The organism is Cupriavidus sp. FW305-3-2-15-C-LB2 (assembly GCF_058787575.1).
The window spans coordinates 56,011-112,228 of record NZ_JBYSZW010000013.1 but is presented as its reverse complement, the minus strand read 5'-3'; the positions used below and the strand labels follow the sequence as shown (position 1 = coordinate 112,228).

General features: G+C 64.9%; 52 protein-coding genes and 1 pseudogene (2 of these 53 running past the window's edge). 30 read left to right on the top strand and 23 right to left on the bottom strand.

The genetic code is table 11. From position 1 onward, the window contains the following. The 3 genes in view from AC3WRR_RS12475 to AC3WRR_RS12465 are tightly spaced (at most 59 nt apart) and all read left to right on the top strand, a layout consistent with a single transcriptional unit that may run on beyond the window. On the top strand, window positions 1-101 hold the 3' portion of the coding sequence (locus AC3WRR_RS12475) for a GntR family transcriptional regulator (RefSeq protein ID WP_011616938.1). 727 nt of this gene lie to the left of the window's left edge; the window shows 101 of its 828 coding nt (coding positions 728-828); the start codon falls outside the window, past its left edge; it ends in the stop codon at window positions 99-101. 14 nt (window positions 102-115) lie between these two features. Beyond that, window positions 116-877: a cupin domain-containing protein gene (locus tag AC3WRR_RS12470; RefSeq protein WP_439669903.1), complete on the top strand. Its 762-nt coding sequence runs from the start codon at window positions 116-118 to the stop codon at window positions 875-877. Between the two features lie 59 nt (window positions 878-936). Then, complete coding sequence (locus tag AC3WRR_RS12465) at window positions 937-1,923, top strand: Bug family tripartite tricarboxylate transporter substrate binding protein (RefSeq protein WP_052181609.1); 987 nt, start codon at window positions 937-939, stop codon at window positions 1,921-1,923. A gap of 48 nt (window positions 1,924-1,971) precedes the next feature. Here the strand turns inward: AC3WRR_RS12465 and AC3WRR_RS12460 are convergent, their stop codons facing one another. After that, window positions 1,972-3,219, bottom strand: a complete 1,248-nt coding sequence (locus AC3WRR_RS12460; protein ID WP_037024000.1) for an MFS transporter — start codon at window positions 3,217-3,219, stop codon at window positions 1,972-1,974. Between the two features lie 103 nt (window positions 3,220-3,322). Here AC3WRR_RS12460 and AC3WRR_RS12455 point away from each other — a divergent pair, with 103 nt between their 5' ends. Beyond that, window positions 3,323-3,769 (top strand): winged helix-turn-helix transcriptional regulator, encoded by a 447-nt coding sequence (locus AC3WRR_RS12455; protein ID WP_492297140.1) that lies wholly within the window; start codon window positions 3,323-3,325, stop codon window positions 3,767-3,769. Window positions 3,770-3,835: 66 nt separating this feature from the next. Here the strand turns inward: AC3WRR_RS12455 and uraH (AC3WRR_RS12450) are convergent, their stop codons facing one another. From uraH (AC3WRR_RS12450) to AC3WRR_RS12440, 3 genes are read right to left on the bottom strand one after another with little or no spacing between them, the layout of a single operon-like run. After that, window positions 3,836-4,171: a hydroxyisourate hydrolase gene (gene uraH, locus AC3WRR_RS12450; protein WP_492297138.1), complete on the bottom strand. Its 336-nt coding sequence runs from the start codon at window positions 4,169-4,171 to the stop codon at window positions 3,836-3,838. Between the two features lie 31 nt (window positions 4,172-4,202). Further along, window positions 4,203-4,712, bottom strand: coding sequence for a hydroxyisourate hydrolase (gene uraH, locus AC3WRR_RS12445; RefSeq protein WP_010809716.1), 510 nt, complete (start codon window positions 4,710-4,712; stop codon window positions 4,203-4,205). Window position 4,713: 1 nt separating this feature from the next. Beyond that, window positions 4,714-6,060 carry an MFS transporter gene (locus AC3WRR_RS12440; protein WP_010809717.1) on the bottom strand — a complete coding sequence of 449 codons (1,347 nt, stop codon included), beginning with the start codon at window positions 6,058-6,060 and terminating at the stop codon, window positions 4,714-4,716. 390 nt (window positions 6,061-6,450) lie between these two features. Between AC3WRR_RS12440 and AC3WRR_RS12435 the strand changes: the two genes are divergently transcribed. Then, window positions 6,451-7,395: a LysR family transcriptional regulator gene (locus AC3WRR_RS12435; RefSeq protein WP_011616945.1), complete on the top strand. Its 945-nt coding sequence runs from the start codon at window positions 6,451-6,453 to the stop codon at window positions 7,393-7,395. 124 nt (window positions 7,396-7,519) lie between these two features. Then, window positions 7,520-8,038, top strand: a complete 519-nt coding sequence (gene uraD, locus AC3WRR_RS12430) for a 2-oxo-4-hydroxy-4-carboxy-5-ureidoimidazoline decarboxylase (protein ID WP_010809719.1) — start codon at window positions 7,520-7,522, stop codon at window positions 8,036-8,038. Window positions 8,039-8,047: 9 nt separating this feature from the next. Here uraD and AC3WRR_RS12425 read toward each other — a convergent pair whose 3' ends face one another. Both AC3WRR_RS12425 and AC3WRR_RS12420 read right to left on the bottom strand, forming a co-directional pair. After that, complete coding sequence (locus tag AC3WRR_RS12425) at window positions 8,048-8,713, bottom strand: hypothetical protein (RefSeq protein ID WP_010809720.1); 666 nt, start codon at window positions 8,711-8,713, stop codon at window positions 8,048-8,050. After that, window positions 8,710-10,116, bottom strand: a complete 1,407-nt coding sequence (locus AC3WRR_RS12420) for a selenium-binding protein SBP56-related protein (protein WP_010809721.1) — start codon at window positions 10,114-10,116, stop codon at window positions 8,710-8,712. The genes AC3WRR_RS12425 and AC3WRR_RS12420 overlap by 4 nt, the downstream gene beginning before the upstream one ends. Before the next feature lie 306 nt (window positions 10,117-10,422). Between AC3WRR_RS12420 and AC3WRR_RS12415 the strand changes: the two genes are divergently transcribed. Continuing rightward, window positions 10,423-10,842: a PaaI family thioesterase gene (locus AC3WRR_RS12415; RefSeq protein ID WP_011616948.1), complete on the top strand. Its 420-nt coding sequence runs from the start codon at window positions 10,423-10,425 to the stop codon at window positions 10,840-10,842. A gap of 10 nt (window positions 10,843-10,852) precedes the next feature. On the opposite strand, the gene AC3WRR_RS12410 is transcribed toward AC3WRR_RS12415, so the two are convergent. Continuing rightward, the gene (locus AC3WRR_RS12410; RefSeq protein ID WP_439669904.1) at window positions 10,853-11,851 is read right to left on the bottom strand and encodes an AraC family transcriptional regulator; all 999 of its coding nucleotides are present in this window, start codon (window positions 11,849-11,851) and stop codon (window positions 10,853-10,855) included. 161 nt (window positions 11,852-12,012) lie between these two features. Here AC3WRR_RS12410 and AC3WRR_RS12405 point away from each other — a divergent pair, with 161 nt between their 5' ends. The 6 genes from AC3WRR_RS12405 (at window position 12,013) to AC3WRR_RS12380 (ending at window position 16,987) form a co-directional block, all read left to right on the top strand. Beyond that, window positions 12,013-12,993, top strand: a complete 981-nt coding sequence (locus tag AC3WRR_RS12405) for a quinone oxidoreductase family protein (protein ID WP_010809724.1) — start codon at window positions 12,013-12,015, stop codon at window positions 12,991-12,993. 12 nt (window positions 12,994-13,005) lie between these two features. Then, window positions 13,006-13,848, top strand: a complete 843-nt coding sequence (locus tag AC3WRR_RS12400; RefSeq protein WP_010809725.1) for a TauD/TfdA dioxygenase family protein — start codon at window positions 13,006-13,008, stop codon at window positions 13,846-13,848. 50 nt (window positions 13,849-13,898) lie between these two features. Continuing rightward, entirely contained in the window at window positions 13,899-14,957 is a 1,059-nt protein-coding gene (locus AC3WRR_RS12395; RefSeq protein ID WP_010809726.1) for a beta-keto acid cleavage family enzyme, read from the top strand. 114 nt (window positions 14,958-15,071) lie between these two features. Then, a complete protein-coding gene (locus AC3WRR_RS12390; RefSeq protein WP_010809727.1) occupies window positions 15,072-16,082 on the top strand; it encodes a Bug family tripartite tricarboxylate transporter substrate binding protein in 1,011 nt (336 codons plus the stop codon). 122 nt (window positions 16,083-16,204) lie between these two features. Continuing rightward, on the top strand, window positions 16,205-16,588 hold the full coding sequence (locus AC3WRR_RS12385) for a hypothetical protein (protein WP_492297136.1): 384 nt from the start codon (window positions 16,205-16,207) through the stop codon (window positions 16,586-16,588). A gap of 57 nt (window positions 16,589-16,645) precedes the next feature. Next, window positions 16,646-16,987 carry a zinc ribbon domain-containing protein YjdM gene (locus tag AC3WRR_RS12380; RefSeq protein WP_010809729.1) on the top strand — a complete coding sequence of 114 codons (342 nt, stop codon included), beginning with the start codon at window positions 16,646-16,648 and terminating at the stop codon, window positions 16,985-16,987. A 26-nt stretch (window positions 16,988-17,013) separates the two neighbouring features. Here AC3WRR_RS12380 and AC3WRR_RS12375 read toward each other — a convergent pair whose 3' ends face one another. Beyond that, complete coding sequence (locus AC3WRR_RS12375) at window positions 17,014-17,976, bottom strand: LysR family transcriptional regulator (RefSeq protein ID WP_010809730.1); 963 nt, start codon at window positions 17,974-17,976, stop codon at window positions 17,014-17,016. Window positions 17,977-18,113: 137 nt separating this feature from the next. Between AC3WRR_RS12375 and AC3WRR_RS12370 the strand changes: the two genes are divergently transcribed. Continuing rightward, window positions 18,114-19,433 carry an MFS transporter gene (locus AC3WRR_RS12370; protein ID WP_492297134.1) on the top strand — a complete coding sequence of 440 codons (1,320 nt, stop codon included), beginning with the start codon at window positions 18,114-18,116 and terminating at the stop codon, window positions 19,431-19,433. A gap of 29 nt (window positions 19,434-19,462) precedes the next feature. Continuing rightward, entirely contained in the window at window positions 19,463-20,959 is a 1,497-nt protein-coding gene (locus AC3WRR_RS12365) for a M81 family metallopeptidase (RefSeq protein WP_010809732.1), read from the top strand. A 39-nt stretch (window positions 20,960-20,998) separates the two neighbouring features. On the opposite strand, the gene AC3WRR_RS12360 is transcribed toward AC3WRR_RS12365, so the two are convergent. Continuing rightward, window positions 20,999-24,286, bottom strand: a complete 3,288-nt coding sequence (locus AC3WRR_RS12360; RefSeq protein WP_492297131.1) for a bifunctional cytochrome P450/NADPH--P450 reductase — start codon at window positions 24,284-24,286, stop codon at window positions 20,999-21,001. A 164-nt stretch (window positions 24,287-24,450) separates the two neighbouring features. Between AC3WRR_RS12360 and AC3WRR_RS12355 the strand changes: the two genes are divergently transcribed. Beyond that, a complete protein-coding gene (locus tag AC3WRR_RS12355; RefSeq protein WP_010809734.1) occupies window positions 24,451-25,098 on the top strand; it encodes a TetR family transcriptional regulator in 648 nt (215 codons plus the stop codon). Between the two features lie 80 nt (window positions 25,099-25,178). Here AC3WRR_RS12355 and AC3WRR_RS12350 read toward each other — a convergent pair whose 3' ends face one another. Further along, a complete protein-coding gene (locus AC3WRR_RS12350) occupies window positions 25,179-25,622 on the bottom strand; it encodes a cupin domain-containing protein (protein ID WP_010809735.1) in 444 nt (147 codons plus the stop codon). A gap of 287 nt (window positions 25,623-25,909) precedes the next feature. Here AC3WRR_RS12350 and AC3WRR_RS12345 point away from each other — a divergent pair, with 287 nt between their 5' ends. Both AC3WRR_RS12345 and AC3WRR_RS12340 read left to right on the top strand, forming a co-directional pair. Then, window positions 25,910-26,167 (top strand): hypothetical protein, encoded by a 258-nt coding sequence (locus AC3WRR_RS12345; protein WP_492297129.1) that lies wholly within the window; start codon window positions 25,910-25,912, stop codon window positions 26,165-26,167. Further along, window positions 26,145-27,419 carry an MFS transporter gene (locus tag AC3WRR_RS12340; protein WP_492297127.1) on the top strand — a complete coding sequence of 425 codons (1,275 nt, stop codon included), beginning with the start codon at window positions 26,145-26,147 and terminating at the stop codon, window positions 27,417-27,419. The genes AC3WRR_RS12345 and AC3WRR_RS12340 overlap by 23 nt, the downstream gene beginning before the upstream one ends. A 60-nt stretch (window positions 27,420-27,479) precedes the next feature. On the opposite strand, the gene AC3WRR_RS12335 is transcribed toward AC3WRR_RS12340, so the two are convergent. Continuing rightward, the gene (locus AC3WRR_RS12335) at window positions 27,480-28,700 is read right to left on the bottom strand and encodes a cyanophycinase (RefSeq protein ID WP_492297125.1); all 1,221 of its coding nucleotides are present in this window, start codon (window positions 28,698-28,700) and stop codon (window positions 27,480-27,482) included. A 426-nt stretch (window positions 28,701-29,126) separates the two neighbouring features. Continuing rightward, window positions 29,127-30,350: a polyhydroxyalkanoate depolymerase gene (locus tag AC3WRR_RS12330; protein WP_492297123.1), complete on the bottom strand. Its 1,224-nt coding sequence runs from the start codon at window positions 30,348-30,350 to the stop codon at window positions 29,127-29,129. A gap of 248 nt (window positions 30,351-30,598) precedes the next feature. Between AC3WRR_RS12330 and AC3WRR_RS12325 the strand changes: the two genes are divergently transcribed. Further along, on the top strand, window positions 30,599-30,862 hold the full coding sequence (locus tag AC3WRR_RS12325) for a hypothetical protein (protein WP_492297121.1): 264 nt from the start codon (window positions 30,599-30,601) through the stop codon (window positions 30,860-30,862). A gap of 172 nt (window positions 30,863-31,034) precedes the next feature. Here AC3WRR_RS12325 and AC3WRR_RS12320 read toward each other — a convergent pair whose 3' ends face one another. From AC3WRR_RS12320 to AC3WRR_RS12300, 5 genes are all read right to left on the bottom strand, one after another. Continuing rightward, window positions 31,035-32,357 (bottom strand): CitMHS family transporter, encoded by a 1,323-nt coding sequence (locus AC3WRR_RS12320; RefSeq protein ID WP_492297119.1) that lies wholly within the window; start codon window positions 32,355-32,357, stop codon window positions 31,035-31,037. Window positions 32,358-32,544: 187 nt separating this feature from the next. Beyond that, window positions 32,545-33,585: an isocitrate/isopropylmalate dehydrogenase family protein gene (locus AC3WRR_RS12315; RefSeq protein WP_010809741.1), complete on the bottom strand. Its 1,041-nt coding sequence runs from the start codon at window positions 33,583-33,585 to the stop codon at window positions 32,545-32,547. A gap of 326 nt (window positions 33,586-33,911) precedes the next feature. After that, complete coding sequence (locus AC3WRR_RS12310) at window positions 33,912-35,444, bottom strand: CYTH and CHAD domain-containing protein (RefSeq protein WP_010809742.1); 1,533 nt, start codon at window positions 35,442-35,444, stop codon at window positions 33,912-33,914. After that, window positions 35,445-35,675, bottom strand: a complete 231-nt coding sequence (locus tag AC3WRR_RS12305) for a hypothetical protein (protein ID WP_041688054.1) — start codon at window positions 35,673-35,675, stop codon at window positions 35,445-35,447. An 84-nt stretch (window positions 35,676-35,759) separates the two neighbouring features. Further along, window positions 35,760-36,089 (bottom strand): hypothetical protein, encoded by a 330-nt coding sequence (locus tag AC3WRR_RS12300; RefSeq protein ID WP_011616955.1) that lies wholly within the window; start codon window positions 36,087-36,089, stop codon window positions 35,760-35,762. A gap of 153 nt (window positions 36,090-36,242) precedes the next feature. Here AC3WRR_RS12300 and ppk1 point away from each other — a divergent pair, with 153 nt between their 5' ends. Beyond that, a complete protein-coding gene (gene ppk1, locus AC3WRR_RS12295) occupies window positions 36,243-38,378 on the top strand; it encodes a polyphosphate kinase 1 (RefSeq protein WP_011616956.1) in 2,136 nt (711 codons plus the stop codon). 56 nt (window positions 38,379-38,434) lie between these two features. Here the strand turns inward: ppk1 and AC3WRR_RS12290 are convergent, their stop codons facing one another. Continuing rightward, entirely contained in the window at window positions 38,435-39,469 is a 1,035-nt protein-coding gene (locus AC3WRR_RS12290) for an endonuclease/exonuclease/phosphatase family protein (RefSeq protein ID WP_010809746.1), read from the bottom strand. A gap of 635 nt (window positions 39,470-40,104) precedes the next feature. On the opposite strand from AC3WRR_RS12290, the gene AC3WRR_RS12285 reads away from it, so the two are divergent. Next, window positions 40,105-41,352 (top strand): hypothetical protein, encoded by a 1,248-nt coding sequence (locus tag AC3WRR_RS12285; RefSeq protein WP_037024008.1) that lies wholly within the window; start codon window positions 40,105-40,107, stop codon window positions 41,350-41,352. Between the two features lie 238 nt (window positions 41,353-41,590). On the opposite strand, the pseudogene AC3WRR_RS12280 reads toward AC3WRR_RS12285, so the two are convergent. From AC3WRR_RS12280 to AC3WRR_RS12265, 4 genes and pseudogenes are all read right to left on the bottom strand, one after another. After that, window positions 41,591-41,686 (bottom strand): annotated as a pseudogene (locus AC3WRR_RS12280) (IS5/IS1182 family transposase); the annotation flags it as partial. A 6-nt stretch (window positions 41,687-41,692) separates the two neighbouring features. Further along, entirely contained in the window at window positions 41,693-42,253 is a 561-nt protein-coding gene (locus tag AC3WRR_RS12275) for a cysteine peptidase family C39 domain-containing protein (protein ID WP_010809748.1), read from the bottom strand. A gap of 350 nt (window positions 42,254-42,603) precedes the next feature. Next, window positions 42,604-43,512: a DMT family transporter gene (locus AC3WRR_RS12270; RefSeq protein ID WP_492297117.1), complete on the bottom strand. Its 909-nt coding sequence runs from the start codon at window positions 43,510-43,512 to the stop codon at window positions 42,604-42,606. A gap of 183 nt (window positions 43,513-43,695) precedes the next feature. Then, window positions 43,696-45,015, bottom strand: coding sequence for an MFS transporter (locus AC3WRR_RS12265; protein WP_011616960.1), 1,320 nt, complete (start codon window positions 45,013-45,015; stop codon window positions 43,696-43,698). A gap of 177 nt (window positions 45,016-45,192) precedes the next feature. On the opposite strand from AC3WRR_RS12265, the gene cyoA reads away from it, so the two are divergent. From cyoA to AC3WRR_RS12220, 9 genes are all read left to right on the top strand, one after another. After that, a complete protein-coding gene (gene cyoA / locus AC3WRR_RS12260; protein ID WP_011616961.1) occupies window positions 45,193-46,242 on the top strand; it encodes a ubiquinol oxidase subunit II in 1,050 nt (349 codons plus the stop codon). A gap of 81 nt (window positions 46,243-46,323) precedes the next feature. Next, window positions 46,324-48,327: a cytochrome o ubiquinol oxidase subunit I gene (gene cyoB, locus AC3WRR_RS12255; RefSeq protein WP_011616962.1), complete on the top strand. Its 2,004-nt coding sequence runs from the start codon at window positions 46,324-46,326 to the stop codon at window positions 48,325-48,327. Beyond that, on the top strand, window positions 48,320-48,976 hold the full coding sequence (cyoC, locus tag AC3WRR_RS12250) for a cytochrome o ubiquinol oxidase subunit III (RefSeq protein ID WP_010809753.1): 657 nt from the start codon (window positions 48,320-48,322) through the stop codon (window positions 48,974-48,976). Before cyoB ends, cyoC begins: the two co-directional genes overlap by 8 nt. Beyond that, entirely contained in the window at window positions 48,973-49,398 is a 426-nt protein-coding gene (gene cyoD, locus AC3WRR_RS12245) for a cytochrome o ubiquinol oxidase subunit IV (protein WP_010809754.1), read from the top strand. Before cyoC ends, cyoD begins: the two co-directional genes overlap by 4 nt. 59 nt (window positions 49,399-49,457) lie before the next feature. Continuing rightward, window positions 49,458-50,444 (top strand): hypothetical protein, encoded by a 987-nt coding sequence (locus tag AC3WRR_RS12240; protein ID WP_011616963.1) that lies wholly within the window; start codon window positions 49,458-49,460, stop codon window positions 50,442-50,444. Between the two features lie 174 nt (window positions 50,445-50,618). Next, on the top strand, window positions 50,619-51,611 hold the full coding sequence (locus tag AC3WRR_RS12235; RefSeq protein WP_010809756.1) for a Bug family tripartite tricarboxylate transporter substrate binding protein: 993 nt from the start codon (window positions 50,619-50,621) through the stop codon (window positions 51,609-51,611). A gap of 290 nt (window positions 51,612-51,901) precedes the next feature. Further along, a complete protein-coding gene (locus AC3WRR_RS12230; RefSeq protein ID WP_492297115.1) occupies window positions 51,902-52,882 on the top strand; it encodes a quinone oxidoreductase family protein in 981 nt (326 codons plus the stop codon). 69 nt (window positions 52,883-52,951) lie between these two features. Further along, entirely contained in the window at window positions 52,952-54,013 is a 1,062-nt protein-coding gene (locus AC3WRR_RS12225; protein WP_492297113.1) for a beta-keto acid cleavage family enzyme, read from the top strand. A gap of 259 nt (window positions 54,014-54,272) precedes the next feature. Further along, on the top strand, window positions 54,273-55,268 hold the full coding sequence (locus tag AC3WRR_RS12220) for a Bug family tripartite tricarboxylate transporter substrate binding protein (RefSeq protein WP_492297111.1): 996 nt from the start codon (window positions 54,273-54,275) through the stop codon (window positions 55,266-55,268). A 78-nt stretch (window positions 55,269-55,346) separates the two neighbouring features. Here the strand turns inward: AC3WRR_RS12220 and AC3WRR_RS12215 are convergent, their stop codons facing one another. Then, on the bottom strand, window positions 55,347-56,218 hold the 3' portion of the coding sequence (locus AC3WRR_RS12215; RefSeq protein ID WP_010809760.1) for a TauD/TfdA dioxygenase family protein. It continues 40 nt past the right edge of the window; the window shows 872 of its 912 coding nt (coding positions 41-912); the start codon falls outside the window, past its right edge; its stop codon occupies window positions 55,347-55,349.

Below are 56,218 nucleotides of genomic sequence, written 5' to 3'. Positions count from 1 at the left end.
GCGGCGACCGCTTCATCCTCGACGTGGAGATGCCCGCGCAGCTTACCGAGCGCTACCCCGAACTGGCCGTGCCGAAAGCTGCTGCCCGGCAAGACGACTAACCAGGAGACAACGCATGACATCGCAATTCGTACGACGCGCCGCCGATGTGCCCGCCTATTCCCCGGCCAACCATACCGGAACCGCCAACCAGCGCGTGATCGGCAGGGAGACGGTCGGCGCGCGGCGCATCGAAGTGCTGTTGGGCACGATTTCTCGCGGCCATGGCGCCTTGCCCCATGCGCATCCGAACCTGGAGCAGGCGTCCTACCTGCTGGCGGGCGAGGGCATCGGCGAGGTCGCCGGCAGGGCGCGCACCCTGCGTGCGGGCGACTGGGGTTTCAATCCGATGGGCGTATTCCACCGCTTCGAGGTCGTCAGCGACGAGCCGGTGCAGGTCATGGTGGTGTACGCCCCACCGTACAGCGAAAACCCGAACGCGGCCGTGGTGGCCAGCGCAGCGGATGATCCCCGCTGCAGCGCGCAGGCGGACAGCCTGCGCGAGGTGCCGATGCATGAGGCGGCCCAAAGCCTGCCTCACTACCATCGCGTCCGTGCCAGGCCCGTGATTACGCGCGACACGGTCGGCGCTCGGCATCTGGATATTCGCGCACTGGAGCTCGAAGCCACGGGCGGTGCCGAAGCGCACTCGGTGGCGGCGACTGAGCAGGTGCTGTTCCTGCAGTCGGGTTCGGTCAGCGGCGAGATCAACGACCAGCAGTTCACCGCGACGTCGGGGGACTGGGTCTTTGTGCCGGAGGGCGGCACTTTCAGCTTTGCGGCGCAAGGTGGCCCGTGCGAGGCCATCCTGGTGCGGGCGCACGACGCGGTGCCCTGAATCCGGCCCGCGCAGGGCCCAGACAATGAACAGATGCCAAAGGCACGAGGAGACAGACCATGATTCATCCATGCATGCGTAAAGTGGCCATCGGGCTGCTGTTGCCGCTGGCCGCGGCCACAGCCGCGACGGCGCAGGCCGCGGACGCCAGCCAATATCCGGACAAGCCAGTCCGCGTCATCGTGCCGTTTCCCGCGGGCAGCGGCACCGACAGCAGTGCGCGCTTTGTCGCCGAGCGGATCACCGCGCAGACGGGCAAGCCCGTGGTGGTGGACAACCGTCCGGGCGCCAACGGCTTCATTGCCGCCAAGGCCGTGGCCGGCGCAACCGGCGACGGCTACACCATGCTGGTGACGACCAACACCACGCATGCTGCCAATGCGTCCTTGTTCAAGAAGCTTCCTTATGACCCGATCAAGGATTTCGCCCCGGCATCGCTGATCGCCAAGAGCGGGCTGGTATTGGTGGTGCCGCCCGACAGTCCGGTACGCACGCTGGCAGACCTGACGGCGCTGGCCAAGGCAAGAAATGGGACGCTGACGTTTGCCAGCGGCAGTTCGTCGACCCGCATCGCTAGCGAGCTCTACAAGATGCTGGCCGGCGTGCAGGCGCTGCATGTGCCCTACAAAGGGGTGCCGCTGGCCCTGACCGACCTGATGGGGCACCAGATCGATTTCATGATCTCCGATATTTCTCCGGCCATGACGCTGATCCAGGGCGGCAAGCTGCGCGCGGTCGCGGTGACCACTGCGCAGCGCAATCCGGTACTCAAGGATGTCCCCACGATGGCTGAGAGCGGCCTGCCCGGCTATGAGATGGTGGCATGGTCGGCGGCCTTCTTCCCGGCCGGGACGCCGAAGCCCGTGGTGGACCGCATGAGCGAACTGATGCGGAACGGCCTGACCGGGCCGGCTGCCACCGACTACTTTGCCCGCACCGGAGGTCAGCCTGCGCCATCGACGTCCGAGGAACTGGCCGCCTTTGTCCGCAGCGAGACCCTGAAATGGGCCAAGGTGATCAAGGCAGCGGGAATCGAGCCCGAGTGACGTAGAGGGGGGGCGTTGATGCGCAGAACGCCTCCTGCAGGCCTGCCCCTACACCTCAGGTGCTTGCGCCGGCATGAAGCGCCGGGTAGCGGCCCAGAACACCAGTGCCAGCAAGCTGACCACGGCGCCCAGCGCGCACACGCCCCGCCAGCCGGCAGCATCATAGACCGCCGTGGTGGCAATCGCGCCCAGCCCGCTGCCCGCCGCGTAGAACAGCATGTACGCGCCGACCAGCCGGCTGTGCGCCGCGGCATCGGTGCGGAAGATCATGCTCTGGTTGGTGACGTGGATGGCCTGGCCGCCCAGGTCGAGCAGCACGATGCCGATGGCCAGCGGCCACAGCGAGGTCTCCAGCCATGACAGCGGCAGCCAGGCCGCCACCAGCAGCACCAGTGCCGCGAGCGTGGTGCGCTGCCCGAAGCCCTGGTCCGCCCAGCACCCCGCACGCGCAGCCGCCAGGGCGCCCACCGCGCCAACCAGCCCGAAGGCGCCGATGGCCGTATGCGAGAGCCCATAGGGCGGAGCGCTCAGCGGCAATACCAGCGCGCTCCACAAGATGTTGAACGCCGCGAACATCAGCAGCGCGATCGTTCCCCGGATCTGCAAGACCCGGTCGCGGCGCAGCAGCAGGAACATCGATGCGACCAGGCTGGCGTATCGCATGCGCTGGCCGGCGCTGGCCACCACTGGCAGCGTGCGCCATAGCAGCCATGCAAGCACCAGCATCGCCGCTGCGGCGCAGACATAGACGTTGCGCCACCCGGCCACGTCGCTGACGCCGCCGGCCACGACACGCGCCAGCAGCAGTCCGATAAAGACACCGCTCTGCGCGGTGCCGACCACGTGCCCGCGCTCATGCGGTCCTGCAGCCGCGGCCGCATAGGCGATCAATCCCTGGGTCATGGCGGTGCCGAGCAAGCCGGTCAGGAGCATCCCCGCCAGCAGCACCGTAACGGACGGCGCCAGCGCCACGGCAGCCAGCGCGCCGGCCAGGGCAAGCACCTGTGCCAGCATCAGGCGGCGGCGTTGCACCAGGTCGCCCAGCGGCACCAGCAACAGCAGCGCCAGGGCACAGCCAAGCTGGGTGGCGGTGACCACTCCGCCGATGGCCCCGGCGCTGATGGAGAAATCCGCCATCAGCGCATCCAGCAGCGGCTGGGCGTAATAGACATTGGCGACGCTCAGGCCGCTGGCGCAGGCGAACAGCAGCACCGCGCCGCGCGGCAGGTTCGCACACGGTGTCGCAGGGCAAGTCGGAGGCGGTGCCGTCACCGGCGTAGCGGGGGAGGTTTTCATACCAGTCCATGTGGTTGCAAAACAAAACCAGTTGAAGCGTAAGCGTACTGGTTTTAAAATGCAACTACATTGACGGGCTGCACAGCCCCAAGGCAACCAAGACATGGCCACCCGCAAAGACCCGAGCGATGAAACCTGCCCCGTTGCTCGTACCCTGGAACTGGTCGGCGAGCGCTGGTCGCTGATGATCGTGCGCGATGCCTTCGACGGCATGCGCCGCTTCAGCGACTTCCAGCGCAGCCTGGCGGTCGCGCGCAACATCCTGTCCGACCGCCTGCGCCGGCTGGTGGAAGCCGGCATCCTGACGACGCAGCCGGCTTCCGATGGCAGCGCGTATCACGAGTATGTGCTGACGAAGAAGGGAGAGAGCCTGTTCCCCATCGTATTGGCCTTGCGCCAATGGGGCGAACAACATCTGTTTGCGCGCGGCGAGCGGCGCTCGCTGATGGTGGAGAAGCGGACCGGGAAGCCGGTGCCGCTGATGATACCCTGGACCAGCGACGGTGATGTGCTGTTGCCCGGGGAAACGGAAGTGCGCAAGCCGCGCTAGGAGGGGGCGGCGGCGAGGTCGTCAACAGTCGCCGCGCTTTGCAGCGCGGGCGACCTGCTGCTGCCTTCAGCTGCCCCGATAAGTCCCGAAGCTCCACGGCGAACACAGCAACGGCACATGGTAGTGCTGCACGGCGTCCGCGATGGTAAAGCGCACGGGAACAATATCGGCGAACACGTCGGGGGTGCGGAAGTAGTCCGCTACCCAGAAGCGCAATTCGAACTCGCCGGTGCGCGCCTGCGCCGGCGGCAGCATCGGCGCGTCGGTGCGGCCGTCGTGGTTGGTGCGGGTGCGCGCGATCAGCCGCGGGGGCTGGGTGGCAACGTCGAACAGTTCCACCTGCATGCCGGCCACGGGGCGGCCCAGGGATACGTCGAGCACATGTGTGCTGATGCCTGCCATGATGCGTTGGTCTCCGGGTTGGGCCGCGGCGTCAGCTGCCGCGGTAGTAGTTGTAGCTCCACGGCCCGAACAGCACGGGCAGGTGGATGCGCTGGCTGGCGTCGGTGACGCGCAGGCGCAGCGGGATCTTCGACAGGAACGACGGTTGCGGCAGGCTGGCCTTGCGCGCGGCAAAGTACTCGTCCGCGTGCAGGATCAGCTCATAGGTGCCGGTGCGGTAGCTGTCGCCGATCAGCAGCGGCGGTTCGCTGCGGCCGTTGGCGGCCAGCGTGACGGTCTGCAGCGGCGTGCGCTGGCCATTGTCGATGCGGAACATCTCCACGCGCATGCCGGCCGCGGGCGTGCCGTTATAGGTGTCCAGCGCGTGCAGCGTCAGGCGCGGGCTCAGGCCGCCTTGCTGCACCGGTGCAGCGGTCTGGTTGGGGGCCGCCGCATCGGGCGTTGCGCCCCAGCTGGCGCCAGCCAGCAGCGCGCCGCCGCCCAGCGTCATCGATTGCAGCGCGAAGCGCCGGCGGGTGGGATCGAAGCTATGGTTGTCCATGTCAGGCCCCTTGCTTGCCGTGCTTGCCCAGCTTGCGGATGCCGGCCAGCACCAGCACCGCGGCCAGCACCTCGATCACCGCCACCAGGTACAGGCCGGAGGTGAGCTTGCCGGTGGTGTTCTTGATCAGCCCCATCACATAAGGCGCGCCAAAGCCGGCCAGGTTGGCCACCGAGTTGATCAGGGCCACGCCCACCGCGGCGGCGCTGCCCGCCAGGTAGCGGTTGGGCAGCTGCCAGAACACGGGGATGGCGCTCATGGTGCCGACCAGCGCGGCAGTCATGGCGAGCAGTGCGATCACCGGCGACAGCACCTGCGCGCCCAGCAGCACGGCCAGCACCGCCATGGCACCGCCACCGACCAGCGCCGAGCCGCTGAAGTGCCAGCGCACTTCATTGCGGCGGTCGGAATGCGCGCCATTGAGGATCATGCCGGCGGCGCCGCACAGGTAGGCCACGGCCGCAATCCAGCCCACCGCCATTGGCGTGGTGAAGCCCACGTCCTTGATGACGGTCGGGATCCAGAAGGTCAGCGTCGAGTTGGCGCACAGCAGGCAGAAGTAGATCGCGATCAGCAGCCACACCTTGGGGTTGGTGAAGAGCGTGCGCCAGTCGTGGCCGCGCTCGCCCAGGGCGGCGTTGTCGCGCTTGAGGGCGTCCTGCAGCACGCGCTTCTCGTCGTCGGAGAGCCAGCGCGCCTGCTCCGGCTTGTCGGTCATGTAGAACCAGGCAAAGATGCCGGCCAGCACCGACGGGATGCCTTCCAGGATGAACAGCCACTGCCAGCCGTGCATGCCGCTCACGCCAGCCATGCCGGTCATGATCCAGCCGGCCAGCGGCCCGCCCAGCACGCCGGCGATGGCCGACGCGGACATGAAAGTGCCGAAGGCGCGCGCGCGGCGCTGCGACGGATACCAGTAGGTCAGGTACAGGATCACGCCCGGGTAGAAGCCGGCTTCGAACGCGCCCAGCAGGAAGCGCAGGATGTAGAACTGCGTGGGCGTGGTGACAAAGCTCTGCAGCATGCAGATCACGCCCCAGCAGATGGTGATGCGCATGATCGTCTTCTTGGCGCCGATCTTCTGCAGCAGCATGTTCGACGGCACCTCGAAGAAGAAGTAGCCAAGGAAGAAGATGCCCGCGCCCAGCCCGTACACGGCCTCGCTGAACTGCAGCGCGTCCAGCATCTGCAGCTTGGCGAAGCCGATGTTGACCCGGTCCAGCCAGGCCAGTACCCACAGCACCCCAAGGAAGGGCAGCAGGCGCCAGGTTACCTTGCGGTAGACGCTGTCCTCGGCGTCGTCGGCGGTGCCGGCGAATACCGGGATGCCTTGTTTCGTGATCGACATGATGTCTCCTGTCTTGTCGTGTTCTGCCAGGTCTTGCTTGGCGGCGGTGCATGCCGTCCGCCGGGTTGGGAGCAAGTATATGAATGGCCCGCCAATGCGAAACGAGGGGGCTGGTATAGGCCCCATAGCAGCACCGATATGGGCTGCAATCCCTTGTGTGGCGCGGGTTTGCGGGCGACTGGGCTGACCCTCGGCGTACCTATGGATTACCCTAGTTAGGGCGTTTTCCGGGGTGCGCGCACGCGCGCCGGGCAGGGTCGTCCGGGTTGTACCGGTTGCCGCGCGGTGCGCGACACGCTACAAAGTTGCCATTGCCCGGCATGGCGTTGCCGCCCGGAGCGGCGGCGGCCGCACCCGCCAGGCCTCCACTTTTGCTGCCACGGACCCAACATGATTCGCGCCGACGACCCGTTCGATACCTACCTGCTGCGCGTGCTGTGCATCCTGATCGCCGAGCAGAGCGTGTCGCGCACCGCGATCCGCCTGAACCAGTCGCAGCCGGCCATCAGCGCCGCGCTCAAGCGCCTGCGCGCGATCTTCAACGACCCGCTGCTCACGCGCGAGAAGAACGTGATGGTGCCGACCGAGCGCGCGCTGCAGCTGGCGCGCAATGCCCAGGCCGCGCTCAGCGCGCTGGACAACCTGCTGGTCTCGGACGAGCGCTTCGATCCCGCCACCACCGAGCAGAGCTTCGTGGTGGCCATGCCTGATTACCTGGCGCCGCCGTTCTTCGCGCACGTGGTGCGCGCGGTGCGGCGTGCGGCGCCGCACGCGCGGCTGTCGGCGCTGCCGCTGGGGGCCACCTTCGATTACGAGCAGGCGCTGTCGGCGGGTACGGTCGACATCGTGATCGGCAACTGGCCCAACCCGCCTGAGCACCTGCATCTGTCGGTGCTGCTGGAAGACGAGGTGGTGTGCGTGGTGGCGCAGGACAGCGTGCATGCGCAGCCCGGCAAGTTTACGGCCCAGGCCTACCTGGGCGCCTCGCATATCGTGCCCACGCCATATTCGCGCGACCAGCGCGGCCTGGTCGATGCCGGCCTGAGCACCATGCGCGTGCACCGGGACAACCGCGTCAGCTGTCCCTACTTCAACCTGGCGCCCAGCCTGATCCCGGGCACCGACCTGATCCTGACCACCGCGCGCCATTTCGCCAACTACCATGCGCAGCATGTGCCGCTTGCGGTGCTGGAGCCGCCGATCGAGTTCCCGTTCATGCGCTTCTACCAGCTGTGGCACCCGTCGCGCCACCGCTCGGCCGCGCACGTCTGGCTGCGCGGCATGCTGACCGCCGCCTCGCAGGAGCTGCGCGACCTGCGCGATATGCGCCGCTAGCGGTATCGGTTTCTGTTATGGGATCTATAGGGCGCGGGCTCTCGCCGCTGCGGCGGGCCGTTCCTATACTCGGCCCCGTATCCAATGATTCCCCATGCGCGGGATCCCTACGGGAGAAGCATCCATGTCTCAACCACTCGACCTGGCGTCGGTCAACGCCCTGGACGAAGCGGCCTTTGCCGATGCCTTCGGCAGCGTGTTCGAACACTTTCCGCAGGCTGCCGAGGGCGCCTGGGCGCAGCGGCCGTTCGCATCGGCAACGGCGCTGCATGGCGCCATGATGGACGTGGTGCGCAAGCTTGACGAACCGCGCCAGCGCGATTTCCTGAACCTGCACCCGCAGCTGTCGGCACGCAATATCCGCGCGGGCACGATGACCGCCGATTCCAACGCCGAGCAGAAGAGCGCCGGCCTGGACGCGATGTCGGCGCAGCAAGAGGCCGCGCTGGACCAGCTTAACGCGGACTACCAGGCGCGCCATGGCTTCCCGTTCATCATCTGCGTGCGCCACTACACCCGCGAAGGCATCTTCGCCGCGTTCGAACGCCGGCTTGGCCGCAGCACGCAGCAGGAGCTTGACGAAGCGCTGGCACAGATCGCCGCGATCACGCGAGGGCGGCTGGCGGCGCGGCTGGCCGGTTGAGTCCAGCGCCTATCCAAAGGCCTCAAGCGCCAGCGCCAGCATCCCCACCAGGATGAGGCTGGCGGCCCAGACCGCCTCCAGGTTGAACCAGCTCCGCGATACGAACTTCAGTCCCAGGTAGCGGTAGACCAGCCACGCCATGGCGCCGCCCACGGCGAACATGGCCAGGGTGTGGATGACGGAAACCAGCAGCGCCATGCCCAGGTTGGCGCTGGCGAGCGTGGCGGCGGCCTGGTGCCCCAGGTCCGTCTCGGCACGGCAGAGGCCAAGATAGATCGGCACCAGCATCAGGCCGGCGCCATGCGCGATCGCCACCGCGAACGACCATAGCGCCAGCCGCGATGGCGCGATGCGCACCAGTGCGCGCGGGTGGCCTCGCCTGAGCAGCAGCACGATGCCGCAGCCGATCAGCAGCACGCTGGCGCCGATGCGGATCTGCGCTTGCCAGGCGACCAGGGCCGCCAGCATGCCGAAAGGCAGCGTCACCGCCAATACCGCAAGCGCATGCCCGAAAGCCAGGTACCCGAGCGCGGCAAGGAGGGCGCGGCTGCTATGCGCCAGCAAGCCGTTCGATACCGCCAGCGGCCAGCCCATGGCCGGGTTGATGCCGTGATAGAGGCCGCTGGCCAGCACTGCCGACCAGAGACCGATCTGTTCCCAGGCGTGACCGGTCAAGCCTTGACCGAGGGATAGCAAAACGAGTCGGTCGAGCAGTCGCCGCCTTCCAGCCGGATCTGGTGCGCGCGGTAGCCTTCCGGAAACTCGACCCAGTAGTCATCGGCCAGCGTCAGCCCGCCGTCCGGGCCGGCATGCGCCATGACTTGCGTGCCGGGGATGCCGTCTGGGTAGAACTGGTTGTCCCAGGTGGAGTAGAGCGAGTTGGTCCAGTAGACGCGCTTGCCGTCGCGGCTGATCTCGACCATCTGCGGGCCGCCGGCGAATGGCTTGCCGTTGGGATGCGGCGTGCGCCGGACGATGCCGCCGATATGGACCGACCCAGAAAGCCTGGGCTTGCGCGGATCGGTCACGTCGTACTGCCGCATTTCGCCGGTGCCCCAGCAGGACACGTAGAGGAACTTGTCGTCGAGGGACAGATCGATATCGGTCACCAGCGGCGGCACGGCACCGAAGCCCTGCAGCAGCGGCGGCAGCAGGCTTGCATCGGCGGCTTCGGGGGGGATGGTTGCGGTCTTCTCGGCGTGGAACTTGCCGCCTTCGCGCCACCAGGTCCAGATCGAGCCCTCCAGGTTGGTGGTATCGACCACCACGCCAACAAAGCCGTATTCCCGGATCGGATCATGCGCAGGCCTGACTTCCAGCGCCATCTGGTGGTTGGCGCCCAGGTCGATGGTCTGCACGTTGCGGCGCGCCCGCAGGTCCCAGAAATGCAGCTTGTGCCCGTAGCGGTTGCCCAGCAGGTCCTCGGGCACCAGACCGTTCTCGAACTGCGGCGGCAGGGCCCATTCGCTCGACACCATGTAGTCGCGCGGCAGGTTCCACCAGAAGTCGTAGTGCTTCTCCTGTTCGCCGCGGTCGATTTCCCAGCGGCCGAGCACGTCGAAGGTCTCGCAGTCCATGATGAAGATGCCGGGCGCGCCGTCCGTGCCATCCGGGCCACCGCCCCCGAGCGTGCTGACGTAGATGCCCTCCGGCCCGCAGTGCACGGTATGGGGCCTGGAGTAGCCGGTCTTGCGGAAGATCTCGTCCGGCTCAACGATCTTGTGGATCCGTGCCTGGGTCGGGTGCGGCTTGGTGTCGATGATATACAGGCGCGAAGAGCGCATGCCCGGAATGATCAGGTAGCGCCGTTCGAGAAACGCGTGGCCGGTCAGCGGCGACAACGACGACGAGCACGCATTCCAGCCGAAATGGTGCAACTCGTCGCCCTTGTTGGTCATCGGCACGGTATGCACCACCTGGCTGTAGGTGGGCGAGCCGGGTTTGGCGTCGATCACCGCGAGCGCGTCTGGCTGCGAGGCGTCGGGGCTTAGCAGCACCGTATAAGCAAATGATTCCGCTGGTGCGCTGATCGCGAGTTCCGGCGAGGCGTGAAATGTCGGATCTGGCCGCATGTTCATGGGGAGCCCTCCTGGTTTTGCAGGACGTCGCAACGTCGCCGGTACATCACTTGCCCTTGGCGCGTGGCCAAGGTGCAGGGTAAGCCTACTTAGCCTAGGTCGTTCTCAATACCGAGTCAAAGGCGGCGCAGGCGCGGCAAGTGAATAACCCCCAGGGGGGCTTATTCATGCTGGCAAAAGATTCGCTTCGTGAAATAGAGATTTACGAAATGCCATAAATCAAGCAGAAACGGGGTTCCGGGCCAGCGCGCGCAACGCGCGCCACCCGGTATCAGCGAAACGATCAGCGAAATGGAAACCCAAGCAATGGATGCGGTGAAACCTCAAGGTGAGGGCGATGATGAGTTCTGCCTGGACAATCCGGCACTGGAGAGCATCGGTGTCAGGATCACCCGGTGGCGCGACGACTATGTGGAACTTGAGCTCCCGCTCGCGCCCAATATGCTCAACCGCAGCCGGGTGGTGCATGGCGGCACCATCTGCACCTTGCTCGACGCCGCCACTGGCTATTCGGGCCTTTACTCGGCGCCGGGCGAGGCCGCGCGCCATGCGGTCACGCTGTCGCTGACCTCGAACTTCCTGAGCAACGGCACGGGCAAGCTGCTGACCGCAAAGGGCATGGTCGACCGGCGCGGGCGCTCGATCTTCTTCTCGCGCGCAGAGGTGTGGCTGGATGGGGAGCTGCTGGTGGCAACCGGCGTCGCCACGATGAAGTACCTGAAGTAGGCAGCCCGTCTCAGGCGCCGTCCTGGCGCCAGCGTGTCGGCGACTTGCCGAACTGTGCCGCGAACCAGCGCGAGAATGCGCTGGGTTCCGAGAACCCCAGCAGCGTGGCGACCCGGGCCAGCGGCCGCTGCGGATCCTGCAGGTAGCGTTGCGCAAGCTCGCGGCGCACCTCATTGACCAGTGCGGAGAAGGTGTCTCCATCCTGCTCCAGCTGGCGCTGCAGCGTGCGCGGACTGATGCCAAGGCTTTGCGCGACCTGTTCCACCGCGCCGCGCCCGCGCGGCAACAGCTGTTGCAGGGTGCGCCGGACCTCGGCAGCGATCGAAGGCTTGCCGGCCCCCGGCTGCAGGTCGAGGAAGCCCCTGGCATACCCGGCCAGGCTGGCATCGGCCAGCGGGTTGATGCGATCCAGGTCGCCGCTGGCGAGCACCAGCCCGTCGAACTCCGAACCGAACTCAATGTGTTGCCCGAACAGGCGCCTGTGGATTTGCAGGTCGGCCGGCGCCGCATGGGCGAAGTGCACGCTGTGCGGCTTCCAGGACGCGCCCAGGATGGCGCGGATCAGGCTGTACAGGGCGGCAACGGTCAGCTCCACGGCCTGCCTGCCGGGCTGGTGCCGGCCGGTCTGCAACGTCACATGCAGCACCGTGATCTCGGGGTACTCCGTGACCAGGATGGAGATGGAGTCGCTGAGCCAGTGGCGGTAGCGCTCGATCTCCGCCAGCGCGTGGCGCAGCGTGGGCTGGTGCTGCAGCAGCAGGCTGACCGGGCCGAAGTCTGACAGGCGCCACGATTCCCCCACCATCAGGCCAAGCGAATGGCAGGCGGTGACCCGGGCCGAGGCCTCCAGCACTTCGGCCAGGCGCGCTTCCGGGATGCGCAGGTCCGGGGTGTACAGGCAGGCCTGGTCCAGGCCGGCCTGGGCCACCATGCGCACCGGATCCAGGCCCGCGCCCCGGGCAATCTCCAGGTATTTGGTCAGGGAAGCGCTGCGAACAAGGACGGTCATAAGGCTGCCGCGAGAGTGGGTGGGGGCGTCGGTCGTGTCCGTCATCAAATGTCAAATCCTGGCGCGATCGGTCAAGGGTGCCGCGCCATGGCTGTCTGACAATCGTTACCGTCGCGCCAATGATAGCGGCGCGGGCAGGACACGACAATCAGGAGACAGCCTTGGCAAAAGCCATTCGCATGTACGAGACCGGAGGGCCCGAAGTCCTCCGCTATGAGGACGCCGAGGTAGGCGACCCGGGCCCGGGCGAGGTACGGATCCGCCACGCCGCCGTCGGGCTGAACTATGCCGACACCTACTTCCGCAACGGCACCTACCCGGTGCCGCTGCCCGGCGGCATGGGCGTGGAGGCAGCCGGCGTGGTGCAGGCGGTGGGGCCGGGCGTGACCCATGTCGCGGAGGGCGATCGCGTCACATACACCGGCTTTATCAACACCCTGGGTGCGTACAGCACCGAGCGCCTGGTGCCCGCCGCACCGCTGATCCGCCTGCCGGAAGCGATCAGCTTCGAGACCGCGGCGGCGATGACCATGCGCGGCCTGACCTCCGCCTACCTGATGCGCCGCATCTACCCGTTCCAGGGTGGCGAAGCCATCCTGCTGCACGCGGCTGCCGGCGGCGTGGGACTGATCGTCTCGCAATGGGCCAGGCTGCTCGGCCTGACCGTGATCGGCACCGTCTCGACCGAGGCCAAGGCAGAGGTGGCGCGCGCCCATGGCTGCGACCACATCATCAACTACAGCCATGAGGACGTGGCAAAGCGGGTGCGGGAGCTGACCGATGGCGCGGGCGTGTCCGTGGTCTTCGACAGCGTGGGCAAGAGCACCTTCATGGCCTCGCTGGACTCGCTGAAGCGGCGCGGGTTGATGGTCTGCGTCGGCACGGCCTCCGGCACCATCCCGCCGTTTGATCCGCAGCTGCTGGCGAGGAAGGGTTCGGTCTACCTGACCCGTCCGGCGCTGGCCGACTACATTGCGGACCCCGCCGAAAAGGCCGAACTGGCTGCCGAGGTGTTCGGCCACGTTGCCGCTGGCCGTATCCGCATCGAAATCAACCAGCGCTATGCGCTGCAGGATGCCGTGCAGGCCCACCGCGACCTGGAATCACGCAAGACCACCGGGTCTTCGATCTTTGTGCTGTAAAGGAGCGTCCCCATGCGAGCCCAACCGCTTACCTGCAATATCGGCGCCGAAGTCAGCGGCGTCAGCCTGGCCGATGCCGCGCGCGACGACGCGCTGTTTGCCGAGATCAAGTCCCTGCTGCTCACGCACAAGGTGCTGTTCCTGCGCGACCAGGAAATCTCCCGCGCGGACCACGTGGCGTTCGCGCGCCGCTTCGGCGAACTGGAAGACCATCCCGTCGCCGGCAGCGATCCCGATCATCCAGGGCTGGTCCAGATCTATCGCAGCGACAAGCGCGAGAACTACGAGAACAGCTACCACACCGATGGCAGCTGGCGCGAAACCCCGCCCATGGGCTGCGTGCTGCGCTGCATCGAATGCCCGCCGGTCGGCGGCGACACCATCTGGGTCAACATGGCGGCGGCCTACGAGCACCTGCCCGAGGAAATCAAGCAGCGCATCGCCGGCCTGCGCGCCAAGCACAGCATCGAGCATTCGTTCGGCGCGGCGATGAGCCCGGAAAAGCGCGCCAGCCTTGCCGCGCAGTACCCCATGGTCGAGCACCCGGTGGTGCGCACGCATCCGGAAACCGGCGAGAAGGCGCTCTACGTCTGCGGCTTCTCCACGCATTTCGCCAACTTCCATACGCCCGAGAACGTGCGCTACGGACAGGACAAGACCCCGGGCGCCAGCCATCTGCTGAACTACCTGATCAGCCAGGCGGCGATTCCCGAATACCAGGTGCGTTTCCGCTGGCAGCCCAACAGTGTGGCCATCTGGGACAACCGCTGCACCCAGCACTACGCGGTGCAGGACTACTGGCCGGCGCCGCGCAAGATGGAGCGCGCCGCCATCATCGGCGACAAGCCGTTCTGAGGCGCACCAGCCGCCGCCAGGCCACGTGCCTTTATCAATGGAGACATGCCGTGCACTACCTCGATGGATCCCTGTTCCCTGAAAACCAGCAGCCGCTGATCATCACCGCGGCACCGTATGCACCGGGCTGGCTGCCCTCCGATTTCCCGGAAGACATCCCCGTGACGATGGAAGACCAGATCCAGAAGGCCGTGGATTGCTACAACGCCGGCGCGACTGTGCTGCACCTGCATGTGCGCGAACTCGACGGCAAGGGCTCGAAGCGTCTGTCCAAGTTCAACGAGCTGATCGCCGGGGTGCGCAAGGCGGTGCCGGAGATGGTCATCCAGGTGGGCGGTTCGATCAGCTTCGCGCCGGAAAACGAGGGGGATGCCGCCAAGTGGCTTTCCGACGACACGCGCCACATGCTTGCCGAACTCGACCCCGTTCCGGACCAGGTGACCGTCACGGTGAACACGTCGCAGATGAACGTGACGGAGCACGCGGAGCTCGCGGATTTCAAGGGCACCTCGCGCGAGAACCCCGCGATCTTCAACGCGTACAAGGAGATGACGGTTCCCGCCCAGCCTGGCTGGGTCGAAGAGCACATCCGCCGCCTGTCCGCTGCCGGCATCCAGAGCGCATTCCAGTGCTACAACATCAATAGCTTCGAATCCGTTGAGCGGCTGATCCGGCGCGGCGTGTACAAGGGCCCGCTGGTCATGAACTGGGTGGCGATCAGCGGCGGCATGGATGCGCCGAGCGTCTTCAACCTCGCCAACATCGTCCGCGCCGTGCCGGATGGCGCGGTGCTGACCGTCGAAAGCTCCGTGCGCAACGTGCTGCCTGTGAACATGATGGGGATTGCCCTGGGCCTGCATGTGCGGTGCGGAACCGAGGACTGCCTCTGGAACCAGTCGCGCACGGCCAAGATGAGCACGGTGAAGCAGATCGAGCAGCTGGTGCGCATCGCGGGCGAATTCGGCCGCAAGGTGGCAACGGCCCAGGAAGCGCGCGACATCCAGAAGATCGGCGTGTTCTACGACACGGTCGAAGAGACGCTGGAGGCCAACGGCTTCGCGCCGAACCGCAATGGCGGCAATCAGGGCTTCCTGCGCAAGGCCGCCTGACCCGGGTCGGTCGGCACTGGCGATGCGCCAGCAGAAGGGCAGGGGTGGCAGATCACCGGCTCACGATGAAGCCGGCTGCTGCCCTGAACAACCCTCGAACATTCGGAGACAACCATGAATCAAGCACAACCGTCGGCGCGCCGCAGGGCGTCGCTGTCATGCATGCTCGGCCTGGCGCTGTCGGTGGCGCTGCCGGCTGCGCTCCCATCGACCGCCCAGGCTCAGGCGTGGCCGACCAAGGTGGTCAGGATCGTGGTCGGCGGCCCCGCCGGCGGCACCGCCGATATCCTCGGGCGCCTGCTGGCCGAGGGGCTGACGCAGTCGCTGGGCAAGCCGGTGATCGTCGAGCAGAAGCCGGGCGGCGCCGGCGCGATCGCGGTCAACACACTGCTTTCCGCACCGCATGACGGACATACGCTGCTGCTGATCCAGGGCGGCATCGTTTCCGAAACGCCGCTGGCGCTGAAGGTCTCGTTCGATCCTTTCAAGGACCTGAAACCTGTTGCCCAGGTGGCCCGTACGGGGCTGGTGCTGGTGGGCAACCCCAAGCTGCCGGCGAAGAACTTCAGCGAACTGCTTGCCTACATCAAGAGCAAGCCCGGGCAGATCGACTATGCCTCTTATGCCGCCGGCATGCGCGGCCAGACCATCGGCGTCCAGTTCAACCGCCTGGCCGGCGTGGATATGAAGCATGTCGGCTACAAGGGATCGCCGCCCGCGCTGCAAGACGTGATGGGCGGCCATGTGCCGCTGATGTTCGACGGCCTGGCCACGTCGCTGCCGCTGATCAAGTCCGGCAAGCTCAAAGCCTATGCCGTGGCGTATCCCAAGCGCATCCCCGCGCTGCCGGATGTGCCGACCTTCGCCGAAGTCGGCTTCCCGGCGATGACGGAGCCCGGCTGGATGGGGGTGTGGCTGCCGCCGGACGTGCCGGCGGCGGTGCAGGAAAAGATCCGCAACGCCACGCTGGCCATCGTGCAGCAGCCCGGCTACCGCGAGCGCGTGGAGGCCATGGGCATGGACGCCGGGCAGCCGCTCAGCAGCGAGGCCCTGTCCAGGGATGCGCGCGCCGCCCATGAGCGGCAGGCGGAGTTGCTGCGGTCGATACATTTCGTGCCGGAGTAGGGGGCGGCCCGCCTTGCGCGGGCCTCGGCGAATCGTTCAGCAAAGTTGTATGCTTTCTGCATGGCGCGCCGGGCGCCTTCAGCGCGTCCCGGCCACGGCGCAAAAAGTATGGCGGTGACGATATGAGGCCTGCTCACGCATTGATTGTGACTTGCGTCATGCTGGCCGCCTGCGTATCGACGGGCGTCGAGGTGAAACAGGAGCAGATGGCGAACTTCCTGCTCGGTTTCTCCACCCTCGACGACGTTACCGCCCAGCTGGGGAAGCCCTCGTCGCAGACCACCCTGGTCAACGGGTCGACCATCCTGATCTATTCGTTTGCGGCCTCCAGGCCGCACCCTGAGAGCTTTATCCCGTTCATTGGCCCGCTGTTCGCCGGCGGCGCGATCCGGTCGTCGACGGTTTTCTTCGAGTTCGACGAGAACGGCGTCCTCAGGAGCCAGCGCCTGACGACGTCCGGCAGCGTTTCGGGATGGAGCGTGCTGCCGCCCGATGCGTTGCCATAGGCGGGGGCGGTATACTTCCGGTCCTTTATGGCCCTGGCCAGACACCTGAGAGTCCCCATGAGCGCTTTGCCTCCCTGCCCAAAATGTCATTCCGAATTCACCTATGAAGACGGAGGCCTCTACATCTGCCCGGAATGCGCGCATGAATGGTCGGCGCAGGCAGCGGCGCCGGCCGAACCGGAGGCCAGGGTTTATCGCGATGCGGCAGGCAATGTCCTGCAGGACGGGGACACCGTCACCGTCATCAAGGACCTGAAGCTGAAGGGGTCGGCCGGCGTGGTCAAGATGGGTACCAAGGTGAAGAACATCCGCCTGGTCGACGGTGACCACGATATCGACTGCAAGATCGACGGCTTTGGCGCCATGAGCCTGAAATCGGAGTTCGTCAGGAAGGTTTGAACGGACGTTGCACCTTCGCCGCTCAGTCACCTGCGCGGCGGCTTCCGGGACGGGGTCGTCCCCCGGCTGCGCGAACGGGCTGCCGCGAACATCTGCATGTCGCGCAGGATACAGTCCAGCAGCGTATTCGCGGCCACGCCCATCGGGCGGCCTGCCTTCACCAGCAGGCGTGCCTTGGCGGCCTCGAACAGCGGATGGGCGATAGGCAGCGTCACCAGCTCGCCGGACTGCAATTCACGATAGGCCGCGAACCCGCCGATGAGCGTGATGCCATCATGCCGCTTCACGAAATGGCGCAGCACGGCCAGGGAGTTCGTGGTCAGCGTCGGGCGGATCTGGACATTCTCCGTGTAGGCCAGCATCTGCACGACCTGCCCGAGTCCGAATGCCGGCGGCATCATCGCCAGCGGGTAGTCGCCCAGTTCGTGCACGTCGACCTTGCCGCCCCGGCGTGCCAGCGGATGCCCGGCATGCACCAGCAGCACCACCGGTTGCGATGACGTGGCAACCCAGGCGATATCGGCATGCGCAGGCGGATTGTAGGCCAGCCCGATATGCGCGCGGCTTTCCGCTACCTCTTGCAGGACGTTGTTGACCGGGAGGATGTCGACGGTCACGTCGAGCCTGGGATAGCGCGCACAGAAATCCGTCAGCACTTCGTCCATCAGTCCGTCGACATAGCCCTCGCTGGTGGCGATGCGCACCTGGCCGTGCTGCAGGCCGCGCAAGGCCTGCAGGCGGTCTTCGAAGAGTTCCTGCTGTGCGCGGCAGCCGCGCCAGTACTCGAGCAGATGCACCGCGGCTTCGGTCGGCTGCACCCCGCGTGCATGGCGGTCGAACAGCGGCGCGCCGACCTCATCTTCCAGCAGCCGGATCTGGCGCGTGATCACCGATGGCGAGGTGTTGATGCTGTCGGCCGCGCCGCGGATCGAGCCATGTGTCAGTACCTCGTGGAAATAGCGCAGCCTGCGCTGGTTCAGTTCCCGCATGTCGGATCCCGCTGTTGCCAATAGGGCAACGATAGCTGACTTAAGTTGCTCTTGCTCTGTTTTTTCATATGCCAGACGATCGACCCTGAACGACATCGCATCCACAAGAGATAGAGCCGACCACGGGAGAGACCGACATGTCCGCAACCCTGCCCCCACGTACCACGCCGGAGTACGGCAGCGCCGCGCAGCAGGCGCTGTACCGCAAGCTGAACTGGCGCCTGTTGCCGTTCCTGCTGCTCTGCTACACCTTTGCCTACCTGGATCGCGTCAATATCGGCTTTGCCAAGCTGCAGATGCAAAGCGATCTCGGCTTTTCCGATGCGGTGTACGGGCTGGGCGCCGGCATCTTCTTTTTCGGCTACGTCCTGTTCGAAATCCCGAGCAACCTGCTGCTGCCCCGGATTGGTGCCCGCAAGACCATCAGCCGCATCCTGGTGCTGTGGGGTCTCACTTCCGCGGGCATGATGTTCGTGCGTGACGAGACCACGTTCTATGTGCTGCGCTTCCTGCTCGGCGTGTTCGAGGCCGGCTTTGCACCGGGCATGATCTTCTACCTGACCTACTGGTACGGGCAGCGTCGCATGGCGCGCGTGATGGCCGTGGTGATGCTGGCCGGGCCCATCGGCGGGATCTTTGGCTCGCCGCTGTCGACGTGGCTGATGACAGGCCTGTCCGGCGCCTACGGCCTGGCGGGCTGGCAATGGATGTTCCTGGTCGAAGGGCTGCCTTGCGTGCTGCTCGGTGCCCTGGCGCTGCGCGTGCTGGCCGACCGGCCCGCCGAGGCGAAGTGGCTCAGCGACGAAGAGAAGCGCATGCTGGCGGCTGAACTGCAGGTGCCGGCAGGCGGCCACCAGTCATTCGGCCAGGTCGCACGCGACCGGCGCGTCTACCTGCTGGCATTTGCCTATTTCACGATGATCTGCGGCATCTACGCCGTGAGCTTCTGGCTGCCGTCGATCCTCAAGGCCGACGGCGTCACGGACACCATGCAGATCGGGCTGTATTCGATGATTCCGTACATGGCGGCGGCGATTGCCATGGTCGTGATCGGCCGCAGCTCGGATCGCCGCGGCGAGCGCCGCTGGCACAGCGCGGTCCCCGCATTTGTCGGCGCCGTGGCGCTGGCCCTGGCCACGGTGTCGAGTGGAAACTTGCCGCTGTCATTGCTCTGCATGACCGTCGCCACGGCGATGATGTGGGCCGCCTATACCGTGTTCTGGGCGATTCCGTCGCAACACCTGAAGGGCGATGCCGCCGCGGGTGGTATCGCGCTGATCAATACCATCGGCCTGATTGGCGGCTTCCTGAGCCCGACCATCATTGGCGCGGTGCGCACCGCCACCGGCAGCATGCAGGCCGGCCTGCTGGTGATGGTGGCGCTGCTGATGGCCGGAGCGGCCGTACTGGTAGCCAACCGGATGCCCTCGCCCCAGGGCGCGGTCTCGCCCGCCTGAGGCTGGCCATTCAATTCACGGAGAGAACTTTGGCAACACGGATTCTGATCGCCGGCTTTCAGCACGAGACCAATACCTTTGCGCCGTCAAAGGCCACCTATGCCAGCTTCGAGCGCGGCGAGGGCTTTCCGGCGATGGTGCGTGGCGATGACGTGCTGTCGCTGCGCGACGTCAACATTCCGGCCGGCGGCTTCATTGCCGCGGCAGAGCGGCGCGGCTGGATGCTGCTGCCGGTGATCTGGGCCGGCGCGAGCCCATCCGCGCACGTGACCGAGGATGCGTTCGAGCGCATTGCCGGCGAGATCGTCGAGGCCACGCGCGCCGGCGGATTCGATGCGGTCTATCTGGACCTGCATGGCGCGATGGTTGCCGAACATACGGACGATGGCGAAGGCACCTTGCTCGCGCGCATCCGAGCCGTGGTGGGGCCGGGCGTGCCGGTGGTCGCGTCGCTCGACCTGCATGCCAACGTCACGCGGGCGATGCTCGAGGCCGCCGACGCACTGGTGGCCTATCGAACGTATCCGCACGTGGACATGGCCGAGACCGGCGAGCGGGCCGCGGCATTGCTGCAGCGCTTGCTGGAGGGCAGGGGGCCGCTGCATCGCGCAGTACGCCGGCTGCCCTTCCTGATCCCGATCAACGGCATGTGCACGATGCTGGAGCCTGCCCGCGCCATGTATTCGCTGCTGCAGCAGGGGGAAAGCGGCGCCGTGGTATCGCTGTCGTTCGCGCCGGGCTTTCCCGCAGCCGACTTTCCGGAGTGCGGGCCGGTGATCTGGGGATACGGCGAGGACGCCGCAGCGGTCGACGCGGTGGTGCAGGCCTTGTACGACCGGATGCTGGCGGATGAGCCTGCCTGGGAGGTCCCGTTCCTCTCGCCGGACGAAGCCGTGCTCGAGGCCATGCGGCTGGCCGAGGGGGCGACGCGCCCGGTGGTCATTGCCGACACGCAGGACAACCCCGGGGCCGGCGGCGACTCGAACACCACGGGCATGCTGCGCGCCTTGCTGCGCCACGGCGCGCGGCACGCGGCCATCGGGCTGATCTGGGATCCGGCCGTGGCGGCCGAGGCGCACCGCGCCGGCGTGGGAGCCACCATCGACGTCGCTCTCGGCGGTGTTTCCGGGGTGCCCGGTGACGAGCCGCTGCGGGGGCGCTTCAAGGTGCTGAAGCTCTCCGATGGCGTATGCCGCTACGGCGGGCCGATGATGAACGGCATGCTGGCCGATGTCGGGCCCGTCGCGCTGCTGCGTATCGACGATGTGCTGGTGGTCGTCAGTGCCGGCAAGGCCCAGATGCTGGACCGCAACCTGTTCCGCGTGGGCGGGGTCGAGCCCGAGGCGATGAAGATTCTCGTCAACAAGAGTTCGGTGCATTTCCGGGCCGATTTCCAGGGCATCGCGCACGCCGTGCTGGTGGCCAAGGCGCCCGGCCCGATGACGGCGGATCCCGCGGACCTGCCCTGGACCAGGCTTGCCCCCGGCATCCGTCTCAAGCCGATGGGCAAGCCCTTCCAGGGCTAGTACCGCGCCAGCGGCGCGACCGGGCGACCCGGCGGGGCATCAGTTGAAGACATCCTGCCGGTACCTGCCTGCGCTGACCAGCTCTGCCAGCCAGTCCGACGCCGCCTCTGCTGTCACCCCCCCTTGCTCTGCGCCGATCTGAATCAGCACCTGCCTGACCGCGGGCGCCATGTGGCGGCCGTCGCCGCACACGTAGATGATCGCGCCCTGGTTCAGCCGGGCCCAGACATCGGCACGGCGCTGCCACAGCAGGTCCTGCACGTAGCGCGGCTCGCCATCCACGACTGAACAGGCCAGGTGGACCTGCACCACGCCCTGTGCCTGCCAGCGCTCCACGTCGTTGCGGTAGAGCCAGTCGTGCGCGGGGTGGCGGCAGCCGTAGTACAGCTGCACCGGGGCCACCGGCTGCCCGGCTGCCTGTTGCGCGGCCCGCTCCTCAAGAAAGCCGCGGAACGGCGCAATGCCCGTGCCGGGGCCGATCAGGATCATGGGCGTGGCCGGGTCCGCCGCGGGCGCGAAGGTGGGATTGGGGGTGCGGATGGCACCCGCCACCATGGCGCCTGGCGCCAGGCCCTGCAGCCAGGTGGAAGCCACGCCGCGGAAGAGTCCGCGGCCCGACAGCGCCGGTGACCAGACCGTGCCGACGGTGATGGTCGCCACGTCGGGCGAGACCAGCGGCGATGAGGCGATCGAATAGAACCTCGGCCGCATTGGCACGGTGCAAGCCAGCAGGCCGGCCAGATCCATCTCGATGGCGGGAAAGCGGTCCAGCACGTCGGCCAGCCCGAGCCGGCGCGGCGCCACCTGGGCGGCGTACCCGCTCCCGGCGTCGTCCGAGGCCAGCTGCCGCAGGGCCTGGCGCGTGGCCGGGCAGCGCGAAGACTGCGACAGCAGGCGCAGGGTATGGCGCGACACCACGTCCTGCAGCTCCACAAAATGGGTCAGCAACTGGCGCACGGACAGGGCCTCGCCCAGCGGCAGGCCGCGCGCGGCCCCGCCGGAGGCGGACAACGTGACGATGGCGTCCGGGTCGATGCCGATCCGCTCGCACAGGGCCGCGACCATCCCGGGCTGGTTCTGCGGATAGACGGCGAGGTGATCGCCTGTGGCGTAGCGCACGCCGTCGGGCAGCCTGAGGCGGATATCGCGCGTGGAAGTCCGCGGCGCCTCGCGCGAGAAATCCCACAGGCCGGACGGATCGTTCACCAGCTCGGCGTTGGCCAGGACCGTGAAGGCCTCGGTGTTTGGCGGCAGCGTGGACGCGCGGATCTCGGCGACGTCTTTCACCTGCACCCGGACCGGCGGCGTCCCGTGGGCCGGCCCGCCCACGCCGTCACCGGCCTGCAAGGCTTGCCACAGCAAGGCCAGCCACCGTTCCACGGCCTGGTCGAAGTCGCCGTTGCCGTCGGCTTCGCCACGCGGCAGCAGCGGACTGGCGCCGGCATTGGTGAAGAATTCATAGACGCGGCGCGGGAAGGCCTGGTACGTCGGCCATTGCGAGTTGCCGCAGCCCAGCACGGCCACGCTCAGCGCTTCTGCCCGGTAGCCGCTGGCGGCGCCGCTGTCGAGCAGCGCTTCGAGCCGCCTTGCCGAGTCCGGCGCGCGGCCGTTATAGGTGGCGGCGATGATGACGGCCAGGCCGGTGGTCGGGAGCGCGTCGGCCACGTCGTCCAGGTCGCGCAGCGTCGCATCAAAGCCCGCCGCCAGCGCGCCGGCATGCACCTGCTCAGCCAGTTCGCGCGCGGTGCCCAGGCTGGACCCGCACAGCACGGCAAGCGGCCTGCCGCCGCCCTGCACATCGGGGCCCGCCCGCGGCGCTTGCGCGGTCCCGGCGAGCGGCACCGCGGCGATGCGCTCATGCGGCCGGCGCCGGCGCGCACGCACCGTGAATCCGTCGGGCTTGATCGTCAGTGTTTCCTTGATGCGGAACTGGTAGTCGTGCGCGTCGGTGAACTGGAAATTGCGCAGCATCAGCGCCAGTGCCAGCTTGGCCTCGGTCAGCGCAAACTGGCGGCCGATGCAGGCACGTTCCCCGTTGCCGAAAGGCATGTAGGCGTGGCGCGGCAGCTTTGCCTCCTGCTCAGGCAGGAAGCGATCGATGTCAAAGCGTTCCGGGTCGGCCCACACCTTGGGGTCGCGGTGCAGCGCGGTCAGCACCACCGACAGGCGCCTGTCCTTGCGGATCAGGTAGCGGCCGCCCAGCAGCGTGTCTTCAAACGGCGCCACGGCGAAGGCAGGCGCGGTGGGCCACAGGCGCAACGTTTCCTTCAGCACGCGGTCCAGTACCGGCAGCCGCGCCAGGTCGGCGTAGACCGGCGCCGCGTCGCCGGGCAGCACGGCGTCCACCTCCGCGTAGGCCTGTGCCATCACGCCCGGGTTGCGCAGCAGTTCATACAGCGCGAAGGTGAGCAGGCCGCTGGTGGTCTCGTGGCCCGCAATCAGGAACGTGATCACCTGGTTGCGGATGTTCTCGTCGTCCAGCCGCTGGTCGGTGTCCGGATCCCGCGCTTCCAGCATCAGGCCGAGCAGGTCGTTGGCCGTGCCGCCCGGGCGTTCCGCCGCGTCACCCGCGCGCCGCCGCCGGATCACGTCGTCCACAAGGTCGCGCATGAAGAGGGTGTCCTGGTCGAACTTCTGGTGCGCCGCATGCATGAAGCGGTCTTGCAGGGCAAAGCGCGTCAGCTTGGACATCGCCTCTTCCAGCGCGCCCACCATGGCCTCGATGAAGGGGTGCAGTTCCGCGCTGGCGAACGAATCAAAGTCATAGCCGAAGCCGGACAGCGCGATGGTATCGAGCGTCAGCCGCGTCATGTCGTCAGCGACCGCGATCTCGGCATCCGGGCCTTGCTGGTCCCATTTGTCCACCAGCCGGTTGGCCACGCGCAGCATGACGTCGAAGTAGCCCTTCATCGCGCGCTGGCTGAACGCCGGCATCAGGATGCGGTGCGCCTTGCCCCAGTTGGCCTCGTCGGAGCGTGCGGTGAACAGCCCGTCGCCGGCCATGCCGCGCAGGTAGGACAGCGGCGGGCCGATGTACTTGCGGAACTGCGCGGCATCGCACAACTCGGAGGCCAGTGCCACCGACGTCACGAACGGCACGCGCCGGCCGGCGAAATTCAGTTCGAAGATGCCATCATGGTGGCGGCTGCGCGCCAGCAGGTGCTGGCCCAGGGCACCAGGCGTGATCTGCAGCAGGTTGCCGACCAGCGGCCAACCCGGGTCGCGCGGGATGGGCTCGGGGATGGGGGCATGGATGGAGCGGGCAGGGGCTTGATGCGGCGCGTCGGAGGCCTGGTCGGGGCTGGATAGCTCAATGGGCGGCGGCATGGCGGGGCGGTGTCTCCTGAACGGGCGCTGACACGCGATTTGCCACGTGCGGCCGTTTCATTTAACGTAGACATCTGTCTACCGGCGCAAGCGTAGACAACCGTAGACATGCTGTCAACGAAGCATGTCGGGCAAAAACCGAGTCCTGCTACTAAACCGCATTCATGGAAGCCATTGCCGACGGCAAACGCCGCCTGATCGACGCCGCGTTGCGGCTGGCCGCAGCCAAGCGCAGCTTTGCGGCACTCAAGCTGCGCGAGATCGCGCGCGAGGCCGGCTTGAACCCCAACACGTTCTACCGGCATTTCAGCGACATGGAAGACCTGGCCATCACCGCCATGGCCGAGGTAAGCGCCGAACTGCGGCCGATGCTGCGCGCGGTCCGATGGGCCGCTGCCCGCGACAACCCGGGTGAAGTGGCCACGCGTGCGTGCGAAGCGCTGTTCCTGTACGCGCAGCATCACCCGGATGCATTCATCGTTGGTGTGTGCGGGATCACGGGCCCGCAGCCCGCGCTTCGCGTTGCCATTCGCACGGTGCTGGATGACATCGCCGCCGAGATGGCGGAAGACATCGAGCGGCTGGGGCTGTGTCCCAAGCTCTCACGCCCGGTCATTGACGACGTCTGCGCGTACGTCGTTTCCTACCTTTTCCATCAATGCGTCGACTACATCGAAGCCGATGCCGCCGGACGGCGCAGGCTGATGGCGCGCTCGGTGCAGTTGAGTTGCTGGCTGCTGCAGGGCGCGGCAGGGCCGAATGCCCAGCCGGGAGCGAAATCAGGCAGGGAGCGCAAGGCCGTGGCGGCGTAGCCTGTTGCGACGAAACACGCAGAAGGAAGAAACTCAGCCGAAGCAGTGGCCGAAGCGAAGGCGTGTGTCCGGGCCAGCACTCACCCTGAAATCGTGATGCCGCACTCTTGCGCCACCGCCAGGAGCTTTTCCATGTCCGGCGCGCCTGGCGGAATTTCCTCATCGAGCCGCGTGAACAGGTGCGATGCGTTTCCGCCGTGGCTGGTGACTGAAATCATTTCGCCGCCGCCGAAGCCGAAACGGAAGTAATGCACCGTGCCCGCTGGCACATGGACAAAGGTGCCAGCGGCAGCAGTGATCGCTTGATCGCCATAGCCGATCTCGACCGTCCCCTTGGTAATGAAGAACGATTCGTCCCAGTCATGGCTATGCGGCGGTGGGCCACTGCCTTCTTCGCCCTGCTGCAGAAACACCTCATAGCCTTGCGTGGCGGTCTTGGATGCCAGCACCGTGATCCTTTCTCCCACCACGTTGAGCGCGCGTCCATACGCTTCCGGAGTCACCGCAAATGGTTCTGGTTTCATGATTTTCTGCTCCGTCAGTGAGAGCGCCGACGTGGCGATGCGATCCAGGTGTGAGGCATGCGGCAGCTCCAAAGCGAGCCGGCCACGATGCCGGACGGGCGGGGCATGGGCTGCCCGCTTATTTGATGTGTGGGAATTTTAGGCGGCCCACGATCGGAAGTCATCGCCAGGAATGAGGATTGCCACGGCCAATGTGCGTGAGCAAACGTTCCTCCCATGCGCAATGTCACTTGCCCCTGGCTCGCTTTCCCATTTCAATGGAGTTGACAGGGAGAAGGGATGACATCATGACAGTCACTCGCTTGCAGAGCATTCCCGGCATCGGGGTTGACAGGATGACCGACAAGGCTGGCTCGATGCGTAACGCCAACAGCCATCTGCCTTTCATGGGCCAGCCCGCACTGCGGGAAACCGCAGTCGAACGCGTCCGACGCCTCTCCGGCGTCACATACGGCCCTGATACCGGGTGCATCGCCGAGCGAATTCGCCTGGCCCCGATACGTGCAACGCTGAGCGACGAAAATGCCGGCCGCTTCTGGTCATGATGGTTCCGAGGGCAGCGACCGGACCCTGCTGTATTTCGGTTGGCTGACCCTGTTCATCGCTCTGGCAACGCCGGCCGGTTACCTGGTCGATATACAGACGTCGTACCTGCTCAAGAACCAGCTGCATGCGACGGCGACGGAGATCTCGACATTCCGGCTGGTGACGGGCATACCAGTCTACCTTGCGTTCGTTTTTGGCCTCGCGCGCGACCAATGGAATCCGCTGGGATTGCGCGATCGTGGCTTCTTCCTGATTTTCGCCCCGGCGACCGCGGTGGCATTCATCTGGATGGCGTATTCAGGTTTCTCATACGCGGGGCTGGTCATCGGGATGCTGCTGGCAATGCTGTCATCCCGGTTCATCGCCGCAGCCTATCAGGGGTTGATCGCCCTGGTGGGCCAGGAGAAGCTCATGTCCGGGCGCCTGAGCGCCCTGTTGAACGTGGTCGGCTCCGTCCCGGTCGTTGCGGGAGCGTTCGCCTCCGGGTACATCTCCGATCATCTCGCCGCAAAAGAAGCCTTCCTGCTGATGGCGATGTTCGCCTTTTTGATTGCGGTGCTGGCGCTCTGGAAGCCCGTTTCGGTCTTCGGCCATATCTACGAGAAGCCGCAAGCCAGGGGCACGGATCTCGTTGGCAATGTCAGGCGGCTGGTGAGACATAAGGCTGTTTATCCAGCGGTTCTCATCTGCTTTCTGTGGAACTTCGCGCCAGGAGCGGCCACGCCGCTGCAGTTCTACCTGAGCAATGAGCTGCATGCATCGGATTCCGTTTACTCGTACTACAACGGGATCTTTGCCGCCGCGTTCGTCCCGACATTTCTGCTGTATGGCTTTCTGTGCAAGAAGGTATCGCTGCACAAGCTGCTGTGGTGGGGAACGATCGTCGCAGTGCCGCAGATGGTTCCGCTGGCATTCATCCACTCAGCCAATCTTGCCCTGGTATTGGCGGCACCGATAGGGCTGATGGGCGGTGTCGCCACGGCAGCATACTTCGATCTCGCGATGCGGTCCTGTCCGCCGGGCCTGCAAGGAACCTTGATGATGCTGGTGGATGGCGTTCTCGCGCTCTCGGCGCGTGCCGGCGATCTCCTGGGCTCATGGATCTATAACAGCAGCCCAACGCACGGTTTCACATATTGCGTGATCGCGACTACCGTGGTGTACGCACTGATTCTGCTTTTGATCCCGCTGACGCCAAAGGCATTGATTGCTACCAGGGATGGCGAACCAAGTCCGGAGGTCCAAGCCTAGGCGTCGGCCCGCTGCTGCTCCAGCGTGCGCAATCGCTGGCGGGGGAGGAGGGGGCAGGCCCTAGTAATGTATGGTGGCCGGGCTCTGGATGCCGGCGTTCTCGTCAACGACATACGCTTCGATTCCTGCGCTGCCGCCATTCCACCAGTTTGTCATATCAAAGACAGTCTCGTCGTCCAGCCGCTGGACATGGACACCGTAGATGGTCAGCGGCTTGCCGGGCGCGCAGACCGCGGGCGAAGTCAGTGGCCTCAGGAAGTGAACAGCGCTGGGCGATGTCGTGGATATGTTGGTGACGCGCTGTGCAACGAAGCGGCCTGAGATATTCTGAATCTGCAACGCTGTCTCGACGTCAAGGCCAATCCCTCGGGCGGCCGACGGGTTCGTCAGGACTCCGCCCTCGCAGCCCGAACCGGACCATGGCGCAATGCTTCTTGACAGGAACGTGACCAGCCTGCCCATGCGATCGCGCGTGTCGAAGTGAGGATCGACGAACGTATTGTCCAATGCCGTAGCGTTCAGGAATTCAGGGCCGGAAAACCCTTTCGGGTCAAATGTCATGTACTTGTTGTATGGATCGCTCAGCGCCTGCGTCGATGTGACCGTCCCTTCGATGGCGGAGAAAACGAACTGCCCCAGGACGTTGGCCCCGGCGCTGGTGCCGCCAACAGGAACGTTCTGCTGCATGAGCGCGGCGATGGTCGCGTTGAGCTTCGTACCTTTCCAGAACTTGATGTAGTTGGCCTGATCGCCGCCCGCAATCCACAATGCGTTCGCGCTGCCGACAACGGCGTTTACAAACGGATCATTCGCCGCAGCTGTGTCGGTAATGACCAGCGTTTCCGCCGCAGTCAGGCCGAGGTACGCGCCACCGACATAGCCGTCCACTGCGGGGATATCGGTCGCGTTCTTCTTGTTGCTGTAGTAGAAGTAAGGGTCGTAAGCGTCGGTGCCGGTCGCGCGAATCACGACCATGCGACCGCCCGTTGCTTTGGTAATGCCCGCCTGCCGAATCATCCAGCGAAACGCGCCATCGACATCGGGCCCGCCACCCATGATGACCACCGGCTGTACCGCCCGTGGCTGAGGTGTGGGGAGGGCCTGCACCGGCACTGGATTGCCAGTCATGAAGTACCGTGTACCAGTTACGAAGTAGCTGTAGGTAGTCTTGTCACCTGCAAACGCGGGGGGCATCAGCACCCCAAGTACCACGCTGATACAGGCGACCGCGTAGTACGCCACCACCCTGCAATGCTGTGTGAGCTTGGAAATGAATTCCATGACGTGACACCCCCCTGCCGCTATCTTCTTTGTACAACTCGGTGATGACAGAAAAGCAACGCGCCAAATCCCTGGAAGAGCTGGCAGATGTCACGTCGCCAGGCAAAAGCTCCCGGCTGTTATTCCGAGCACAAGTGCGGGACGTGCAGGCGTTCCGTTATAGACGCTGGCGCACAAAAACTCCAGCCGACCCTGGTCCCGACAGGAGATGCGGTGAGGCAGACACGACCACCAGCAACAAGGCCGCCATCGCGGCCTGCTTCCGAAGGTCACTACAGGCGGCGCTCGCGCATGCCGGATCGCCATGAGAGCAAAGGTGCCACGGCCATCGGCAAGGTCTGTTCGCTGGCGTACGTTGGCGTTGTACTGTTTGCCAGTCCCCGCCTGGAAGCTTGCGCAACTGGCCTCGCCAAGGCGACGAAGCGCTCAGTCGGCGCACCGTTGAATGAACTGCGTCATGGCGGGCAGGATGGATTCCCGGAAACGCTGGCCGGCGAAGGTGCCGTAGTGACCCACGCCATCGACGACCAGGTGTTCCTTCCGGTCGGCGGCAAGACCTGCGCAGAGCGCGTGAGCCGCTTCGGTCTGGCCGCGGCCGGTGATGTCATCCTCGCTGCCTTCGATGGTCAGCAATGAAACGTTGGCAATGGCCTCGGGGTAGACACGGCGCTGGCCGACTTCCATGCGGCCGCGGCACAGGTGATGCTCCAGGAAAACCTTCTGGATGGTTTCCAGGTAGTACTCGGCCGGCACGTCGAGCACGGCGTTGTACTCGTCATAGAACTTGCGGTGCCTGGCTGCCTCGGTCTGCCTGCCATCGACCAGGTGGCGGTAGAAGTCGAGGTGCGCACCGGCGTGCTGTGCGACGTTCATCGAAACGAAGCCTGCCAGTTGGAGGAAGCCTGGATAAACCCGGCGCCCGTTTCCCGGGTAGCCGGCGGGCACCCGTTCGATGACGTTGGCCTCGAACCACGCCAGCGAATATTGCTGCGCGAACTGGTCGACCGCCGTCGGGCTGACGCGCGTGTCGATCGGCGCGGCGATCAGGGTCATTGAGCGAGGCTGCACCTGCTCGTTGTCTTCGGCCATCTGGGCGACCGCGCAAAGCACCGGGACCCCGGGCTGGCAAACCGCGGCGATATGCGTGCCGGCGCCGAGGTAGCGCAAGAACTTTTTCAGGTAATCGACATAGCCGCCAAGATCGAAGTGCCCGGCGTCAAGCGGGACCTGGCGCGCATCGGCCCAGTCGGTGATGTAGACATCGTGCTCCGGCAGCAATGCCTCGACCGTCGGGCGCAGCAGGGTGGCGTAGTGGCCGGAGAGCGGTGCCACCAGCAACACGCGGGGCCCAGGGCTGGACATGTCCTTCCTGAAATGCAGCAGCCGGCAGAAGGGCTCTTCGATGAGCGCGGTCTCGGTGACCGCCACCGGCTGCCCGCGCACCAGGACCTCGTCGATCTCAAAGCGAGGTTTCCCGTAGGCCTTGGTCAGCCGGGTGAACAACTCAAGCGCGGCGTCGGTCTCGCGCAGCCCCGGAAGCCAGGCGACTGACTCGCCCCAGAAATTGACTGCACGATAACCCGCCTCGATCATCGCCCCGAGCGGGCCAAGGGATTGCAGCGTGAGTTCCCGCAGAGCATAGAGCGCCATGGCGATTCCCGCCTTCTTGATAGGGTTGGTTTGTTGTTCTGGCGCAGGGGCCGGCAAACCGGGTAGAGGCCAGTGCTTCTTGCAGGTGCTGCGCGATGCGGGCGTCAGCGCAGGTGGCGCGCCCGGCAGCCGCACGGCCGGCTTCGTGCAGGATGGATGGGCGGGCGACAGGCTTCTGCCGCGGGTGCGTCAGTGCGAAGGTGGCGCTGGTGCACCGAGAAGTGCTGCGCGCGGCTCAGGTGCCGTCGATGTCGAATGGACTGGTTGCGGGAAGCACCGGCATTGCCGTGGCGGCCATTGCGGCCGGACAGATGCGCGCGGCCCAGGTCGCACGCGAATCGGCTGGAATGCTGCATGATGCCCCCCTACTACTCAAGCCACCGGCATTGCGTCGCAATGCCAGCGGTACAGCTTGCAATCAAGTTACACCATTTACATTCAGTAACATATTCGATCTAACCCTATTGCAACGCTTTGCATACGTCATTTGCAACGAAATGAAGGCTGGCTAGCTCATTCGATGCGAATGTGGCTTATGTGCTGCCGATATGTGATCCTCTATAGCCAGCAGGGCGGATGCCGTCAGGTCATCTGCTAGGCTATTTGTAAATCTTTGCAAGTCACGTTCGGGTAAAACGCCAGGCAGGCGGATGCCGTTGACCGTCCGGTCCCGCTTCCTCACTGTCAAGCTGTCCGGCCAATGACCGGAATCACGCCGAAGGCAACGGTAGCCAGCATCATGACCACTGCCGCCGACAGCGCCCAGAGCAGCGTATAGCGCTGGTGATCGCCGAATTCGACCTCGGCCAGGCCGACCAGCAGGTAGGTCGACGCGACCAGCGGGCTCAGCAGGTGAACCTGCTGCCCGATCAGCGAGGCGCGTCCGATTTCCGCCGCGCCGATGCCATAGACGGCGGCGGCCTTGGCCAGGATCGGCAGGATGCCGAAGTAGAACGCGTCGTTCGAGATAAAGAAGGTGAACGGAATGCTCAGCACACCGGTCACCAGGGCCATGTAGGGACCCATCCAGTCCGGCACGGCGCTGATGACGCTGTTGGCGATGGCGTCGACCATCTTGGTGCCGGACAGGATCCCGACGAAGATCCCGGCGGCGAAAATCAGCGACACCACCGGCACGACGTTGGCGGCATGCGCGCTCATGCGCTCCTTCTGTTCGTGCAGGCTCGGGTAGTTGACCATCAGCGCGATGGCGGACGCGATGATGAACAGCGCAGGCAGCGGCAAGGTGCCGAGAATCAGCAGCACCATCAGGCCGCTGGTCAGCAGGAAGTTGAACCACAGCAGCTTGGGCCTGGCGATCCGGGGATCGCTGGTTGCAGCCTCCGGCATGGCATGGCCGTCATCGCCGGCCCCGGTGCGCATCACGGCGATGCTGCCAAGCCGGTTGCGTTCGCGGCGGCCCAGCAGGAATGCCACGAACAGGCCCCACATGCCGGTGACGATCATCGGCAGGATCATCGGCACGAACAGCGAGCCCACGTCCACGCCCAGCGCGCTGGCGGCACGCGCGGTCGGGCCGCCCCAGGGCAGGATGTTCATCAGCCCGCCGGCCATCATGATCACGCAGGCCAGCACCAGCCGGCTGATGCCCAGGCGCTTGTAGAGCGGGAGCATGGCGGCGCAGGTGATCATGTAAGTGGTCGAGCCATCGCCGTCGAGCGACACCAGCGCGGCCAGCACGAAGGTGCCCATGATGATCTTGACCGGATCGCCGCCCACTATCTTCAGGATCGCGCGCACCACCGGATCGAACAGCCCGGCATCGATCATCAGGCCGAAATACAGGATGGCGAACATCAGCATCACGCCGGTCGGCGCCAGCTTCTTGACGCCGTCCAGCATCATCGGGCCGAGTTCCGGGCCGAAACCGCCGATCGCGGCGAACGCAATCGGAACCAGGATCAGCGCCACCATGGCGGAGAGCCGTTTTGTCATGATCAATGCCATGAACACGATCACCATCGAATAGGCGAGCAGGGTCAACATCTTTTTCTGTATCTCTTTGCCGCCCTGCAGCGTGGGGCGCATGCGGGCGGGTGTCTGTGCGTCCGTGCGGCGCACGAGGTTAAAAGCAAGGCCGATCCCGCCGGCACGCCAGGGCGTGCCGGGTATGGAATGACCGCGGAGGGTGGCAGTCTTGCGCGCTGGCCCGGGCGGGCCGCGCAGGCGCGGCTCAGCTGGCGGAAGCGATGCGTTTCACTACCGCGTCCGCGAACTGCAGCGTGGTGGCCGTGCCGTGGAGGTCGCCGGTCTTCACCTGGTCCTGGACCAGCGTCAGCTCGATGGCCGTGCGCAGGCGCGTGGCCAGGTCCTGGCGGCCCACGTGGTCGAGCATCAGGCCGGCGGCCAGCATCAGCGAGATCGGGTTGGCAATGCCTTTGCCGGCGATGTCTGGCGCCGAGCCGTGCACCGCCTCGAAGATCGCGGCCTGGTCGCCGATGTTGGCGCCCGGCGCCATGCCAAGCCCGCCAACCAGGCCGGCGATCTGGTCCGACAGGATGTCGCCGAACAGGTTGGTACAGAGCAGCATGTCGAAGCGCCACGGGTTGAGCACCAGCTGCATGGCGCAGGCGTCGACAATGATGTCGTCCATGTCCACGCGGCCCGCGTAGTCCCTGGCGACCTCGCGCGCCGCTTCCAGGAAGATGCCGGTGAGCGCCTTCAAGATATTGGCCTTGTGCACCACCGTGATCTTCTTGCGGCCGTTCCTGACGGCGTACTCGAAGGCGAAGCGGGCAATGCGCCGGCACGCGTCGCGCGTGTTGGTGCCGGTGGACACCGCCACCGCATGCGGGTCGTCGCCAACCGGGATGTAGTAGTCATGGGCCACATAGAAGCCGCCGACGTTCTCGCGCACCAGCACCAGGTCGATATTCTCGAAGCGGCCCGGCACCAGCGTGCGGGCAGGGCGCACGTTGGCATAGAGGTTGAACGCCTCGCGCAGGCGCACATTGACCGAGCGGAAGCCACCGCCCACCGGCGTGGTCAGCGGCCCCTTCAGGGCCAGGCCGGTGCGGCCGATGCTGTCCAGCGTGTCTTGCGGCAGGGGATCGCCGCTGTATTCGACGCCGGCCATCCCCGCGCGCCGGATATCCCAGGCAAACGGGGCGCCCAGCGCTTCCAGCACCCTGACGGTGGCGTCCACTACTTCGGGACCGATCCCGTCGCCTGGGATCAGCGTGGCCGGGATCTGTTCGCGTGCACCGTTTTCCATTTGCGTTCCTGTCGTGAATTGAGCGTTTCGCTGGCCGGCCAGGGCGCCGGGCCAGGGAGGCTGTGTTTCTCGTCGCCGGGGGGCGCCGGTTGCGGATTCCGGCGTTTGCCGCCGGTCCGGATGACCAGGGGCCCGATTCTAGGCGGGGAAGGCTGTCAGGAAACTGTCAATGTGCCGGCTATGTCATTGGGGTTTACGCGGAGGGCGACGAACCCTGCTGACGGAGAACGACCGACGAATCGGGGCCGGCGACAGTGAAAGCATCGCCGGTGCAGTGCGCCAGGACTGGCCGCGACGATGAACGTGCACTGACGCCCGGAGCCGCGCTAAGCGGGCAGGCGTGCCGCCTTGAATTGTTTCCAGAGGCAGCGCAGCGGCTGCCGGTCAATGCTGACAGCCCTTGCGATATAGCCGCGCGCATAGCCACAGCCAATGGCAAGCTGCTGCCGCTCTGTCGCCAGGCGCAGCAACAATCCCTCTGCAACCGCCATATCATTGCGCCATCCCAGGTCATCCTGCAGGCGCGACAGTTGCCGGCGATAGCGGCGCACCTTATTCGCGGCAAACAAGGATTCAAAGAACTCGGTCGCGTAGCGCAGCTTCTTTGCGGCGATACGCGCACGATGGCGCCGCTGCTCATCGAGCTTTGCCATGCCCCGCCCCCGCTTGAGCAGCCTGCGTTGCCGTTTGCGCAGCGTGGCCAGCGCGAAGTCCCTGGCGGGTCCCGTGAGTGCCGCGCGCTGCGCCTCGTCAAGGCCATGGCGCCAGTCCGCGCTGCCCAGCCAATGGCTCAGCGTCAGGATCAGCCGGGTGTAACGATCGGAATTCACGGCCTGGGCCGCGCGTTGCCGCGCATTGGCTGCGACTGCCTTCGCCGCGGCAAGCACCGCGCCCGCGCCCACGTCCTCCGGCGCCCCATCGAATGCGTCACGCAAGGTGGTGTTGGCAAGCACTTCCCAGTCACGTGCGGGGCCCAGTTCATCGGCAATCCATTTGAGGTTCGATTGCAGTGCCGGCGGGCAGGCCAGCAGCGGCTCGAAGATATCAAGCGCGGAGCGCAGGCGACGCAGGCCGACACGCATCTGGTGCACGCTCTCCGGATTGGAGCCATTGACCACGCCGCGTTCGTTCCCCGAGATTTGCGCCAGGCAGCTCTCGGCAATGCACTGAAACACGGCTTCAGCCGACCCTGCTTCGGCCAGTCTGAGGGGCTCCGCCCGTACCGCTTCATTGGCCTCGTCAGCGACCAGCGCATAGCCACGGTCGCCTTTGCTGGCGCGGCTCAGGCGCATTGGCACTGCGTCGAGCAGCCGCAGGGCAAACGCTGACAGATGGGCGGGCTCACCGGCCTGGATCTCCATCTCAAGCTCGCGGATCGGCTCCGTGGCGTCGTTCGCGCGGACAACGCCGCGATCGACCGCCAGTTCGACCTCGTCCCCCTGTGGCAAGCGCAACAGCAGCACCGTGCGCCGGACATCCGTGATGAAGATCGGCTTCAGCCGTTCCGCCAGGTCGCCTTCACGCAGCAGCGTCCCCAGCGCAGTGCCCTCGGGCAATTTGTCTCGCAGTGCACCAAGATCTGGCGTATTTCCGGGAACTGCCGACTCAAACTCTTCCCGCTCGTAAAGCGCCCCATGCTGCGTGCCCCAGGTCTTCAACGTCTGTACATAATGTTCACCTGCTTGCCGCACGCGCAGCGAGGCGTGCATACGCCGAAAAGCAAGATCCGACGTATCGAAATACGTGCTCACGAGCCTGTCTTCGTGCGGCGGCTCCACGCAGCAGGACGACACCAGGGGCAAGCCGATCAGCCCTTCGGCCTGGTCCTGCAGCAACTCGAGCTTGAGTTCGCGCTCCATTTATCCGAGCTTTGCCGTGCCCTCGAATTTTTCGAATACCCTGGCCTGGACTGCGTTCATCACTGCAAGGGTCTCGTCACTGGCAGGGCCGCTGGTCGTCACCCCGGTGGCGTTCTTCGGCTTCGAGCCGCACGGGTCGAAGACAAAGACCGTATCGAACTTTCCGGACGATTCTTTCTTCAGGCGCCGGTTGAGTGCTTTCAGGTATCGCTTCTTGTCAGTCTTTGACATAGGTTCCAAGGTTATCTGCGGTGGCAATAACGACCCAGGTCATTGAACCATCTGCTTAATGAACTCACTTCACCAGGCAGCCTGCTAGTGCGACTGGCTAGCATTCGACTCCCCGCCGGGGAAGGGGCTTTCGTGCTCCCGCAACTTCTGCAGCGATCGGGTCAGCCTGGCGCCGTGCTTGCGGTCCGCGGCCAGCAGCAGGGCCTCTATGCCGTCGTCCAGGCCCGCCAGCTCGCGGTCACCCGGTAGCCTGGTCGCTTTCATCTGCTGCAATTCGTTGGCAATGCGCTTGCCCAGCTTGCGCACAAACTCCGGGTCAAGATGACCTTGCGCTGCAGCACCTCCAATATGCTCGATCAAGCGCATCAGACCTTCGGGGGTGGTCTCGGTCGCAGACGGTATTTCGTGTGTCATTGGCGGCTCCAGTGGGCGCGTCAGATCATTTTACGCAGCGAATGCTCGTAAGATGGTACGTATTTCGCGGGACCAGTGCGATCAGATTCGCCTCGATATGCGCAATACGCCAGCTAGAATCGGGAAGGATTCCCCCGCACCGACATTCCAATCATGAAACCCGAATCCGATCCCATGCAGAATGCGCCGCCAATTGACGCGGAGGAGGGGCGCCTCGGCACCCCGGTCGACCCGGATGGCCTGCTGAATGGCAATGAGCTCTATATCAACCGCGAACTCAGCCAGCTGGAGTTCTTCGGCCGCGTGCTGGAGCAGGCCGCCGATCCCGCGGTGCCGCTGCTTGAGCGCCTGCGTGCCCTGTGTACCTTCAGCAGCAATCTGGATGAGTTCTACGAGATCCGCGTGGCCGGCCTGAAGGAGCAGTGCTTGCTTCAGTCTCCGGTGGTCGGCCCGGACGGGCTGACGCCGCAGGCGGTCTATGCCAGGGTCAACCAACGGGTCCGGGAACTGGTCGATCAGCAGTACCGCCTGTTCAATGACATGCTGATTCCGGCCATGGCCGAGCAGCAGATCCGCTTCTTGCGGCGGCCCTCGTGGAACCTCGCGCAGGCGGAATGGATCCGGGAGTTCTTCTTCGCCGAACTGATGCCAGTCCTGACGCCGATCGGCCTGGACCCGGCGCATCCGTTTCCACGGGTGCTCAACAAAAGCCTGAATTTCGCCGTTGAACTCGAGGGCAAGGATGCGTTCGGGCGCAACTCCGGCTATGCGATCGTGCAGGCGCCACGAGCGTTGCCGCGGGTGATCGCCCTGCCACCGGAGATCGCCGGATGCGAGCATGGCTTTGTGTTCCTTTCTTCCATCCTGCATGCCCACGTCGGCGAGCTGTTCAGTGGCATGACCGTGCGCGGCTGCTATCAGTTCCGCGTGACCCGCAACAGCGAACTGTTCGTGGACGAGGAAGAGGTCAAGAACCTGCGCGAGGCGCTGCAAGGCGAACTGCCGCACCGTCATTATGGTGATGCGGTCCGGCTGGAAGTGGCTGACAACTGCACGCCGGCAATGACTGGGTTCCTGCAGCAGCAGTTCGGCCTGGCGGCAAGCGAGGTGTTCTCCGTCAACGGACCGGTCAACCTGGTTCGCCTGATGCAGGTGCCAGATCAGGTGGACCGGCCGGAACTGAAGTACCTGCCTTTCCGGGCCGGCCTGCCGAAGGTGCTGCACGAGCATTCCGATATCTTCCGCGCCATTCGCGAGGGCGACATCCTGCTGCATCACCCGTTCCAGTCGTTCACACCGGTGGTGGACTTTGTCAGGCAGGCGGCACAGGACCCCGATGTGGTGGCAATCAGCCAGACGGTGTATCGGGCCGGGCACGACTCGGTCCTGCTCTCGGCACTGATCGAGGCCGCGCGCAACGGCAAGGAAGTCACCGTCGTGGTGGAACTGCTGGCCCGCTTCGATGAAGAGGCCAATATCGGTTGGGCAACGCAACTGGAGGAAGTCGGCGCGCATGTCATCTATGGGGTCGTCGGCTTCAAGGCGCACGCCAAGATGGTGATGGTATTGCGACGCGAGGGTGGGAAGCTCCGGCGCTATGTGCATCTCGGAACCGGGAACTATCACCACCAGACCACGCGCACCTATACGGATTTTGGATTGCTCACCTGCAATGAGTCGCTGACGCAGGATGTGGCGCAAGTGTTCAGCCAGCTGACTGGTCGTGGCCAGACCCATTGCATGACCCATATCTGGCAATCGCCCTTCACCTTGAAGACGGGGTTGCTTGAAGCGATCCGGCGCGAAGCCGGGCACGCCAGGGCCGGTCGCAAGGGATGGATCGTGGTCAAGATGAATGCGCTGCTGGAACCCGACCTGATTCAGGCGCTGTACGACGCCTCACGCGACGGAGTCCGTATCGACCTGATCATCCGGGGCGCCTGTGCGCTGCGCCCCGGCGTTGCCGGCCTGTCGGAGAACATTACGGTGAAATCCGTCATGGGCCGGTTTCTCGAGCACTCGCGCATCTTTTATTTTCACGATGGCGGGGCGGAAAAGGTCATGCTATCCAGCGGTGAATGGATGGAGCGAAGCCTGTCCCGGCGGATCGAGATCTGCTTTCCCATCCTTGATGCCGGGTTGAAGGAGCGCGTTATCGCGGAAGGGCTGAAACCGTACCTGGCAGACCGGCGTGACACCTGGCAGATGGCGCCGGACGGAACATACGAGCGTCAGGGCTCGCGTGACGGCGAGGGCGCGCAGAATATCCTGCTGTCGGCGTTGACGTGAGCCCTGCATAAGGGCCACGCTGGCGCGGCACCGCGCCTGCGTGGCCGTGCCGCTGCTCAACCGAGATCGTCCTGGATCGGCCGGTGTCTGAACACCGCGCGGATGATGCCATGGTCGTTGGTGCCCAGGCCCTTGTGATCGCTAAAGTTCAGGTGATCGTTGTTGATAATGAGCCCGTCGAACAGCCAGCGGCGCCGCTTGCTGTTGTCATATAGCTGCTCGCTGACCAGGATGTGATCAAGCGATTCGCGAAAATCCTGGAAGACATGGGTGTAGTAGACATCGCGCGTGTCCCGGTATTCCTGCAATGTCTGCGCGGTATAGAGCGCAATATCGCCACCACCGACCGAGTCACCCACCAGATAGGCAGGCTGCTCGGTCAGGATATTGGCGGTATTGCTCAGTTGGCCGTCGTTGATATCGCCCATCACCACCACTGCGGTGTTGTTGCCTTTCATGCTGTCGGTCAGCATGAAGCGCAGCGCGGCCGCTTCGGCGGTACGCCGGATCGTCGACAACGCAGCGCCGACGGCTTTGGCATGTTTCGCGTAGATTTCCTTTTCATACCAGGCCTCGCCATCGATCCGGGTCGGCTGCTTCGACTTGAAATGGCATACGTACATGTGCATGGCAGGCTCATCCTCGCGCGGCCGGATGGTGAAATGCAGGACCGGCCGGGAAAAGCCGCGAATACTGACGCTGATCTGCGGTGTCTGCGGATCGTCTCCCTTCGATTTCAGCACGAATTTCTCGGGAAAATCGGCGATCCACTCGGCCTCGCCTGCGAGCAATCCGCGGCGGACGATGGCTGCGCACACAATGCCCTTGCCATTGGCGTTGTCCGGCACCAGCACGTCATAGGCATCGGCCAGGCCGGCGGCCTCGACTGCCGCGAGCAGCGCGTCGCCATGCCACAGCTCCTGGAATCCGACCACGTCGGCGTCGATCAGCTTCAGCTGGCTCGCCGTCCAGGCGATCTTGCGCTCGTATTCCTGCTCGCTCCAGCCGTTGCGGTCGGTATAGAGAGGCAGGCCCGGCACATTCAGGTTGTACAGGTTGAACGTCGCGATACTTAGTGTCTTCAGGTTCATGGCGGACTCTCCGTTGGCGCATGCGCGAATCGCCCCCGGAGTTCAGCAAGCCTTGCGCCCGGTGTCTATCTCGTTTCGATGACAATCGCCGGGCCACGCGAGGATACCCGCGGGTCGACATCTCACAGCCCGATCGTGCCGAGTGGGTATTCGGACAGTGGCCTGCCTTCACCATTAATTTTCTGTCGCCCATGACGTTTCATTTGCTATACATACTTTTTCCGACTGCTCTGGCGGCCTGTCTAATACTTCCTCGCTAAGCCGTTCAGCTCGCGCCGGCATTCCACTCCAGTGGCGATTGGCGGCATTTTCGGGGCGCTGGAAAACAGTGTCCGCGGTGGCTGCCGGAGCCTCCGGAAGCCACTTTCCATGGCCGGAAATGCCTTGTCCTGCAAGGCTTCGCGGGAATTACGCAGCCCCGCGGCGACTGTACCCCGTGAATAGTGCCGAGCGCTCCGGCATTATCCCGCGCGGGCATTTTCATCCGCGCTGCGGGACGCCATTTCGCATAACCGAAGCTCGTCCATAGAGCCGATTTTCCATTCCGATTCCGCCAGCTAGATTGACCTCATCGTTGGCGCTTGCCAAGGCTGACGAATTCTATGTGCTCAAAAGCCAGGGAAAGGGGTCCATCCATGAAACGCATCCATTTGAAACTTGTGGCTTTGCCGCTCGCCTGTCTGGTCATCACGGCCGCCGGTTGCGGGGGAGGCGGGGGGGGCGAATCGACGCCTGCCAGCGCCGCCGCCACAGCCCCAGGCACGGGAACGTCAGCGCCAGCGTCACCCACGACGCCAACAACGCCCGCAACGCAGACCGCCGCCAGCAGCAGCGCCATGCTGTCGGGTACCACTGATCCCGGGCCCGAGATCGGCAAGGACGGGGACTTCTACCTGAATACCGTGACCTGGATGCTGTTCGGGCCCAAGGCAAACGGCACGTGGCCGGCAGGGGTTTCGGTGGCGGGTACCGGCAATACCGGAGCGGCCGGGAACACCATCCTGTCCGGCTCGGTCGATCCGACCGACAGCGTCGGCAACAATGGCGACTACTACATCAATACCTCCACCTCGACCCTGTTCGGGCCCAAGGCAAACGGCACGTGGCCGCCGGGCGTCCAGATGGGTGGCGGCACCGGGTCGGGCACCGGTGGCGGCGTCGTCCTGACGGGCGCGGGGGCACCAGCCAACAGCGTTGGCAACAATGGCGACTACTACCTCGACACCGATACCTGGACGCTGTACGGGCCCAAGGCCAATGACGTGTGGCCGGCAGGGGTCTCGCTGGTCACCCAGCCGGGCGGCAGCGGCGGCACCGGCGGCACCGGTGGCGGCACTGCAGGCAATGGCGGTCACATCCTGTACGGCAGCGGTGCGCCGACCGACGACATCGGCGTCGATGGCGACTTCTATTTCGACACCACGACCTCGACGCTGTACGGTCCCAAGGCGGGCGGCAAGTGGCCAACTTCGGGCGTGAGCATGGGGACAGGCACCGTCTACAACGGCAACTTCAACGTGCCAGCCACGCTCAGCCGCGGCAACTATGCCATGACCGGCGCCGGCGGGGCGGTTCCCTTGCCTTCGGACTTCGGCGTCGTGATCCCCTACGATTGCAGCCGTGTCACGCTCACTGCCACCACACTCGGCAAGGTGCAGGGAACGCTGGACATTTCGGTGCACACGGTGACAGGGGCTGGCGCTTCAGCGACCATCACGCCGGTCAGGGACCTGAGCTGCAAGATCAGCAATGGCCAGCAGAGCTGCAGCCAGGAGGTGCCGTCCGGAACCGTCAACCGCAACGACAAGCTGCAGGTACAGGTCGACACCAACCAGGCCACCGATTGGGGAGGCCTCACCGTCAAGCTTGCCTGCGTCATCTAAGCCGGTTGGACGGGGGCGCGCGTCTGTGCCGGGGAGGGCAGACCGGCGCCTGAGCGGAGGCAGGGCAAATTGCCCTGCCTCCTTTTCATTTCCCCAAGGCGCCTGGCATGGTGAACGACTGCGTGCAGCGCGTTCGGCTTGACCTATTGCATACCGGGACAGTGCGGAGCGCGGATGACCCCGGCCGGGTTGACCGAGGATGTCGGCCACCGCTACGAGATGCGGTTTCCGCTCAACGTGACCTGTCGGTGGGGACCTGGCAGAGCAGTTCGGGCAACACGTCGGCATCGCCGACGCCCTGATGCGTCATCGGAGCCGCGCCTGTCTGGCCGGACAATGACTAGCCACCAGCGCGGACCACATCCTCAGCCGGCAGCCTGCCCCGCAGGCATAGTGCCCTGAGCGTCGAGGCAAGCAGCCGCTCCCAACGGCGCCGCCATGATGGCCGCATCGCGTCGCCGGGCCACGGGCACGGCTGTGCCGGCTCCGTATCGGCTGACACGGCCGCTTGCAGCGTTGGCTGCGCGAAGACGGCGTGCCCGCTGTACTGGGTCAGCAGTTCCTCGCGGCTGACTTCCTGCACCCCACCGCCCCAGCCTGGCAGGGCGACGAGAAACCGTCCGTGCTCGCAGCGCTGCAGCAGTACGCACGGCCTGTTCTTGTCCAGCAACAGCATGGCCGGTATCGAGGTATCCGGGATATCGTCGAGGTCGTGCTCCGCCAGCCGGGTCGACAAGCCGGCGCGCGCCGCCGCAGTGCAGAGCAGCGGCAACGTCAGGGCCTGCCCGTCCAGCGGCAGCCCTTCCAGCAGGACCGCTGAAGGCACCGTCCGTTGCAGGGCCCGGTTCAGCAACAGCAGGCAGCCCAGCAACGGATCGTCCGCAGCCGTGAGCCGGCTCATTGCGGCAGGAGGCTCCCGGCGGCCAGCAATGAAATGCAGGTCGGAAGTGCCGGGATGCACCGTGGGCCTTATCCTGGGTTGCTGTGTGCGCCGCGATGGCGCTGATTCAGCTTCGATGTCTCTTGCTGGCGCCTCGCATCGTGCAAGGTCAGCCGACGCGTATCGCCCGCGCGGATTCCGTTCACCCATGATTCCCCCCCGGTTTCAGTGGTGTGAGCTCTACTGCGAGGGTAGTGCACCAGGTTGCGCGAGCCCATCGTGCAAACAGGTTAGTGCAGCCGCAGCGAGACTGATTCAGGATTGAAACGCCCGGGGCATGCCTGTTCCCTGGTGTGGACCGGCCGGCCCCCTCAACGCCGCTGCGCCAGCCAGATTCCCGCCGCGATCGCGGCCAGCCCCACCGCGTGGTACCAGCGGGGCCAGTCGCCCAGCAGCAGCGTGGACAGCAGCGCCGCGAATACCGGCGTCAGGGTGATAAAGAACACCGGCAACTGAGCGCCCGCGCGGGCGATGGCGCGGTCCCAGGCAAAGTAGGCGAGCAGCGAGGGAATGGTTGCTACATAGAGCAGGATGGCCGCGACCTTGCCGCTCCATTGCAGCGGCTGGTCCAGCGTCATCAGCTCCCATGCCGTCACGGGAGCGCTTGCCAGTACGCCGGTGACGATCTGCGCGAACAGCAGCACGGGCAGGGGCACGGCGGGCCGCTGTTTGCGCAGCAGCCAGGTATAGCCGCTCCAGGCGATGGTGGCGGCCAGCATGAACAGGTCGCCGGCAACCAGGTCCAGCTGGGCGAGCCGGCCCAGTTCGCCGCGTACCAGGACGAAGGTCACGCCGACCATGCACAGCAGTGCCCCGGTGACATGCCATGGCTTCACCCGTTCGCGAAAACAGATCGCGCCGATCACGATCAGAAACAGCGGCGTGGATGCGCCGATCAGCGTCACGTTGATCGGGGTCGAGGTGGTCAGCGCCAGGTACTGCAGGGCGTTATAGCTGGCGATCGAAAGCACGCCCAGGGCGGTGATCATGCCGGCGTGCCGGCGCAGTGCCGCGCGGTGCTCGATCACGCCGCGCCAGGCAAAGGGTGCCAGCAGCAGCCCTGCCAGCACCCAGCGCACAGAGTTCAAGGTGATGGGTGGCACCGTGCCGGCGGCCAGGCGGCCGACGATGGCATTGCCGGCCCAGCTCAGTGGCGGGAAGGTAAGCAGGAACAGCGTTGTCCAGTCGATGCGTCCAGTGGTGTTGCTGCTTGCGGGCATGGGGAGGGAAGTGCTTGCAAATAGCGCATTATCCGCCATATGCGGCGCCGGGGCGCCAGGCGCCAAGGGTCAGGCAGCCGGGCAGGGGCCAGCAAGCAAGGAAGCGCAAGAGGAAATCGGGCGGCGAATCAGCCCGCCCGTCGCAGGGGAATCGTCATGGCCTTGCGCAGGCCATGACCGCAGTCACATGTCAGGCGTCCCGAGCGCCCGGCTGATGCGCAAGGCGGCCAGCGTGCCGATCACGCCAGACAGCAGGTAGAGGCTGACCGCCGCGAGGCCGAACAGCGAAGACAGGCCCAGCGCCACCAGCGGCGCAAAGGCGGCGCCGAACAGCCAGCCGAAGTCCGTGGTCAGCGCGGCTCCGGTGTAGCGGAAGCGGCGTTCGAAGTTCGACGTCACCACGCCCGCAGCCTGTCCGTACGACAGGCCCAGCAAGCCGAAGCCGACCAGGATGAAGATGTCCTGGCCGGTCGCGCCGCCACCGAGCAGCCACGGCGTTGCCAGGCTGAAGATGCCGATCAGCACGGCCATTGCCGACAGCGTGGTGCGCCGGCCGACGCGGTCCGCGATCCAGCCGGAAAGCAGCGTGCCGATGAACGCGATGAAGCCGCCCACGATCTGCACGGCCAGCACGTCGGAGATGCTCTGCGAGCGGTGCAGGATCACCCAGGACAGCGGGAACACCGTGACAAGGTGGAACAGCGCATAGCTGGCCAGCGCAGCAAAGGCCCCCAGGAAGATGTTGAAGCCTTGCGCGTTCACCATCTGCAAGGTGCTGATCGGCTCCAGCTCGTCTTCTTCGAGCAGTTGCGTGTACTCATGGGTCACCACCAGGCGCAGCCGTGCAAACAGTGCCACGACGTTGATGGCGAAGGCCACGTAGAACGGATAGCGCCAGCCCCACTCGATGAATTCAGGCGGGGTCAGGCTGGCATGCAGGAACAGGTACAGCGAACTGGCGACGATAAACCCGGTGGGTGCGCCGAGCTGGCCCACCATCGCATACCAGCCGCGCTTGTCCTCCGGCGTGTTGAGCGCCAGCAGCGACGGCAGCCCGTCCCACGACCCGCCGAACGCAATGCCCTGAAGGAAGCGGAACAGCGCCAGCAGGTAGATCGACGCGGCCCCGATCGAGGCGTACGACGGCAGGAACGCAATCCCCACCGTGGCCGTGCCGAGCAGGAACAGCGACGCCGTCAGCTTGATGCCGCGGCCCCAGCGCCGCTGGATGCGCATGAACAGCGCGGTGCCGAACGGGCGTCCGATAAACGCAAACGAGAAGATCGTGAAACTGAAGAGCAACCCCGCCAGCTCGCTCGCAAACGGGAAGTAGACCGCCGGGAAGACAAGCACGGAGGCGATGCCGTACACGAAGAAGTCAAAGTACTCCGAGGCCCGTCCGATCACCACCCCGGTGGCGATCTCGGCGGGTGCCACCTGGTGGTGGCCGGGCGCCGGAGGTGCAGTCGGCGATGCGCGATGCTGGTGGGTGAGGCTGGCCATCGTCAAGTCTCCTTCTGGCAGGAGTGCGTCGATACTGCACATGGAGCCGACCCCATTCCGATGAAATTGGCTCTTAAGTCTCGCACTGACAAGAATAGCGCCTAAACTGCCATAGAAAAACGAAAGGTGAGTTCGCCGGCAGTTTGCCGATATTCCTCAGACGCCACTTCCGAGACTATGGGCCGCTTCGACTCTGTAGTGCCGCCAAGACGTGTGCAGGGAAGACTACTGCTGCGATGTGCCGCCGCAGTCATGCTGGCGTGCCTGGCCGGTTGTAACGCGGTGCTGCTTGCGCCATCCGGCGACATGGCCCTGCGCCAGCGCGACCTGATCATCATTGCCACCTGCCTGATGTTGCTGATCATCGTTCCGGTGATCATCCTCACGCTGCTGTTTGCGTGGCGCTATCGGGAAAGTGCGACCGATGCGCCCTACAACCCCGACTGGGACCATTCCACTGTGCTCGAGCTGGCGATCTGGGCCGCGCCGCTGCTGATCATCATCGCGCTGGGCGCCGTGACCTGGGTCAGCACCCACCAGCTCGATCCGTACCGGCCGCTGACGCGGATCGACGCAGGCCGGCCGGTCCCGGCAGACGTGAAGCCGCTGACGGTGGAGGTGGTGGCGATGGACTGGAAGTGGCTGTTCCTGTATCCCGAGCAGGGCATCGCCACCGTCAACGAGCTGGCGGCGCCGGTCGACCGGCCCATCGCTTTCCGCATCACCGCCACCTCGGTGATGAACGCATTCTTCGTCCCGTCGCTGGCGGGCATGGTCTACGCCATGCCCGGCATGGAAACCAAGCTGCATGCCGTGATCAACAAGTCCGGCGTGTATGAAGGCTTCTCGGCCAACTACAGCGGCGCGGGCTTCTCCCACATGCGCTTCAAGTTCCATGGGCTGTCCAACCAGGACTTCGAGAGCTGGATCCAGCAGGTCAAGTCGTCGGGCCAGGGCCTGTCCACGGATACGTACCTCAAGCTCGCGCAGCCCAGCGAGCGCGACGCGGTGCAACGCTATGCCAGCGTGGCGCCAGGCCTCTACGACCTGATCCTGAACCGTTGCGTGGGCGGCGGGCGGTGCATGGCAGACACCATGGCGCTTGACCGCAGCCGCGGCAAATTCGACCCGTTCGCCGGCATCTGCACGGCGCGCAACACCGCGGCCACAGCGCCCGTGTTCGCGTCGGAGTCCGCGCGCAATGACGGCCGGGTGCTGCTGCAGTAGGGTGCGGATCCGGATCTTCCCTTGCGGTACTGGCCAGCCCCATCGGCCATGGTTGGTTAATTCAGGCCCCAGGTGACAAACATGCCCGAGCGCTCGGAACTCGCCAATTTGATCTTCGGCCGGCTTTCGTGGGAGGCCCTCCCGCTGCACGATCCCATCCTGCTCGGCACCTTCATCGTGGTGGTGATCGGTGGGGGCGCAATCGTCGCGGCGCTCACCTACTATCGCCTCTGGGGCTACCTGTGGCGGGAATGGTTCACCAGCATCGACCACAAGAAGATCGGCATCATGTATGTGATCCTGGGCATCGTGATGCTGCTGCGGGGTTTTGCCGACGCGATCATGATGCGCATCCAGCAGGCCATCGCGTTCGGCGACAACCTTGGCTACCTGCCGCCGCACCACTACGACCAGATCTTTACCGCGCACGGCGTGATCATGATCTTCTTCGTCGCCATGCCGCTGGTCACGGGGTTGATGAACTTCGTCATGCCGCTGCAGATCGGCGCGCGCGACGTGGCCTTCCCGTTCCTGAACAACTTCAGCTTCTGGATGACCACGGGCGGTGCCATCCTGGTCATGATGTCGCTGTTCGTGGGCGAGTTCGCGCGCACCGGCTGGCTGGCCTATCCGCCCTTGTCCGGCATCATCCACAGCCCTGACGTCGGCGTCGACTATTACATATGGGCGCTGCAGGTGGCCGGGGTAGGGACCTTGCTATCCGGCATCAACCTGCTGGTGACCATCGTCAAGATGCGGGCGCCCGGCATGACGCTGATGCGCATGCCGATCTTCACCTGGACCGCGCTGTGCACCAACGTGCTGATCATTGCCGCGTTCCCGGTGCTGACCGCGGCGCTGGCGCTGCTTGCGCTCGACCGCTACGTCGGCACCAACTTCTTCACCACCGAGCTGGGCGGCAGCGCCATGATGTACGTGAACCTGATCTGGATATGGGGCCATCCGGAGGTGTACATCCTTGTGCTTCCGGTGTTCGGGGTGTTCTCGGAAGTGGTCGCCACGTTCTGCCGCAAGCGCCTGTTCGGGTACGCGTCGATGGTCTACGCCACGGTAGTGATCACCGTGCTGTCGTACCTGGTCTGGTTGCACCATTTCTTCACGATGGGATCGGGCGCCAGCGTCAATTCGTTCTTCGGCATCACCACCATGATCATATCGATCCCGACCGGTGCCAAGATCTTCAACTGGCTGTTCACGATGTACCACGGCAAGATCCGCTTCGAGCCCCCCATGCTCTGGACCATCGGCTTCATGGTCACGTTCGTGATCGGCGGCATGACCGGCGTGCTGCTGGCGGTGCCGCCGGCTGACTTCTCCTTGCACAACAGCCTGTTCCTGATCGCGCATTTCCACAACGTGATCATCGGCGGCGTGCTGTTCGGCCTGATGGCAGGCATTACTTACTGGTTCCCGAAGGCATTCGGCTATCGCCTGGTCTCGTCCTGGGGCAAGGCATCGTTCTGGTTCTGGCTGGTCGGCTTCTACTTTGCGTTCATGCCGCTGTACTGGCTGGGGCTGCATGGCGTGACCCGGCGCATGAGCCATTTCGAGGACGCGACGCACCAGGTCTGGTTCCAGCTGGCTGCGTTCGGCGCCTTGCTGATCGCCATCGGCATTGCCTGCTTCCTGGTCCAGCTGGTGGTCAGCTTCATCCACCGCGAGGAGCTTCGGGACCTGACTGGCGATCCGTGGAACGGCCGCACGCTCGAATGGTCGACTTCATCCCCGCCGCCGCAGTACAACTTTGCCTTTACGCCGGTAGTGCACGACACCGACGCCTGGTGGCACATGAAGCAGAATGGCTACGCGCGGCCGCAGCAGGGCTTTATTCCGATCCATATGCCGAAGAACACCGCGGCCGGCATCGTGCTCGCGGGGTTCTCCACGCTCTGCGGTTTCGCGTTGATCTGGCACATCTGGTGGCTGGCGGCAGCATCGTTCGCGGCGACGATCATCGGCGCGATCATCCATACGTTCAACTACCAGCGCGACTATTACCTCCCGGCCGACCTGGTGGTCCAGACCGAAGCGGCGCGCACACAACGGATGGCTGGCCATGGCTGACACGACCTTTCCCAACCATGTGAGCGGCACCGGCACCGCGGACGCGGCCCCGCCGGGAGGCTACCAGTTCTACCTGCCCGAGGACCATCACCCGCAGAACGGGACGCTGCTGGGGTTCTGGCTTTACCTGATGAGCGACTGCCTGATATTCGCTTGCCTGTTCGCCGCGTATGGCGTGCTGGGCCGGGAGTATGCGGGGGGACCGAGCGGGGCAGAGCTGTTCGAGCTGCCGCTGGTGGCACTGAACACCTCGTTCCTGCTGTTGTCTTCGATTACCTACGGCTTTGCCATGCTGCAGATGCAGCAGAACCGCATCGCCGGAACCCAGATCTGGCTGGCCATCACGGGGGTCTTCGGCGCGGGGTTCCTGGCGGTCGAGCTTTATGAGTTCGCGCACCTGATCAATGAGGGCGCAGGGCCGCAGCGCAGTGCGTTCCTGACCTCGTTCTTCGCACTGGTCGGAACCCACGGGCTGCATGTCACGTGCGGCATCATCTGGCTGGTCGTGCTGATGACCCAGGTGGCGCAGCACGGGCTGATCACGGCCAACAAGCGCAGGCTGATGTGCCTGTCGATGTTCTGGCACTTTCTTGACGTCGTCTGGATCGGCGTCTTTACCTTCGTCTACCTGATGGGAGCGTTGCCATGAGCGCGCACGACGAAACGCTGGACAGCCACGGACACAGCCACGGGCATGACGAGGACGTGGGGCCGCATGCCACGCTGGGCGGCTACCTGACGGGCTTCGTGCTGTCTGTCTTCCTGACCGCGATCCCGTTCTGGCTGGTGATGGGAAAGGTGTTCGACAAGTCGTCCACCACCGCCATCGTTATCCTGCTGATCGGGGCCGTGCAGATCGTGGTGCACATGATCTACTTCCTGCACATGAACGCGCGGTCGGAGGGCGGCTGGAACATGCTGTCGCTGATGTTCACGCTGGTGCTGGTGGTGATCACGCTGACGGGTTCGCTCTGGGTGATGTTCCACCTGAACAGCAACATGATGCCGACCATGCAGCATGAGCGCACCACCGACGCCGGCACTGCGATCGTGCCGCCCAGGACCAAGTAGGAACAGGTCCACGCAGGCGGGAATCGGATCCCGCCTCATTCCCGTTCACGGAGCCTGGCATGCGCGCAACGCGCCTTGTCGCGACCCTGTGCCTGGCGCTGCTTTCCGTGCCGGCTTGCGCGCAGCGGCTGGCCGTGGAGGTCGAGAACTTCAGCACGCCAGGCCCATGCGCGGAAGAAGACAATGTCTCGTTCGCGCTGTCCGCCGCCGCGGTTGGCAGGTTCCGCATCCAGGCATTGCATCCGCCCTACGTCAACGCCATCCGCATTGACAGCTCCGCGCCGGATTTCTCCGGGTGCAACTTCGGCAAGACGCCTCACCCGACTGATCCCCGCCATGTCTTTGTGCCGCGCACGGTCACCCTTTACGACGGCAGGGACATTGCCATTGTCGGGATCACGTTCGCAAGCTTCTGGCGGCCACATCGGGTGCCGGTCACGGTAGCGGGCAGGGCCGATGCCGGTTTTCACCTGATCCAGGTGTTCCGGAAATCCGGGCGGACCCGTACCGAGGTCCTGGTGCTCTATCCCGCCGATGGCTACTGGCGGGCGAAACCGTTGCCGGCCCGCCACCTGGGTGTCAATGCCTATGGCTCTTCGTTCCTGCTGGGGCCGATAGAGCAGGAAGGGCGCCCGGTGGTCAACATCGCTCGGATAGAAATCGAGCCGCAGCCCTTGGCTTTCACGCTGCATTTCACTGGCGGAGGCCAGGCAACGGTCGCGATCACTGAAATCAGCGACATGCGTACTGCGCTCGATGTCCGGTTCCTGCCGGCCTATGACGCCAAGCGCGCGTTCGCGATGCTGCGCTCCATGTATGTTGCCGACGACAACGCAGACGCGAGCGAGGTCACCTGGACGACCGGGCCGGCTGGTGAGGCCATCAGGAAGCCGGTGATGGCAGTTACTTCAATGCAGGCAACCGCGGTGCGATTCGGCCGTACCGTCCGGTCGCGCCACAACACCAGCGCCCCCGATTTTTTGTTCGATGCCTTCGAGGCGCCCGCGACGGAGGGCACGGCGCCAACGGGCAAGAAGCCGGGCTGAATCGATCCCCGGCAACCTCGCGACCCAGCCAAATATATTCATGTCGACAATAAAAATTGCGACTGCTATGATTTGCGCACGATAGCCTGAGCCGGTAGCAATCGCTGGCCGCCCAATGGTGGGGCTGGCAGCACTTTTCAGGCTGGGGAATAGTCGAGAGAACTGGGGACGACAATGTCATCACTGAAGAAGCTGCTCGCCATCACATTGTGCGCAGAGGCAATCATTGCCCTGTGCGCGCCAGGGCCGCTGCAGGCACAGGAAGCCTGGCCCGCACGCCCGATTCAAATGATCGTTCCGTCGTCTCCCGGCTCGGGAACCGACGCGCTGGCGCGGGCCATGGCGCAGCGCCTTTCCGAATCGCTGAAGCAGGCCGTGGTCGTGGAGAACCGGCCGGGCGGCAGCGGGGTGATCGGAACCAATGCCGTTCTCAAGGCGGCGCCGGACGGCTACACGATTCTCTACACAACGGCATCCAACATGGTGGTTGCGCCTGCCGTCATGAAGTCCATATCCCAGGAGGCAAGAAAGGGCCTCATGCCGATCGCGCAGACAGCCGCGGGTGGGGTGTTGCTGCTGGTGAGCCCGGACCTGCCGGTGCACGACTTGCCAGGACTCATCGAGCTGGTGAAGGCGAATCCGGACAAGTACAGCTATGGCAGCTGGGCCACCGGCTCGTCCGCGCACTTGACCATGGAATGGCTGAAGAAGCAGACCGGCATGAAGACCGAGCACGTCGCATATCGGACAACAAGTCAACTGCTCACCGAGCTTTCCTCAGGGGTGCTGAAGATCGGCTGGACCGATCCCAGCGTCGCGGTTCCGTTCCTGCGTTCCGGGAAGGTGCGTGGCATTGCCATCGTCGGCAACGTGCGCTCGCCACAGCTTGCCGACGTCAAGACCATGAGTGAACAGGGCTACAAGTTCAACACGGTGGGATGGTTCGGCATGTTCGCCCCGGCCGGAACCAGTCCGGCGATCGTGAAGCGGCTGTCCGATGAGGCCAACAAGGTGCAGGCATTGCCGGAGATCGCGGCGCTGATGAAGAAACTGAACTTCGAGCCGCCGCCGGTAAAGACCTCCGCGCAGCTGGGCGAGATCGTCCGCAGCGATCTGCAAGTCTGGTCGAAGATCGCTAGCGACGCAGGGATCAGGGTCGACGAATAGGGGCTGGCGCCCCGTCATTGCGGCCTGCCCAGCGGCCCACTGCCCGCCATGATGGCAGCCGGCCGTCAACGATCCAGTGCGCCTGCACCAGCGAATCCTTGTCATAAGAAGGAAAGTTCAAGGCGTGCCAGGTAAAGCGGAACGTTGCCCCCTGCCAGATGATTCGATCGTCGCGAAACACACCCAGACATCAACCCATCCACTGCATCCCCAAACCGGTTTGTCCTTCGGCGAGCTCAACCGCCGATCCGCAGGTGAACGGTCATATTCGATAGAGAACAGGAGACGGCATGGCGAAAATCGTTAAGTTCTATGAAACCGGCGGACCCGACGTCCTTCGTCTTGAGGACGGCAGCGTTGGTGAGCCCGGAGCGGGGGAGGTCCGCGTCCGCCACGTGGCGGCAGGCCTGAACTTCGCCGATACCTACTTCCGCAGCGGCACGTACAAGGTGCCGCTGCCCAGCGGCGTCGGCAACGAGGCCGCTGGCGTGATTGAGGCTGTCGGTGCCGGCGTCACCCATCTGGCGGTCGGCGACCGTGTGACCTACACCGGATTTACCAACACGCTGGGCGCCTACAGCACGGAGCGGCTGATCTCTGCCTGTCCGCTGATCAGGCTGCCGCAGGCAATCAGTTGCGAAGTCGCGGCGGCCATGACCATGCGCGGTTTGTCGGCGGCCTACCTGATGCGCCGGATCTACCCCTTCAAGGCGGGCGACTCCATCCTGCTGCATGCCGCGGCAGGTGGTGTTGGCCTGATCGTTGCGCAGTGGGCCAAATTGTTGGGGCTGACGGTGATCGGCACGGTTTCGACCGATGCCAAGGCCGAAGTGGCGCGCGCCCACGGCTGTGACCACACCATCAACTACAGCCATGAGGACGTGGCCAGGCGTGTGCGGGAACTGACCGACGGCGTGGGCGTGAACGTGGTCTTCGACAGCGTGGGCAAGGACACCTTCATGTCCTCGCTGGACTCCCTCAGGCGCCGCGGCCTGCTGGTGTGCGTGGGTTTCGCCTCCGGCCCGGTAACCGGGTTCGATCCGGCAATCCTGGCCCGCAAGGGCTCGGCATTCCTGACGCGCCCGGGCCTGGCCGACTATATCGCCGATCCTGCCGAGAAGGCGGAACTGGTCGGCGAGCTGTTCGGCCACGTGGCGGCTGGCCGCATCCGCATCGGGATCAATCAGCGCTATGCCCTGGAGGATGCCGTGCAGGCACACCGGGACCTGGAGTCGCGGAAGACCACCGGCTCGTCCATTTTCGTGATTTGACGGCACGAAGCAGCTGTCTCATCCATCGACCTTCTCAAGATTCACATCTCAACCCGGAGATCCACCAACATGAACTTCCTTGACGGCCACCTGTATCCCGAGAACCAGCAGCCTCTGATCATCACCGCCGCTCCCTATGCGCCGGGCTGGATCCCGTCAGACTTCCCGGAAGATATCCCGGTCACCATGGCGGACCAGATCCAGAAGGCGGTGGATTGCTATGAAGCCGGTGCGAGAGTGCTGCATCTGCACGTGCGCGAAGAGGACGGCAAGGGCAGCAAGCGCCTGTCCAAGTTCAATGAGCTGATCGCCGGCGTGCGCAAGGCCTGTCCTGAAATGGTCATCCAGGTGGGCGGCTCCATCAGCTTCGCGCCTGAAGAGGGCCAAGGCGCCAAATGGCTTAGCGATGACACGCGGCATATGCTGGCCGAACTCGATCCTAAGCCCGACCAGGTGACGGTGACCGTCAACACCTCGCAGATGAATGTGACGGAGCATGCCGGTGTGGATGATTTCAAGGGACTGTCGCGAGGGTTCGCGCACCTCTACGATACCTACAAGGACATGGTCGTGCCCTCGAATCCCAGCTGGTTCGAGGAGCACGTTCGGCGTCTGACAGCCGCCGGGATTCAGAGTGAGTTTCAGTGCTACAACATCAACAGCTTTGAAACGATTGAGCGGATGATTCGCCGCGGCGTCTACAAGGGCCCGCTGGTGATGAACTGGGTGGCTATCAGCGGCGGCATGGATCAGGCGAACATCTACAACCTGGCAAACATCCTGCGCGCTGTGCCGGACGGAGCCGTGGTAACGGTGGAGAGTTCGGTGTTGAATGTGCTTCCCATCAACATGATCGGCATGGCCTTGGGCCTGCATGTGCGGTGTGGCATCGAGGACGTGCTCTGGAACCAGACCCGCACGGGAAAGATGAGCACCGTCGAGCAGATCAAGCAACTGGTGCGTATCGCCGGCGAATTTGGTCGCCCCATCGCGACGGCGCAGCAGACCCGCGAGATCTTGCAGCTTGGGGTCTTCTACGACACGCTGGAAGAGACGCTTCAGAAGAATGGCTTCGCACCCAATCGTAACGGTGGCCACCAGGGCTTCCTGCGCAAGGCCGAATGCATGTAAAGAGCCCTTGGGGGAACTGACGGCCCGGCATCCCGGACCCAACATGTGATGGCGAAGGCGGGACCCGCGACGGTGTGGGTCCCGCTCTTTTGCCTTGCTGCCGTGGACCCTGCAGACCTCAATTGCCGTGTGGCCGATACCGCGAGCAGGGTTTTCCCTCTGTTTGCGCGAATCGACAACAACTTGGCGTGCTTGGTCAAGCCGGTTGACGCGTGGCGATCCGAGAATTGAGAAAAGACGGCAATCAAGAGGTACAGACATGAGGAAGCGAACCAATAACCTATGGTGGCGCGGATACGCCCTGGCGATCGGAGTCGGTGTCGTCGGTGGGGTGCCCGTGGCTCACGCCCAGGAGGATTGGCCAAGCAAGCCGATCCGCCTGGTGGTGGCGGGGCCTGCCGGCGGCAGCGCCGACGCCCTGGCGCGGCTGCTGGCGGAAGGCCTGCAGAAGGCGTGGAGCAAGCCGGTGATCGTGGAAAACAAGCCTGGTGCCGCCGGCGCGCTGGCGATCAGCGATTTGCAGGCCACCGGCAAGGATGGCCATACCTTTCTGGTCATCCAGGGCGGTGTCGTCAGCGAAGCGCCGTTGGCCTACAAGGTCCATTACAAGCCCTTTGCCGACCTGAAGCCCCTGGCCCAGGTCAGCCGCACGGGGTTGGTGCTGGTTGCCAACAAGGATGTGCCGGTCTCTAACCTCAAGCAGTTGGTGGACTACGGCAAATCGCAGAAGGACAGCCTGGTTTTCGCTTCCTACGCTGCGGGACTGAGGGGCCACACCTCGGGCATACTGCTCGGGCAACTCACCCACGTGCCAATGCGGCATGTTGGCTACAAGGGCTCTCCTCCGGCATTGAACGACCTGATGGGCGGCCATGTGCCGCTGATGTTCGATGGGGTGACTACCTCAATGCCGCTGATCAAGGCGGGGAAGATCAGAGCGATTGCCGTGGCCTATCCGACCCGGATTGCCGGATTGGCGGATGTGCCGACGTTCAAGGAGCTCGGTTACCCGCAGCTGGCGCAAGCGGGCTGGTTCGCCGTGTGGTCGCGCCCGGATGTCGCTCCGGCGGTCCAGCAAAAAATCCGCGAGGCGACGCTGGCGTATTTCAAGCAGCCCGCAGTGCAGAACCGCGTCAAGGATATGGGCATGGAGCAGGGGAATGCCGCCACCTCGGAAGAGATGATGGCGGACCTGAAGCAGGCATACCAGCAACAGGCCGCGCTGCTGAAGTCCATCAACTACCAGCCGGAATAATACGGCAGTCACCCGGCCGCGCAACTGGGCTGGGTGGTGACTACCGTTGCGGCATGCCCGACCGGTCGTGTCGATCTTTCAGTAAGGCGCGTCACCGATAATTGCGGTGCGCTCCATCTTCCGGTGGCACGGGGGGTAATCCATCACTGCGTAGTGCTGGGTCGAACGGTTGTCCCAGAACGCAACACTGTTTTTCTTCCAGCGAAAACGCACCTGGTACTCGGGGATGGTGGCCTGGCTGACCAGGTAGCTAAGCAGATTTGCGGCACCCGGCGCCTTGTCGATGCCGAAGCGCACATTGGCCGGCACGTTGTAGTTGGTGAAGTGCGTGGTAAAGCTTCCATTGACGAACAGCACTTTCTCTCCGGTTTCGGGATGGGTGCGCACCACCGGGTGCTCGGCGTCCGGGTACTGGGCCTTCAGCGCAAGACGCTTTTCGATCGGCATGGCGGCACCGAAGCTCGCCTCGATGCCGTGGCGCGCGCGCAATGTGGCGATCTTCGTCTTGATATCCTCGGGCAACTGGTTGTAGGCCTCGACCATGTTGACCCACATGGTGTCGCCGCCCACGGGTGGGCACTCGATACAGCGCAGCACGCAGCCTAGCGGTGGCTTCTCGCGCCAGGTGGCATCGGTATGCCAGGAATTCTCGTTGCGGTCGGGAGGACTGTCCGGGGTTTTGTAGATCTGGACCAGCCCCGGGTAATCGGGATGGCTGCCCACCACCGGATGGTCCTCCAGCTCGCCGAAGCGGCGCGCAAAAGCTACGTGCTGCGCGCGCGTGATGTCCTGGTCGCGGAAGAACAGCACGCGATGTCTGAGGAGCAGGGCGCGGATTTCAGCCATCAGCTGCTCGTCTTCGGCAGCCGCGCCGAGGTTGACGTTGCTGAGCTCAGCACCGATCGTGCAGGTGACTGGCTCGACCTGGATCGAATTGCCCAGAGAGGTTG

Bases quoted from the DNA above. Each gene is read 5' to 3' on its own strand.
- AC3WRR_RS12470 (WP_439669903.1), top strand. From the start codon at position 116: ATGACATCGCAATTCGTACGACGCGCCGCCGATGTGCCCGCCTATTCC.
- AC3WRR_RS12465 (WP_052181609.1), top strand. From the start codon at position 937: ATGATTCATCCATGCATGCGTAAAGTGGCCATCGGGCTGCTGTTGCCG.
- AC3WRR_RS12460 (WP_037024000.1), bottom strand. From the start codon at position 3,219: ATGAAAACCTCCCCCGCTACGCCGGTGACGGCACCGCCTCCGACTTGC.
- AC3WRR_RS12455 (WP_492297140.1), top strand. From the start codon at position 3,323: ATGGCCACCCGCAAAGACCCGAGCGATGAAACCTGCCCCGTTGCTCGT.
- uraH (WP_492297138.1), bottom strand. From the start codon at position 4,171: ATGGCAGGCATCAGCACACATGTGCTCGACGTATCCCTGGGCCGCCCC.
- uraH (WP_010809716.1), bottom strand. From the start codon at position 4,712: ATGGACAACCATAGCTTCGATCCCACCCGCCGGCGCTTCGCGCTGCAA.
- AC3WRR_RS12440 (WP_010809717.1), bottom strand. From the start codon at position 6,060: ATGTCGATCACGAAACAAGGCATCCCGGTATTCGCCGGCACCGCCGAC.
- AC3WRR_RS12435 (WP_011616945.1), top strand. From the start codon at position 6,451: ATGATTCGCGCCGACGACCCGTTCGATACCTACCTGCTGCGCGTGCTG.
- uraD (WP_010809719.1), top strand. From the start codon at position 7,520: ATGTCTCAACCACTCGACCTGGCGTCGGTCAACGCCCTGGACGAAGCG.
- AC3WRR_RS12420 (WP_010809721.1), bottom strand. From the start codon at position 10,116: ATGAACATGCGGCCAGATCCGACATTTCACGCCTCGCCGGAACTCGCG.
- AC3WRR_RS12415 (WP_011616948.1), top strand. From the start codon at position 10,423: ATGGATGCGGTGAAACCTCAAGGTGAGGGCGATGATGAGTTCTGCCTG.
- AC3WRR_RS12410 (WP_439669904.1), bottom strand. From the start codon at position 11,851: ATGACCGTCCTTGTTCGCAGCGCTTCCCTGACCAAATACCTGGAGATT.
- AC3WRR_RS12400 (WP_010809725.1), top strand. From the start codon at position 13,006: ATGCGAGCCCAACCGCTTACCTGCAATATCGGCGCCGAAGTCAGCGGC.
- AC3WRR_RS12390 (WP_010809727.1), top strand. From the start codon at position 15,072: ATGAATCAAGCACAACCGTCGGCGCGCCGCAGGGCGTCGCTGTCATGC.
- AC3WRR_RS12385 (WP_492297136.1), top strand. From the start codon at position 16,205: ATGAGGCCTGCTCACGCATTGATTGTGACTTGCGTCATGCTGGCCGCC.
- AC3WRR_RS12380 (WP_010809729.1), top strand. From the start codon at position 16,646: ATGAGCGCTTTGCCTCCCTGCCCAAAATGTCATTCCGAATTCACCTAT.
- AC3WRR_RS12375 (WP_010809730.1), bottom strand. From the start codon at position 17,976: ATGCGGGAACTGAACCAGCGCAGGCTGCGCTATTTCCACGAGGTACTG.
- AC3WRR_RS12370 (WP_492297134.1), top strand. From the start codon at position 18,114: ATGTCCGCAACCCTGCCCCCACGTACCACGCCGGAGTACGGCAGCGCC.
- AC3WRR_RS12360 (WP_492297131.1), bottom strand. From the start codon at position 24,286: ATGCCGCCGCCCATTGAGCTATCCAGCCCCGACCAGGCCTCCGACGCG.
- AC3WRR_RS12355 (WP_010809734.1), top strand. From the start codon at position 24,451: ATGGAAGCCATTGCCGACGGCAAACGCCGCCTGATCGACGCCGCGTTG.
- AC3WRR_RS12350 (WP_010809735.1), bottom strand. From the start codon at position 25,622: ATGAAACCAGAACCATTTGCGGTGACTCCGGAAGCGTATGGACGCGCG.
- AC3WRR_RS12345 (WP_492297129.1), top strand. From the start codon at position 25,910: ATGACAGTCACTCGCTTGCAGAGCATTCCCGGCATCGGGGTTGACAGG.
- AC3WRR_RS12340 (WP_492297127.1), top strand. From the start codon at position 26,145: ATGCCGGCCGCTTCTGGTCATGATGGTTCCGAGGGCAGCGACCGGACC.
- AC3WRR_RS12335 (WP_492297125.1), bottom strand. From the start codon at position 28,700: ATGGAATTCATTTCCAAGCTCACACAGCATTGCAGGGTGGTGGCGTAC.
- AC3WRR_RS12330 (WP_492297123.1), bottom strand. From the start codon at position 30,350: ATGGCGCTCTATGCTCTGCGGGAACTCACGCTGCAATCCCTTGGCCCG.
- AC3WRR_RS12325 (WP_492297121.1), top strand. From the start codon at position 30,599: ATGTCGAATGGACTGGTTGCGGGAAGCACCGGCATTGCCGTGGCGGCC.
- AC3WRR_RS12320 (WP_492297119.1), bottom strand. From the start codon at position 32,357: ATGTTGACCCTGCTCGCCTATTCGATGGTGATCGTGTTCATGGCATTG.
- AC3WRR_RS12315 (WP_010809741.1), bottom strand. From the start codon at position 33,585: ATGGAAAACGGTGCACGCGAACAGATCCCGGCCACGCTGATCCCAGGC.
- AC3WRR_RS12310 (WP_010809742.1), bottom strand. From the start codon at position 35,444: ATGGAGCGCGAACTCAAGCTCGAGTTGCTGCAGGACCAGGCCGAAGGG.
- AC3WRR_RS12305 (WP_041688054.1), bottom strand. From the start codon at position 35,675: ATGTCAAAGACTGACAAGAAGCGATACCTGAAAGCACTCAACCGGCGC.
- AC3WRR_RS12300 (WP_011616955.1), bottom strand. From the start codon at position 36,089: ATGACACACGAAATACCGTCTGCGACCGAGACCACCCCCGAAGGTCTG.
- ppk1 (WP_011616956.1), top strand. From the start codon at position 36,243: ATGAAACCCGAATCCGATCCCATGCAGAATGCGCCGCCAATTGACGCG.
- AC3WRR_RS12290 (WP_010809746.1), bottom strand. From the start codon at position 39,469: ATGAACCTGAAGACACTAAGTATCGCGACGTTCAACCTGTACAACCTG.
- AC3WRR_RS12285 (WP_037024008.1), top strand. From the start codon at position 40,105: ATGAAACGCATCCATTTGAAACTTGTGGCTTTGCCGCTCGCCTGTCTG.
- AC3WRR_RS12275 (WP_010809748.1), bottom strand. From the start codon at position 42,253: ATGAGCCGGCTCACGGCTGCGGACGATCCGTTGCTGGGCTGCCTGCTG.
- AC3WRR_RS12270 (WP_492297117.1), bottom strand. From the start codon at position 43,512: ATGCCCGCAAGCAGCAACACCACTGGACGCATCGACTGGACAACGCTG.
- AC3WRR_RS12265 (WP_011616960.1), bottom strand. From the start codon at position 45,015: ATGGCCAGCCTCACCCACCAGCATCGCGCATCGCCGACTGCACCTCCG.
- cyoA (WP_011616961.1), top strand. From the start codon at position 45,193: ATGGGCCGCTTCGACTCTGTAGTGCCGCCAAGACGTGTGCAGGGAAGA.
- cyoB (WP_011616962.1), top strand. From the start codon at position 46,324: ATGCCCGAGCGCTCGGAACTCGCCAATTTGATCTTCGGCCGGCTTTCG.
- cyoC (WP_010809753.1), top strand. From the start codon at position 48,320: ATGGCTGACACGACCTTTCCCAACCATGTGAGCGGCACCGGCACCGCG.
- cyoD (WP_010809754.1), top strand. From the start codon at position 48,973: ATGAGCGCGCACGACGAAACGCTGGACAGCCACGGACACAGCCACGGG.
- AC3WRR_RS12240 (WP_011616963.1), top strand. From the start codon at position 49,458: ATGCGCGCAACGCGCCTTGTCGCGACCCTGTGCCTGGCGCTGCTTTCC.
- AC3WRR_RS12235 (WP_010809756.1), top strand. From the start codon at position 50,619: ATGTCATCACTGAAGAAGCTGCTCGCCATCACATTGTGCGCAGAGGCA.
- AC3WRR_RS12230 (WP_492297115.1), top strand. From the start codon at position 51,902: ATGGCGAAAATCGTTAAGTTCTATGAAACCGGCGGACCCGACGTCCTT.
- AC3WRR_RS12225 (WP_492297113.1), top strand. From the start codon at position 52,952: ATGAACTTCCTTGACGGCCACCTGTATCCCGAGAACCAGCAGCCTCTG.
- AC3WRR_RS12220 (WP_492297111.1), top strand. From the start codon at position 54,273: ATGAGGAAGCGAACCAATAACCTATGGTGGCGCGGATACGCCCTGGCG.